The sequence below is a fragment of the Ectopseudomonas oleovorans genome (assembly GCF_029845265.1).
Lineage (GTDB): Bacteria > Pseudomonadota > Gammaproteobacteria > Pseudomonadales > Pseudomonadaceae > Aquipseudomonas > Aquipseudomonas oleovorans.
Genome location: NZ_JAOCLK010000014.1, coordinates 57,672 through 102,449, shown reverse-complemented (window position 1 = coordinate 102,449; position 44,778 = coordinate 57,672). Strand labels below are relative to the sequence as shown.

The window sequence follows — 44,778 nt, the reverse complement described above, 5'->3', positions numbered from 1 at the left end:
TTTTTTGGAGCACTGAAAATGCAGTGGCAACCCCATATCACCGTGGCCACGGTGATCGAAGATGATGGCCGTTTCCTCTTCGTCGAAGAGGTCAAGGCCGGCCGCCTGGTACTCAACCAGCCGGCCGGGCACCTGGAAGCCAATGAATCGCTACGCGAAGCCGCACTGCGCGAGACGCTCGAGGAAACCGGCTGGGACGTCGAGCTCACCGCCCTGCTCGGCATCTACCTCTATACCGCACCAAGTAATGGCGTGACCTATCAGCGCGTGTGCTTCAGCGCACGCCCCGTGCGCCATGACGCCGAGCGCGAGCTGGATAACGACATCAGCGGCATCACCTGGTTGACCCGCGATGAGCTGGCCACCCAGCCCGAGCGCTGGCGCAGCGAGCTGGTACTGCGCTGCGTGGACGATTACCTGGCCGGTGTAAACGGGCCGCTTGAGCTGCTGCGCGACTAAGCGTAGCCCAATGAGATCCGGGGATGTCGTGCTCACCGGTTCCAGATGAGGACGCAGGGCGGACCGGAACGCCGGCCGCTCGTAGCGAAGCGAGCAGTCCGCCGCTCTTGAGCGCCACACAAACCCAGCGGCGTACTGCTTCGCGACGACTGCATGGATGCAGGAGGTAGAGCGACGCAGGAAGCCAAAGCCGAGTACGCCCTACGGGCGGCAGGCTTTCTGGTAGACTCGGCAACTTTTAAGGCTTCACTCGCAGATTCCTATGCAAGCACCTAGCACCCAACGCGTGATCGTCGGCATGTCCGGCGGCGTCGACTCGTCCGTTTCCGCCCTGCTGCTGATGGAGCAGGGTTACCAGGTCGAAGGCCTGTTCATGAAGAACTGGGACGAAGACGACGGCACCGAATACTGCACCGCCATGGATGACCTGGCCGACGCCCAGGCCGTATGCGACCGCATCGGCATCAAGCTGCACACCGCCAACTTCGCCGCCGAATACTGGGACAACGTGTTCGAGCACTTCCTGGCCGAATACAAGGCCGGGCGTACGCCGAACCCGGACATCCTGTGCAACCGTGAAATCAAGTTTAAAGCCTTCCTCGACTATGCCCTGTCGCTCGGTGCCGACCTGATCGCCACCGGTCACTATGTGCGTCGCCGCGATATCGATGGTCGCACCGAACTGCTCAAGGGGCTCGACCCTAACAAGGACCAGAGCTACTTCCTGCACGCCGTCGGCGGCGAGCAGATCGCCAAGACCCTGTTCCCGGTTGGCGAGCTGGAAAAGCCGCAGGTACGCGCCATCGCCGAGAAGTACGAGCTGGCCACGGCGAAGAAGAAGGACTCCACCGGCATCTGCTTCATCGGTGAGCGTCGCTTCAGTGACTTTCTCAAACAGTACCTGCCGGCCCAGCCAGGCGACATCGAGACCACCGAGGGCCAGGTCATCGGCCGCCATCACGGCCTGATGTACCACACCATCGGCCAGCGCCAGGGGCTTGGCATCGGCGGTCTCAAGGACGCCAGCGACGATCCCTGGTACGTGCTGCGCAAGGACCTAACGCGTAACGTACTGATCGTCGGCCAGGGCAACGAACACCCCTGGCTGTTCTCACGCGCCCTGCTCGCCTCGGAAATCTACTGGGTCAACCCAGTGGATCTGAGCAGCCCGCGCCGCCTGACCGCCAAGGTGCGCTACCGCCAGAACGATCAGCACTGCACCCTGGAGAGGACCGAGACCGGCTATCGCGCCGTGTTCGACGAGCCGCAGCGCGCCGTCACTCCGGGTCAGTCCGTGGTGTTCTACGACGGCGAGGTGTGCCTCGGCGGCGGCGTGATCGAAACCGCAGAAGCCTGGTACGAGGACGCCCGATGAGCCCGCTGCAGGAGCAACTGGTTGCCCTCGGCGCCGTATTCGAAGCAGCAGTGCTGGCCGACAAGATCGCCCGCACCGGCCAGGTCAGCGAAGCCTCGATGGGCTGCATGCTCGGCAGCCTGCTGGTGCGCGACCCGAAAAGCACGCTGGACGTATACGGCGGCGACGATCTCAACCTGCGTGACGGTTATCGCGCGCTGATCAGCTCGCTGGAGCGCAATCCGTCTGCCTTGCAGCGCGAGCCCCTACGCTATGCGCTGGCGATGATCGGCCTGGAGCGGCAACTGGACAAGCGCGGCGACATGCTGCAGGTGATGGGCAGCCGGCTGGATCAGATCCAGCAACAGGTCGAGCATTTTGGCCTGGTCCATGACAACGTCATCGCCGCCTGCGGCGGCCTGTATCAGGACACCATCAGCACCTTCCGCCAGCGCATTCAGGTGCACGGCGACATGCGCTTCCTGCAGCAGCCGAACAACGCCGCGAAAATCCGCGCCCTGCTGCTCGCCGGCATCCGCTCGGCGCGCCTCTGGCGTCAGCTCGGCGGCCACCGCTGGCAGTTGGTATTCAGTCGCGGCAAGCTGCTCAAAGCGCTCTACGACATGACGCGAAACTGACCATGGAGCCCGCCAGCCGCAGCGTCAAACCCCTTCAGGGTGCCCTGCTGCTGGCGCTCTCGGCGCTGCTGTTTGCCTTCACCGGAGTCGGCATCCGCGAGATTTCCGTCAGCGTCAACAACGAGTCGGTGGTGTTCTTCCGCAACCTGGTCGGCGTGTTGTTCTTCCTGCCGCTGCTGCTGGTGCGCGGCATTCGCCCGTTGCGCACGACCCGCCTGAAGTCCCATCTGTGGCGCACCACCTATGGCCTGGCGGCGATGTACTGCTTCTTTTATGCCATCGCCCATCTGCCATTGGCCGACGCCATGCTGTTCACCTATTCGGCCCCCGTCTTCACTCCGCTGATCGCGCATATCTGGCTCAAGGAACCACTGACCCGACGCATGCTGATCAGCAGCCTGATTGGCTTGTGTGGCGTACTGCTGGTAGCCAAACCCAGCGCAGCATTATTCGAAGGGCCAGCCCTGGCCGGCCTGGCTGCCAGCCTGCTGGCGGCCTTTGCCTTCGTCTCCATCCGAGAGATGAGCGACAGCGAGCCGGCCACACGCATCGTCTTCTATTTCTCGCTGTTTTCCGCGTTGTTTTCCGCCATCCCGCTGACCTGGAGCTGGCAGCCGCTGGACGCCAACCAGCTTGGCTGGCTGCTGGGCATCGGCCTGCTGGCCACCGCCAGCCAGGTGATCATGTCACGCGCCTACGGCCTGGCGCCGCCGGGACTGATCGGTCCGGTGGCTTACCTGGCCATCGTCTTCGCCGGCATCATTGCCTGGCTGCTCTGGGGCGAGACGCCAGACACCCTGTCGCTGTTCGGCGCGGCGCTGATTTTTGCCGCCAGTCTGTTATCGGTCGCAAGACGCAGGGCATAGGCGGCCAAGCGCCGGTTTTCATGTATGATATGCGCCCTTTTCGTCAGAGGTCGTCCAGGCACCTGAGCTAGCGCCCGCTTCATCGAAGCCGGCGCGATGCACAGCGATCCAGGATGACTTTTCAGCCCGACAGCCCGAGAACGCCTACATGCAGCTTTCCTCGCTCACCGCGGTTTCCCCCGTCGACGGCCGCTACGCCGGCAAAACCAGCGCCCTGCGCCCTATCTTCAGCGAATACGGTCTGATCCGTAGCCGCGTACTGGTCGAAGTGCGCTGGCTGCAGCGCCTGGCCGCTCACGAGGGCATCCCGGAAGTCGCGCCCTTCTCCGCCGAAGCCAACGCCCTGCTCAACGAGCTGGCCGAGAACTTCGCCGTCGAGCACGCCGAGCGCGTCAAGGAAATCGAGCGCACCACCAACCACGACGTCAAGGCCGTGGAATACCTGCTTAAGGAACAGGCTGCCAAGCTGCCGGAGCTGGACAAGGTCAGCGAGTTCATCCACTTCGCCTGCACCAGCGAGGACATCAACAACCTGTCCCACGCCCTGATGCTGCGTGAAGGCCGTGACAGCGTGCTGCTGCCGCTGATGAAGCAACTGGCAGGCGCCATTCGTGAACTGGCAGTGAAGTTCGCTGACGTGCCGATGCTCTCGCGCACCCACGGCCAGCCGGCCTCGCCGACCACCCTTGGCAAGGAACTGGCCAACGTCGTCTACCGCCTGGAGCGCCAGATCGCTCAGGTCGCGGCCGTGCCGCTGCTGGGCAAAATCAACGGCGCCGTGGGCAACTACAACGCCCACCTGTCGGCCTACCCGAGCATCGACTGGGAAGCCAACGCGCGTCAGTTCATCGAAGGTGACCTGGGCCTGACCTGGAACCCCTACACCACCCAGATCGAGCCGCACGACTACATCGCCGAGCTGTTCGACGCCATCGCTCGCTTCAACACCATCCTGATCGACTTCGACCGCGACGTCTGGGGCTACATCTCCCTCGGTTACTTCAAGCAGAAGACCGTGGCCGGCGAGATCGGCTCCTCGACCATGCCGCACAAGGTCAACCCGATCGACTTCGAGAACTCCGAAGGCAACTTAGGGATAGCCAACGCGATCTTCCAGCACCTGGCCAGCAAGCTGCCGATTTCCCGCTGGCAGCGTGACCTGACCGACTCCACCGTGCTGCGTAACCTGGGTGTCGGCTTCGCTCACAGCGTCATCGCTTACGAAGCCAGCCTCAAGGGAATCAGCAAGTTGGAGCTCAATGCTCAGAAAATTGCTGAAGACCTGGATGCCTGCTGGGAAGTGCTCGCCGAGCCGATCCAGACCGTCATGCGTCGCTACGCCATCGAGAACCCGTACGAGAAGCTGAAAGAGCTGACTCGCGGCAAGGGCATCAGCCCCGAGGCCCTGCTGGCCTTCATCGACGGCCTGGACATGCCTGCCGCCGCCAAGGAAGAGCTCAAGCAACTGACTCCGGCGCGCTACATCGGTAACGCCGTGGCCCAGGCCAAGCGGATCTAAGCGCGATCAGCCTGGCAGACAGCCGAAAAACTACCTACGTTGGCAATACTGCATTAAAACCGGCCTCAGAATGCTCATTTACAGCACGTAAACTCCGCTTCTTCGGCCGCTTTTGCCTTGTCTTGCCTGCCTCGCCTACGTTTTTTGACAGTCCGCCAAGGACGCCCGGCTGAGCCGGGCGTTTTTGTTTTAAGGTTTTTATCTATTTCAAGGGCTTACTGATGAATCCTGATACTCCGCTGCAATTGCTGGGCGGCCTCACAGCCCGTGAATTTTTGCGCGACTACTGGCAGAAAAAACCGCTGCTGGTGCGCCAGGCCATTCCCGACTTCGAAAGCCCGATCAGCCCGGACGAACTGGCCGGCCTGGCGCTGGAGGAAGAAGTCGAATCGCGCCTGGTGATCGAGCATGGCGAGCGTCCCTGGGAACTGCAGCGTGGCCCGTTCAACGAGGACAGCTTCCAGGATCTGCCCGAGCGCGACTGGACGCTGCTGGTGCAGGCCGTCGATCAGTTCGTTCCGGAAGTGGCCGAACTGCTGGAAGACTTCAAGTTCCTGCCTAAATGGCGCATCGACGACCTGATGATCAGCTTCGCCGCCCCCGGTGGCGGCGTTGGCCCGCATTTCGACAACTACGACGTATTCCTGCTGCAGGCTCACGGCCATCGCCGCTGGCAGATTGGCCAGATGTGCGATGCCGACAGCCCGCTGCTCCCCCACGCCGATCTGAAGATCCTGGCCCAATTCGAACCAACCGATGAATGGGTGTTGGCACCCGGCGACATGCTTTACCTGCCGCCCTGCCTCGCCCACTGTGGCACCGCTGAGGATGATTGCATGACCTATTCTGTGGGCTTCCGCGCGCCGAGCGCCGCCGAAGTACTGACCCATTTCACTGATTTCCTCGGCCAGTTCCTGCCCGACGAAGAGCGTTACAGCGATGCCGACATCCAGCCGAGCGAGGATCCCAACCAGATCCAGCGCGACGCCCTGGAGCGCCTCAAGGCGCTGCTCAACGAGCACATGAGTGACGAACGCCTGCTGATGACCTGGTTCGGCCAGTTCATGACCGAGCCCAAGTACCCGGAGCTAGTTGCCGGCATCGAGATCGAGGAAGAGGACTTCCTCGGCGCACTGGAAGATGGCGCGATCCTCATTCGCAACCCCAGCGCACGCATGGCCTGGTCGGAAGTCGGCGAAGACCTGGTGCTGTTCGCCAGCGGCCAGAGCCGCCTGGTTTCCGCCCGCCTGCGCGAGCTGTTGAAGCTGATCTGCAGCGCCGATGCGTTACATGTGGAAAACCTCGGCGCCTGGCTGGCCGACGACGAGGGGCGTACCCTGCTATGGGAACTGGTCAAGCAAGGCAGCCTGGGATTTGCCGATGAGTGAGATCACTGTCCGTGTCGCGGACTGGCATAGGGACAATGCCGAGCTTCGTCGTATCCGCGACAGCGTTTTCGTTGCCGAGCAATCGGTACCGCCGGAGCTGGAATGGGACGCCGAGGATGCCGACGCCGTGCACTTTCTCGCCGAGGAAGGTGATTACCCGGTGGGTACCGCGCGCCTGCTGCCCGATGGCCATATCGGTCGCGTTTCGGTGCTCAAGGACTGGCGCGGCCTGAAAGTGGGCGAAAAACTGATGCAGGCGGTGATTGCCGAAGCTGAAAAACGCGGCCTGCATCAGCAAATGCTCACCGCTCAGGTGCACGCCACGCCGTTCTATGAAAGGCTAGGCTTCAGGATTGTCAGCGACGAGTACCTCGACGCCGGCATACCGCACGTGGATATGGTGCGCAGCAGCCAGTAGAGACCGAAATGAACGACAAAGACGCCCCGGTCGAACCGATCGATACGCCAGATCCCATTGAACTGGCGGCCATCGAATTCGAGTCGCCGGGGCGTTTTGCCGTGCACAACCCCGAACCCATCACGCCGGATGCGGCGCAATGGGAGCCGGCCCCGTTCATACTCGGCCAGCACGAGCGCCTGGAGCGTTTCAGCCAGCCCCAGCAGGCTCGCGCCCACATCCTGGCGCTGATCCAGCAAGCCCAGCGCAGCCTGTGCCTGTACAGCGATGACCTGGAGCCCTGGCTCTATCACCACAGCAGCGTGCAACAGGCCTGCACCCGGTTCCTGCTGAGTAGTCCTCGGGCGCGCCTGCGCATTCTGCTGCGCGACCCGACCCGTGCCGTAAAGGAAGGTCATCGTCTGCTCGCCCTGTCACGCCGACTGTCCTCCAACCTGCATATCCGCAAACTCAATCCGGACTATGCCAGCGAGGAACTGGTCTTCCTGATCGCCGATGACAGGGGCCTGTTCGTGCGACCTGAACTCGATCAACAATCCGGCTACACCCTGTACAACGATCCGGCGCGCGTGCGCCAACGCCAAACCCAGTTCGACCAGGCCTGGGATACCAGCATCACCGACCCTGATCTGCGGAGCTTTCTGCTATGACCCTGCGCACGCTGTTCGCCGCCCTGCTTCTCGGCCTGTGCCTGCCGCTGCAAGCGGCCACCGAGGTAATCGCATTGAATTACCGCACTGCCGATGACGTACTCGGCGTGGTGCAGTCGATGCTCGGTAACGAGGGCAAGGTCAGTGCCTATGGCAACCAACTGATCGTCAATGCGTCACCGGCCAAGATCGGCGAGGTGCGCGTGCTGCTGCAGCAACTCGACACCCGCCCGCGGCGCCTGCTGATCACCGTCGAAAGCGCTGACAGCAATTACCAGAACGACCGCGGCTATCGCGTCGACGGCACCCTCAGCGCCGGCAATGCCGAGGTTCAGGTCGGACGTGGCGAAGTCAACGGTCGCGACCAGGTGCGCATCATCCGCCGCAGCACCGACAGCCGTGGTGGCGGCACCCAGCAGGTACAGGCCACCGAGGGCTATCCGGCGCTGATCCAGGTCGGTCAGAGCGTGCCGCTGACCACCACCAGTACCGGCCCGTACGGCCAGGTTTACCAGGACACCCAGTATCGCGACGTGACGCGGGGCTTTTACGTGACAGCCAGCCTCTCTGGCGAACTCGTCCACGTGGCCATCAGCAGCCAGCGCGATCGCGTCAGCAACAGCCGCCCCGGCGTGATCGACGTGCAAAGCACCGACACGCGCGTCAGCGGTCGTCTCGGCGAGTGGATTACCTTGGGCGGCGTCAGCGAGGAAACCAGCTCCAGCGGCCGTGACGTGTTGCGTCGACACTCCACCCAGGGCCGCGAGGACATGTCGCTGCGCCTTAAGGTCGAAGCGATCGACTGACACCCCCGACCAAAGTCGAATGCCTTTCCCTCGCAAGAACGATGGACAACTCTCGCAACCCGCGAAATGCCTGAAACGCCCAACCCATGGGCTGCCAAGCGTGACCAGCCAGTCGCCTACTGAATATGTAGTAGCTTTAAAAAACCACTACAAAACGTTTGACGAAGCATTTTCCCAGAGGCATGATGGCCTCGCTCCCGCTAGCCAGGGGTCCTGAAAAGGATCTCCAGACCGCCCGCGAAGTACTTCGCACCGGTCCGTGTCCCAACAGCCCACAAGGCCGTACGACGAGGTTGCGACTGGAACGAAGTTGTCCTGAGGGACGGGGAAGCGTTTAGCGTCAGACAGATCGAAAGCCCAGCAGGTGCCCAAGGTTTCCACGAGCCAAACGGCCCACGCGACGCTCTCGCACTGTTCGCCACATCCCCCTCCTCGCGGTCAATCCTCGCCCCAGCCGTATTCTCGCCGTCAAAGTGGAAGCCTCCCGCAGCCGCTGCATCCGTGCACGCATTGCGTGGGTAGTCGGTGCTCAACCAACACATTTTTTTGAAGGATTGACCATGTCCGCATATCAAAACGACATCAAGGCTGTAGCCGCTCTGAAAGAGAAGTTCGGCAGCAGTTGGAGCGCTATCAACCCCGAGTCCGTCGCCCGTATGCGCGCTCAGAACCGCTTCAAGACCGGTCTGGAAATCGCTCAGTACACTGCTGACATCATGCGCAAGGACATGGAAGAGTACGACGCCGACTCCTCCCTCTACACCCAGTCCCTGGGCTGCTGGCACGGCTTCATCGGTCAGCAGAAGCTGATTTCGATCAAGAAGCACCTGAAGAGCACCAACAAGCGCTACCTCTACCTGTCGGGCTGGATGGTCGCTGCCCTGCGTTCCGAGTTCGGCCCGCTGCCGGATCAGTCGATGCACGAGAAGACCGCCGTCTCCGACCTGATCGAAGAGCTGTACACCTTCCTGCGTCAGGCCGACAGCCGCGAACTGGACCTGCTGTTCACCGCTCTGGACGCTGCCCGCGACGCTGGCGACCACGCCAAGGCTGCCGAGATCCAGAACCAGATCGACAACTACGAAACGCACATTGTCCCGATCATCGCCGACATCGATGCCGGTTTCGGTAACCCGGAAGCCACCTACCTGCTGGCCAAGCGCATGATCGAAGCGGGTGCCTGCTGCATCCAAATCGAAAACCAGGTATCCGACGAGAAGCAGTGCGGCCACCAGGACGGCAAAGTTACCGTTCCACATGCCGACTTCCTCGCCAAGATCGCTGCCGTTCGCTACGCCTTCCTGGAACTGGGTATCGACAACGGTGTAATCGTTGCTCGTACCGACTCCCTGGGTGCCGGCCTGACCAAGCAGATCGCCGTGACCAACCAGCCGGGCGACCTGGGCGACCTGTACAACTCCTTCCTGGATTGCGAAGAAGTGTCCACTGCCGAACTGAAGAACGGCGACGTCGTTCTGAACCGCGAAGGCAAGCTGCTGCGTCCGAAGCGCCTGCCGTCCAACCTGTTCCAGTTCCGCGCTGGCACCGGCGAAGACCGCTGCGTACTGGACTGCATCACCAGCCTGCAGAACGGCGCCGACCTGCTGTGGATCGAAACCGAGAAGCCGCACGTTGGCCAGATCAAAGCCATGGTTGACCGCATCCGCGAAGTCATCCCGAACGCCAAGCTGGTTTACAACAACAGCCCGTCCTTCAACTGGACCCTGAACTTCCGCCAGCAAGTGTTCGACGCCATGGTTGCCGAAGGCAAGGACGTTTCCGCCTACGACCGCGCCAAACTGATGAGCGTCGAATACGACAATACCGAACTAGCCCAGATCGCTGACGAGAAGATCCGTACCTTCCAGCGCGACGGCTCCGCTCACGCCGGCATCTTCCACCACCTGATCACTCTGCCGACCTACCACACTGCCGCTCTGTCGACCGACAACCTGGCCAAGGGCTACTTCGCCGACCAGGGCATGCTGGCCTACGTGAAAGGCGTACAGCGTGAGGAAATCCGTCAGGGCATCGCCTGCGTCAAGCACCAGAACATGGCTGGCTCGGACATCGGCGACACCCACAAGGAGTACTTCGCTGGCGAAGCCGCTCTGAAAGCGAGCGGTAAAGACAACACCATGAACCAGTTCCACTAAGAACGGTTCCCCTGCTGCGGACCACGCATCCGCAGCAGCCTGCTTGCCTAATCCGCCCCGGCTTGCCGGGGCTTTTTTTACTTGCGCGATAAACCGCTTCAGCCAAACAGGGCGCAGCCTTGGCATATCCCCAAGACAGGATGGGCGAGTAAATGCCAAAGGCCCGATAAACCTTGAGGCAGAGCTGCAGGCGGAGAGATACATCAAGAGAATTTAAGTCAATGCCTGCTGCCGTCGCCCCAATACCAAAGTGGCAGACAATTACTCATCTTGCCGAGGCGCATCACCCAGCAAAATGAGGCAGATTAGCCGGATGAATGGGCGCCACGGATTGCCAGAACAAAGCCATCAGCCATAGTCCAGAAGCGCCGACCTGCATGGCCTGCAGCGCAATTACAGCGATGCGACAATTCAGGCAAAAACCTGGCAATAGTGATGAAAATGCAGGAATAATTTTCTTTGAAGAATTTACTTACAGTCGGCATACACATAGTATTGTATACACACTTTGCATCAGCACCCTTGACGGTGCTTGTCAGCTAACCAAATACAAGCCGTTCCTTGAGTTTCAGGAGTACCGGCATGCCTGATGCGGTAACCACCATGCCCCAGAACTGGGCCTTCGCTGTTTTCTTGCTGGGTGTCTGCGGGCTCATCGCCTTCATGCTCGGCGTTTCCAGTCTGCTCGGCAGCAAAGCCTGGGGACGTAGCAAGAACGAGCCTTTCGAGTCGGGCATGCTTCCTACCGGCAGCGCGCGTCTGCGCCTGTCAGCCAAGTTCTATCTGGTCGCGATGCTCTTCGTGATCTTCGACGTTGAAGCCCTCTATCTCTTCGCTTGGGCAGTCTCGGTACGCGAAAGCGGCTGGGCGGGCCTGATCGAAGCTACAGTTTTCATAGCAATTCTGTTGGCAGGTCTTGTCTATCTTTGGCGTATCGGGGCGCTCGATTGGGCTCCTCAGGGACGTCGTGAACGGCAGGCGAAGCTGAAACAATGAGGCTTTGGCGATGCAATACAAACTTACTCGGGTCGACCCGAATGCGCCCAACGAGGCGTATCCGATCGGCCAGCGGGAGGTCGTCTCCGACCCGCAGCTAGAGGATCAGGTTCACAAGAACATCTACATGGGCAAGCTCTCGGACGTGCTTAACGGCGCGGTCAACTGGGGGCGCAAGAATTCCTTGTGGCCGTACAACTTCGGCCTGTCCTGCTGCTATGTGGAAATGACCACCGCCTTCACCGCCCCGCATGACGTGGCGCGTTTCGGTGCGGAAGTCATTCGCGCATCACCCCGTCAGGCTGACTTCATGGTCATTGCCGGCACCTGCTTTATCAAGATGGCGCCGGTCATCCAGCGTCTCTACGAGCAGATGCTGGAGCCCAAGTGGGTCATTTCCATGGGTTCATGCGCCAACTCCGGCGGCATGTACGACATCTACTCGGTCGTTCAGGGCGTGGACAAGTTCCTCCCCGTGGACGTCTATATTCCCGGCTGCCCGCCCCGCCCCGAGGCGTTCCTGCAAGGCTTGATGCTGCTGCAGGAATCCATCGGCCAGGAGCGCCGCCCGCTATCCTGGGTCGTTGGCGATCAAGGCATCTACCGTGCCGAAATGCCTTCGCAGAAGGAACAGCGACGCGAGCAGCGAATCGCCGTTACCAACCTGCGTAGCCCCGACGAAGTCTGAGCTGATGCTTGCCTGCGCAAGCGTCACGCCCACTTTCTACGTTGATCGACAGCGACCGAGACCATGACTCAAGACACCGTTGTGTCCATACCGCCTTACAAGGCTGACGACCAGGACGTCGTCGCCGAACTGCGCGCCCGCTTTGGCGACGACAGTTTCACCCTGCAAGCGACCCGCACCGGCATGCCGGTGCTTTGGGTCGCCCGTGAGCGCCTCATCGAAGTGCTCACCTGCCTGCGCAACCTGCCGCGCCCCTACGTGATGCTCTATGACCTGCATGGCGTCGACGAGCGCCTGCGCACCCAACGTCGCGGCCTGCCGGACGCCGACTTCACGGTGTTCTATCACCTGATGTCGCTGGAGCGTAATAGCGACGTGATGATCAAGGTCGCCCTGTCCGAGCGCGACCTCAACCTGCCCACCGCCACCGGCATCTGGCCCAACGCCAACTGGTACGAGCGCGAAGTCTGGGATCTGTACGGCATCACCTTCACCGGCCACCCGCACCTGAGCCGGATCATGATGCCGCCGACCTGGGAAGGTCACCCGCTGCGCAAGGACTACCCGGCGCGCGCCACCGAATTCGATCCATTCAGCCTGACCCTGGCCAAGCAACAGCTCGAGGAAGAAGCCGCGCGCTTCAACCCCGAAGACTGGGGCATGAAGCGCGGCGGTGAGCACGAGGACTACATGTTCCTCAACCTCGGCCCTAACCACCCGTCCGCCCACGGCGCATTCCGTATCATCCTGCAGCTCGACGGTGAAGAGATCGTCGATTGCGTGCCGGAAATCGGCTACCACCACCGTGGCGCCGAGAAGATGGCCGAACGGCAGAGCTGGCACAGCTTCATCCCCTACACCGACCGCATCGACTACCTCGGCGGGGTGATGAACAACCTGCCCTATGTGCTCTCGGTGGAGAAACTCGCCGGTATCAAGGTGCCGGCCCGTGTCGACTTCATCCGCGTCATGCTCGCCGAGTTCTTCCGCATCACCAGTCACCTGCTGTTCCTCGGCACCTATATCCAGGACGTCGGCGCCATGACCCCGGTGTTCTTCACCTTCACCGACCGCCAGCGCGCCTACAAGGTGATCGAAGCCATCACCGGCTTCCGCCTGCACCCGGCCTGGTACCGCATCGGCGGCGTCGCCCATGACCTGCCGCGCGGTTGGGACAAGCTGGTCAAGGAATTCGTCGACTGGCTGCCCAAGCGCCTCGACGAATACGAGAAGGCCGCGCTGAAGAACAGCATCCTCAAGGCCCGTACCATCGGCGTGGCGCAGTACAACACCAAGGAAGCGCTCGAGTGGGGCACCACCGGTGCCGGCCTGCGCGCCACCGGTTGCGACTTCGACCTGCGCAAGGCGCGCCCCTACTCCGGCTACGAGCACTTCGATTTCGAGGTACCGCTGGCAGCCAATGGCGATGCCTACGACCGCTGCATGGTGCGTGTGGAAGAGATGCGCCAGAGCATCCGCATCATCGACCAGTGCCTGAAGAACATGCCGGAAGGCCCGTACAAGGCCGACCATCCGCTGACCACGCCGCCGCCGAAAGAGCGCACGCTGCAGCACATCGAAACCCTGATCACTCACTTCCTGCAGGTTTCCTGGGGCCCGGTCATGCCGGCCAACGAAGCCTTCCAGATGATCGAGGCGACCAAGGGCATCAACAGCTACTACCTGACGAGCGACGGCAGCACCATGAGCTACCGCACCCGGATTCGTACCCCCAGCTTCGCCCACCTGCAGCAGATCCCTTCGGTGATTCGCGGCAGCATGGTGGCGGATCTGATCGCCTATCTGGGCAGTATCGACTTCGTCATGGCCGACGTGGACCGCTGATCATGAGCACGCTAATTCAGACCGACCGTTTCACCCTCAGCGAAACCGAGCGCTCGGCCATCGAGCACGAGATGCATCACTACGAAGACCCGCGCGCCGCCAGCATCGAAGCGCTGAAGATCGTGCAGAAGCAACGCGGCTGGGTGCCGGACGGCGCCGCTGACGCCATTGGCGAAATTCTCGGCATTCCTGCCAGCGACGTCGAGGGCGTGGCCACCTTCTACAGCCAGATCTTCCGTCAGCCCGTCGGCCGCCACGTGATTCGCGTGTGCGACAGCATGACCTGCTACATCGGCGGCCATGAGTCGGTGGTCAGTGAAATGCAGAAGCAACTCGGCATCGGTCTTGGTCAGACCACCAGCGATGAGCGTTTCACCCTGCTGCCGGTGTGCTGCCTGGGCAACTGCGACAAGGCTCCTGCGGTGATGATCGACGACGACACCTTCGGCGATGTCCAACCTGACGGCGTCGCCAAGCTGCTGAAGGACTACAAATGAAGACCCTGACCTCCATCGGCCCAGCCAACCGCATTACCCGCAGTGAAGAAACTCATCCGCTGACCTGGCGCCTGCGTGACGACGCCCAGCCAGTATGGCTGCAGGAATACCAGCAGAAGAACGGCTACGCGGCCGCACGCAAGGCACTGACCGAAATGGCCCAGGCCGACATCGTGCAGACCGTCAAGGAATCCGGCCTCAAGGGCCGTGGCGGCGCAGGCTTCCCCACCGGGGTGAAGTGGGGCCTGATGCCGGCTGACGAATCCATGAACATCCGCTATCTGCTGTGCAACGCGGACGAAATGGAGCCCAACACCTGGAAAGACCGCATGCTGATGGAACAGCTGCCCCACCTGCTGGTGGAAGGCATGCTGATCTCCGCGCGCGCACTGAAGGCCTATCGCGGCTACATCTTCCTGCGTGGCGAGTACGTCGACGCCGCAGCCAACCTCAACCGCGCTATCGATGAAGCCAAGGCCGCCGGCCTGCTCGGCAAGAACATTTTTGGCAGCGGCTTCGATTTCGAGCTGTTCGTGCATACCGGCGCGGGCCGCTACATCTGCGGCGAAGAAACCGCGCTGATCAACTCGCTGGAGGGCCGCCGCGCCAATCCGCGCGCCAAACCGCCCTTCCCCGCGGCCGTTGGCGTCTGGGGCAAGCCGACCTGCGTCAATAACGTCGAAACCCTGTGCAACGTGCCGGCCATCGTCGGCCAGGGTGTGGACTGGTACAAGGGCCTGGCCCGCCCGGGCAGCGAAGACCACGGCACCAAGCTGATGGGCTTCTCCGGGAAGGTGAAGAACCCCGGCCTGTGGGAACTGCCGTTCGGCATTACGGCGCGCGAATTGTTCGAGGACTACGCCGGCGGCATGCGCGATGGTTACCAGCTCAAATGCTGGCAGCCGGGCGGCGCCGGCACCGGCTTCCTGCTGCCCGAGCACCTCGAGGCGCAGATGTACGCCGGCGGCATCGGCAAGGTCGGCACCCGTATGGGCACTGGTCTGGCGCTGGCGGTCGACGACTCGATCAACATGGTGTCGCTGCTGCGCAACATGGAAGAGTTCTTCGCCCGCGAGTCCTGCGGCTGGTGCACGCCGTGCCGCGACGGCCTGCCGTGGAGCGTGAAGATCCTTCGTGCACTGGAGCGGGGCGAAGGCACACGCGAGGACATCGCCACCCTGCTCGGCCTTGTCAACTTCCTCGGCCCGGGCAAAACCTTCTGTGCTCACGCGCCAGGCGCCGTGGAGCCGTTGGGCAGTGCCATCAAATATTTCCGTAAAGAGTTCGAGGCCGGTGTGGCCAAGGTGGCGACCACGCCCCGCATGCCGGCAAGAGCGAGCTGAACAGACGAATTCCCTTAGCCAGCCGCTTTTCTGAAGCGGGTAAACGAAGACTGAAGAAATGGCCACTATCCACGTAGACGGCAAAGATTTCGAAGTCGATGGTGCAGACAACCTCCTGCAGGCCTGCCTGTCCCTTGGACTCGATATCCCCTACTTCTGCTGGCACCCGGCGCTTGGCAGCGTCGGCGCCTGCCGCCAGTGCGCGGTCAAGCAGTACAACGACGAGAACGACACCCGTGGTCGTATCGTCATGTCCTGCATGACGCCTGCCACCGACAACACCTGGATCAGCATCGACGACGAGGAGTCCAAGGCGTTCCGCGCCAGCGTCGTCGAATGGCTGATGATCAACCACCCGCACGACTGCCCGGTTTGCGAGGAAGGTGGCCACTGCCACTTGCAGGACATGACGGTGATGACGGGGCACAACGCCCGGCGCTACCGCTTTACCAAGCGGACTCATCAAAACCAAGAGTTGGGCCCGTTTATCGCCCACGAGATGAACCGCTGCATCGCCTGCTACCGCTGCGTGCGCTACTACAAGGATTACGCCGGCGGCACCGACCTGGGCGTCTACGGCGCGCATGACAATGTGTACTTCGGCCGCGTCGAAGACGGCACGCTGGAAAGCGAGTTCTCCGGCAACCTGGTGGAGGTCTGCCCGACCGGCGTATTCACCGACAAGACCCACTCCGAACGCTACAACCGCAAGTGGGACATGCAATTCGCCCCGAGCATCTGCCACGGCTGCTCCAGCGGCTGCAACATCAGCCCCGGCGAGCGCTACGGCGAGCTGCGCCGTATCGAGAACCGCTTCAACGGCTCGGTGAACCAGTACTTCCTCTGTGACCGTGGCCGCTTCGGCTATGGCTACGTCAACAATGCGGATCGCCCGCGTCAGCCGCTGCTGGCCGGCCAGGCCGTCGGCATCGATGCCGCGCTGGACAAGGCCGCCGAGCTGCTCAAGGGCAAGCGCGTGATCGGCATTGGCTCGCCGCGCGCCAGCCTGGAATCCAACTTCGCTCTGCGCGAACTGGTGGGCGCCAGCAACTTCTATAGCGGCATCGCCGCTGGCGAACTGGCCAATATCCGCCTGATCCGCGACATCCTGCAGAACGGCCCACTGCCGACCCCGACCCTGCGCGATGTCGAGCTGCACGACGCCATCTTCGTCCTCGGCGAAGACCTGACCCAGACCGCCGCACGCCTGGCCCTGGCCCTGCGCCAGGCGGTCAAGGGCAAGGCCACCGAGATCGCTGCCGGCGCGCGCATTCAGGACTGGCACATGGCCGCCGTGCAGAACGTCGCCCAGCACGCTCGTCACCCGCTGTTTATCGCCAGCGTCACGGAAACCCGCCTGGACGACGTGGCCGCCGAAAGCGTGCACGCCGCGCCGGCTGACCTGGCTCGCATCGGTTTCGCCGTGGCTCATGCCATCGACCCGAGCGCCCCAGCCGTCGACGGTCTGGAAGCCGAGGCGCAAGCGCTGGTACAGCGCATCGCCGACGCCCTGCTGGCAGCCCAACGCCCGCTGATCGTCTCCGGCGCCTCGCTGGGCGACAAAGCCCTGATCGAAGCCGCCGCCAATATCGCCAGCGCGCTGAAGAACCGTGAGAAGAACGGCTCGCTGAGCCTGGTGGTACCGGAAGCCAACAGCCTGGGCCTGGCACTGCTTCTGGATAAAGAGCAGGGCGGCGAGTCCGTAGATGCTGCGCTGGAAGCCCTGAGTGGCGGCCAGGCCGATGCCGTGATCGTGCTGGAAAACGACCTGTACCGCCGCGCCGATGCCGCCAAGGTTGACGCCGCGCTCAGCGCCGCACAGGCGGTGATCGTCGCCGATCACCAGCGCACCGCCACCAGCGAACGCGCCCACCTGCTGCTGCCAGTGGCCTCCTTCGCCGAAGGCGACGGCACCCTGGTCAGCCTCGAGGGCCGCGCCCAGCGCTTCTTCCAGGTCTATGAGCCGAGCTACTACGACGCCGGCATTCTGATCCGCGAAGGCTGGCGCTGGCTGCACGCGCTGCACAGCACCCTGCAAGGCAAGGCCGTTGACTGGACGCAGCTGGATCAGGTCACCGCAGCCTGCGCTGCCAGCAACCCGCTGTTGGCAGGGATCAAGGACGCCGCGCCTAGCGCCTCGTTCCGCATCAAGGGCCTCAAGCTGGCCCGCGAGCCACACCGCTACAGCGGCCGCACCGCCATGCGCGCCAATATCAGCGTGCATGAACCGCGTCAGCCGCAGGATCAGGACAGCGCCTTCGCCTTCTCCATGGAAGGCTACGCCGGCAGCAAGGAAGACCGGCAGCAGATTCCGTTCGCCTGGTCGCCGGGCTGGAACTCACCGCAGGCCTGGAACAAGTTCCAGGACGAGGTCGGTGGTCATCTGCGTGCCGGCGACCCCGGCGTGCGCCTGCTGGAAGCTGCCGGCAACGCCCTGCCCTGGTTCGCCGTGAACGCCGCGTTCAACCCGGCAGCCGGCACCTGGCAGGTGGCGCCGCTGCACCACCTGTTCGGCAGCGAGGAAAACTCCGCGCGCGCCAAACCGATTCAGGAACGCATGCCTGAATCCTACGTGGCCCTGGCCCGCGATGAAGCGGCACGTCTGGGCGTGAACGACGGTGCCCTGCTGGCCCTGCGCGTCAACGGCCAGGCGCTGCACCTGCCGCTGCAGGTGCGTGATGATCTGGCCGTTGGCCTGGTCGGCCTGCCGGTTGGTTTGCCAGGCATTCCGGCGACACTCGCCGGCGCCAGCGTGACCCTGCTGCAGGAGGCCGCGCAATGAGCTGGTTGACGCCCGAACTGATCGAGATCGTCATCGCGGTGCTCAAGGCCATCGTCATCCTGCTGGTGGTGGTGGTCTGCGGCGCGCTGCTGAGCTTCATCGAGCGCCGTCTGCTCGGCTGGTGGCAGGATCGCTACGGCCCCAACCGTGTGGGGCCGTTCGGCATGTTCCAGATCGCCGCCGACATGATCAAGATGTTCTTCAAGGAGGACTGGACGCCGCCGTTCGCCGACAAGTTCATCTTCATCCTGGCACCGATGATCGCCTTCTCGGCGATGCTGATGGCCTTCGCCATCATCCCCATCACCCCGACCTGGGGCGTGGCGGACTTGAACATCGGCATCCTGTTCTTCTTCGCCATGGCGGGTCTTTCGGTCTATGCCGTGCTGTTTGCTGGCTGGGCAAGCAACAACAAGTTCGCCCTGCTCGGTGCCCTGCGTGCTTCGGCGCAAACGGTGTCCTACGAAGTGTTCCTGGCCCTGGCGCTGATGGGCGTGGTGGCGCAGGTCGGCTCGTTCAACATGCGCGACATCGTCGATTACCAGGCGCAGAACCTGTGGTTCATCATTCCGCAGTTCTTCGGCTTCTGTACCTTCTTCATCGCTGCCGTTGCGGTGACCCACCGTCACCCGTTCGACCAACCGGAAGCCGAGCAGGAGCTGGCCGATGGTTACCACATCGAATACGCCGGGATGAAATGGGGCATGTTCTTCGTTGGCGAGTACGTGGCCATCGTCACCGTATCGGCGCTGCTGGTAACCCTGTTCTTCGGTGGCTGGCACGGCCCGTTCGGCATCCTGCCGCAGATTCCGTTCTTCTGGTTCGCGCTGAAAACGGCCTTCTTCATCATGATCTTCATCCTGCTGCGCGCGTCGATCCCACGCCCGCGCTATGACCAGGTCATGGCCTTCAGCTGGAAGTTCTGCCTGCCGCTGACCCTGATCAACCTGCTGGTGACCGGCGCCGTAGTGCTGGCCACGGCCCAGTAAGGAGAACCACAGAATGTTCAAATACATATGGGACGTGCTGGTCGGTACCGGCACCCAACTGCGCAGCCTGGCCATGGTCTTCAGCCATGGCTTTCGCAAGCGCGACACCCTGCAATACCCGGAAGAGGCGGTCTACCTGCCGCCTCGCTACCGTGGCCGCATCGTCCTGACCCGCGACCCCGACGGCGAGGAACGCTGCGTGGCCTGCAACCTGTGCGCCGTGGCCTGCCCGGTGGGCTGCATCTCGCTGCAGAAGGCGGAAACCGACGACGGTCGCTGGTACCCGGAGTTCTTCCGCATTAACTTCTCGCGCTGCATCTTCTGCGGCCTGTGCGAGGAAGCCTGCCCAACCACCGCGATCCAGCTCACCCCCGATTTCGAGATGGGCGAGTTCAAGCGTCAGGATCTGGTGTACGAGAAGGAAGACCTGCTGATCAGCGGCCCCGGCAAGAACCCGGACTACAACTTCTACCGCGTTGCCGGTATGGCCATCGCCGGCAAGCCCAAGGGCGCCGCGCAGAACGAGGCCGAGCCGATCAACGTCAAGAGCTTGCTGCCATGAGCCAAGGTCATGGGTTTTCCCGCCCTGTAGGAGCGAGCTCTGCTCGCGAACGCAGACGACGCCAAACGCTTCGCGAGCAGAGCTCGCTCCTACGTCTTTGGTGTCATCTCCCGAAATATGCCGCTGCTTCTCACGAGGCGAGCGCAATGAGGAGCTTCTGATGGAATTCGCATTCTACTTTTCCGCCGGTGTGGCGGTGGCATCGACTGTTGGGGTGGTCACCAACACCAACCCGGTACATGCCCTGCTCTATCTCATCGTCTCGCTGCTGGCGGTGTCGATGGTGTTCTTCGCCCTCGGTGCGCCCTTTGCCGGCGCGCTGGAAATCATCGTCTACGCTGGCGCCATCATGGTGCTGTTCGTCTTCGTGGTGATGATGCTCAACCTTGGCCCGGCAGCTGCCGAGCAGGAGCGCAAGTGGCTGACGCCCGGCATCTGGGTCGGCCCGGCGATTCTTAGCGCCCTGCTGCTCGGCCAGTTGCTCTATGTGCTGCTAAACCACGTCAGCGACGCCCATATCGGCCACACCACGGTCGAGGCCAAGGCTGTCGGCATCAGCCTGTTCGGCCCCTATCTGCTGGCGGTGGAACTGGCTTCCATGCTGCTGCTTGCCGCATTGGTCGCTGCCTACCACCTGGGCCGCCACGACGCCAAGGAGCCCACCGCATGACCGGTATTCCACTCGAACACGGCCTGGCCCTGGCCGGCGTGCTGTTCTGCATCGGCCTGGTCGGTCTGATGGTGCGGCGCAACATCCTGTTCATCCTGATGAGCCTGGAAGTGATGATGAACGCCGCCGCACTGGCCTTCGTCGTCGCCGGCGCCCGTTGGGGCGCGGCTGATGGCCAAGTGATGTTCATTCTGGTGATCACCCTGGCAGCCGCCGAGGCCAGCATCGGCCTGGCGATCCTGCTGCAGCTGTATCGCCGCTTCAACACTCTGGATATCGACGCTGCCAGCGAGATGCGCGGATGAACCTTCTAGCCCTGACTCTATTCTTCCCGCTGCTCGGCTGGCTGCTGCTGGCCTTCTCGCGCGGGCGCCTCTCGGAAAACACCAGTGCGCTGATCGGCGTCGGCTCCATCGGCCTGGCCGCCGCCAGCGCTGCCTGGGTGACCGCCGCTTTCCTCGGCAACCCGCCGGCCGGCGGCGCCTACAGCCTGACCCTGTGGCAGTGGATGAGCGTCGAAGGCCTGGCGCCGAGCTTCACCCTGTATCTGGATGGCCTGTCGCTGACCATGCTTGGCGTGGTCACCGGCGTGGGTTTTTTGATCCACCTGTTCGCCAGCTGGTACATGCGCGGTGAAGAAGGCTATTCACGCTTCTTCGCCTACACCAACCTGTTCATCTTCAGCATGTTGCTGCTGGTGCTCGGCGACAACCTGCTGGTGCTGTTCTTCGGCTGGGAAGGCGTGGGCCTGTGCTCGTACCTGCTGATCGGCTTCTACTACAAGCACGTGCCCAACGGTAACGCGGCGCTCAAGGCCTTTATCGTCACCCGCGTCGGCGACGTGTTCCTGATGATTGGCCTGTTCCTGCTGTTCCTCAACCTCGGCACCCTGAACATCCAGGAGCTGATGGTGCTGGCGCCGCAGCAATACGTGGCCGGTGACGCCTGGCTGTGGCTGGCCACACTGATGCTGCTCGGCGGCGCGGTCGGTAAATCTGCCCAGCTGCCGCTGCAGACCTGGCTGGCCGACGCCATGGCCGGCCCGACTCCGGTGTCGGCGCTGATCCACGCGGCGACCATGGTTACCGCCGGCGTGTACCTGATCGCCCGCACCCACGGTCTGTTCCTGCTGACCCCGGAGATTCTCGAGCTGGTCGGCATCGTCGGCGGCGTGACCCTGGTGCTGGCCGGTTTTGCCGCGCTGGTGCAGACCGACATCAAGCGCATCCTCGCCTACTCGACCATGAGCCAGATCGGCTACATGTTCCTCGCCCTGGGCGTTGGTGCCTGGGATGCGGCGATCTTCCACCTGATGACCCACGCTTTCTTCAAGGCTCTGCTGTTCCTTGCTTCCGGTGCGGTGATCCATGCCTGCCACCACGAGCAGAACATCTTCAGGATGGGCGGGCTGTGGAAGAAGTTGCCGCTGGCCTATGCCAGCTTCGTTGTCGGCGGTGCCGCCCTGGCAGCCCTGCCGCTGCTGACCGCCGGTTTCTACTCCAAGGACGAAATCCTCTGGGAGGCCTTCGCCAGTGGCCACAGCGAGCTGCTCTATGCAGGCCTGGTCGGTGCCTTCCTGACCTCGATCTACACCTTCCGCCTGATCTTCATCGCCTTCCACGGCGAGCAGAAGACCGAGGCGCACGCCGGTCATGGCATCGCCCACAACCTGCCGCTGCTGGTGCTGATCGTGCTGTCCACCTTCATCGGCGCCTGGATCACCCCGCCGCTGGCCGGCGTGTTGCCGGAAAGTGCCGGCCATGCCGGTGGCGAGGTCAAGCACAGCCTGGAGCTGCTGTCGGGGCTGATCGCGGTGAGCGGCATCGTCATTGCCGCCCTGCTCTTCCTCGGTCAACGCCGCGTCGCCTCCGCCGTGGCGCAGAGCGCGCCGGGTCGCCTGCTGAGTGCCCTGTGGTTCGCCGCCTGGGGCTTCGATTGGCTGTACGACAAGTTGTTCGTACAGCCCTACCTGCTGCTCTGCCGTGTGCTGCAACGCGATCCGATCGACCGTGGCATCCGTGTCATCCCGCTGGCAGCACGGGGCGCCAACGCCCTGCTGGCCACCAGCCAGACCGGCCAGGTGCGCTGGTACGCGGCCTCCATCGCAGGTGGCGCGGTACTGGTACTCGCCGTCATTCTATTTCTGAGCTAAGGAACGCAGCCTGTCATGATTCTGCCCTGGCTAATCCTGATTCCCTTCATCGGCGGCCTGCTGTGCTGGCAAGGCGAGCGCTTCGGCCACGTCCTGCCGCGCTGGATCGCCCTGATCACCATGGGCCTGCTGTTCGGCCTGAGTCTGTGGCTATGGGTCAGCGGTGACTTCACCCTGGCACCGGCCCCGGACGGCGGCCCGCGCTGGGCCCACGAGTTCGTCATCGACTGGATCCCGCGCCTGGGTATCACCATCCACCTGGCGATGGACGGCCTGTCGGTGCTGATGGTGGTGCTCACCGGTCTGCTCGGTGTGCTCTCGGTGCTCTGCTCGTGGAACGAGATCCAGCACCGCGTCGGCTTCTTCCACCTCAACCTGATGTGGATTCTCGGCGGCGTGGTCGGCGTGTTCCTCGCCGTCGACCTGTTCCTGTTCTTCTTCTTCTGGGAAATGATGCTGGTGCCGATGTACTTCCTCATCGCGCTCTGGGGTCATAGCGGCAGCGACGGCCGTACCCGTATCACCGCCGCCACCAAGTTCTTCATCTTCACCCAGGCCAGCGGCCTGATCATGCTGGTGTCGATCCTGGCCCTGGTATTCGTGCATTTCAACCAGACCGGCGTGCTCAGCTTCAACTACGCCGACCTGCTGAAGACCGAACTGGCGCCGGGCACCGAATACCTGTTGATGCTGGGTTTCTTCGTCGCCTTCGCGGTGAAGTTTCCGGTGGTGCCGGTGCACTCCTGGCTGCCGGATGCCCACGCCCAGGCGCCGACTGCCGGCTCGGTGGACCTGGCCGGCATCCTGCTGAAAACCGCTGCCTACGGCCTGCTGCGTTTCGCCCTGCCGCTGTTCCCCAACGCCTCGGCGGAGTTCGCCCCCATCGCCCAGTGGCTCGGTGTGTTCGCCATCCTCTATGGCGCGTTGCTGTCGTTCGCGCAAACCGACATCAAGCGCCTGGTGGCCTACTCCAGCGTGTCGCACATGGGCTTCGTGCTGATTGCCATCTATTCCGGCAGCCAGATCGCCCTGCAAGGCGCGGTGGTGCAGATGGTTGCCCACGGCCTGTCGGCTGCTGCGCTGTTCATCCTCTGCGGCCAGCTCTACGAGCGCCTGCACACCCGTGACCTGCGCCAGATGGGCGGGATCTGGGCGCGCATGCCCTGGCTGCCGGCCATCAGCCTGTTCTTTGCCGCTGCCGCACTCGGCCTGCCCGGCACCGGCAACTTCGTCGGTGAGTTCCTGATCCTGATTGGCAGCTTCCCCAGCGCGCCCTGGGTCGTGGTGCTGGCGGCCACCGGCCTGGTGCTCGGCTCGGTGTACGCCCTGGCGATGATCCACCGCGCCTACTTCGGCCCGGTGCAACAGGACGCGCCGCTGCCTGGCCTGAAAGCCCGTGAGCTGGCCATGGTGCTCGGCCTTGGCGTGCTGCTGATTCTGCTTGGCGTTTACCCACAACCGGTGCTCGACACCTCCGCTGCCAGCATGCACGGCGTGCAGCAGTGGATGGCTGGCGCCCTCGATCAACTCGCCTCGGGCCGGTAAGGGTAAGGATTAGAGACTCATGGAACATCACGCTGTCGAATTCACCCTGCAACACCTGATCGCCCTACTGCCACTGCTGGTGACCAGCCTCACCGCCATCGTGGTGATGCTGGCCATCGCTGCCAGGCGCAATCATGCAATGACCTTCATCCTCTCGGTGGTCGGTCTGAACCTGGCGCTGCTGTCGCTGATCCCGGCACTGGAGGTGGGGCCGATCGAGGTCACGCCGCTGCTGCTGATCGATGCCTTCGCCTGCTACTACATGGGCCTGGTACTGGCCGCCAGCCTGGCCTGCATCACGCTGATCCACGCCTATCTGGGTGGCAATTCGGGCAAGGGCTACCCTGGCAACCGCGAGGAGTTGTACCTGCTGGTACTGCTGTCCGCCGCGGGTGGCCTGGTATTGGTCAGCGCCCAACATCTGGCGGGCCTGTTCATCGGCCTGGAACTGCTGTCGGTGCCCACCTACGGCATGATCGCCTACGCCTTCTTCAACAAGCGCTCGCTGGAGGCCGGCATCAAGTACATGGTGCTGTCGGCCGCTGGTTCGGCCTTCCTGCTGTTCGGCATGGCGCTGTTGTATGCCGAGTCGGGCAACCTGGGCTTTGCCGATATCGGCGCCAGCCTGGCGCAGGAAAGCAGCCAGCTGGTGCAGATCGGCATCGGCATGATGCTAATCGGTCTGGCCTTCAAGCTGTCGCTGGTGCCCTTCCACCTGTGGACGCCGGACGTCTACGAGGGTGCCCCGGCGCCAGTGGCGGCCTTTCTCGCCACCGCCAGCAAGGTAGCGGTGTTCGCCGTGCTGCTGCGCCTGTACCAGATATCCCCGGCCATGAGCGGCGGCTGGCTGAGCGACCTGCTGACCCTGATCGCCATCGCCTCGATCCTGTTCGGCAATCTGCTGGCGCTGCTGCAGAACAACCTCAAGCGCCTGCTGGGTTACTCGTCCATCGCCCACTTCGGTTACCTGCTGGTGGCATTGGTGGCGAGCAAGGGGCTCGCGGTGGAAGCCGTGGGCGTGTACCTGGCCACCTACGTGCTGACCAGCCTCGGTGCGTTCGGTGTGATCACCCTGATGTCCACGCCCTACAGCGGCCGCGATGCCGATGCGCTGTACGAATACCGTGGCCTGTTCTGGCGCCGCCCGTACCTGACCGCCGTGCTCACGGTGATGATGCTGTCGCTGGCCGGCATTCCGCTGACCGCAGGCTTTATCGGCAAGTTCTACGTGATCGCTGCCGGCGTCGAGGCGCAACTGTGGTGGCTGCTCGGCGCCATGGTGCTGGGCAGTGCCATCGGCGTGTTCTATTACCTGCGGGTGATGGTCACGCTGTTCATGCGCGAACCCAATATGCATCGCCACGATGCGCCCTTCGACTGGGGTCAGCGTGCCGGCGGCATCATGCTGCTGGTGGTGGCCCTGCTCGCCTTCTTCCTCGGCGTGTACCCGCAGCCGCTGCTGGAGCTGGTCCAGCACGCCGGACTGGTTGCCCTGGCGCAGTAAACGAACAGCCCCCGCAAATGCGGGGGCTTTCTTTCTTTTAAGGGTCGCGGCTAAAGCCCCTCCCACAGATCGCAGTGAAGACTGTGGGAGGGGCTTCAGCCGCGACAGACCTGCCCCGGATTGCATCCGGGCTACCGCCGAGCGACTAAAAACAGACGCGGAAACGGCAACAATACTCGACCATCAGCCTGTGCCGGATAGGCCTCGGCTATCGCCGCCTGGTAACGCGCCAGGAATGCCACCTGCTGTTCGGCATCCAACGGCTGCAGGAATGGCAGCAACGCAGTGGATTTGAACCACTCCACCACCGCAGCAGCATCGTCCAGCACATGGAAGTAGGTGGTACGCCAGATATCCAGCTCACTGGCCTGAGTACTGAGGATGTCGTAGTAAGTCTGTGCACTGTGCCGCTCGGCATGACGCACATCACCGATCTGCGCTGCCCATGGTCCATCTGCCGCCACCTCACGAGCCAGGCGATGCGCAGGTTCCTGCAGGTTGTCCGGGGTCTGGATCGCCAACCAGCCACCGGGCGCCAGTTGCGCGAGCAATCTCGGATACAGCCGAGCATGGTCCGGCAACCACTGCAGCGAGGCATTGGCCAGGATCAGTTGCGGCGCGTGCTCGGCTTGCCAGTGCTGGATATCCATCAGTTGATAGGTCACCTGGGGCAGCCGCTCACGCGCTGCGCGCAGCATGTCTTCGCTGCTGTCGATAGCGATCACCCGTGCCCCGGGCACATGCGCCTGCAACACGGCAGTGGAGTTGCCGGGGCCACAGCCGAGATCGACGGCCAACTCGATACCGTCGCGCGGTACCGCTGCCAGCACGTCATGGACCGGGCGAGTGCGCTGGCGTTCGAACAGGGAATATTGTCGGGCAGACCAACTCATCGGCACCTCCGCAGCACAATCGACTGGCGCAGAGTAACAGGTGACAAGAAACTCGGCACATCAGCAATTTTCCGCCGCATGGACACGCACACCTGGCGGTTTTTCGCCATGCATTGTGCGCCACTTCACAGTGCTTTTCTCAGCCCTGAAAGCCTGGCGGGAATTCGCCATACTGGCACAAGCCTTGCGGTAACAAGGCACGCTCTAAACTGTCGACGCGGCTGCCCATAGCCCTCCAGCAGAACAGTGGAGCAACCAACACGAGGCACCCACGGGTGTCGCAACCGACAAGAAGAAAAGGAAGCAGTATGTTCAATCCTGTCCGCGCCCTGGCCGCCTGCGCCTTGGCGTTAGCCTCTTTCGGTGCCGCCACGGCACTGGCCGATGAACCTATCCTGATCAAGTTTTCCCATGTTGTCGCCGACACCACCCCGAAGGGTCAGGGCGCGCTGCTGTTCCAGCAACTGGTCGAAGAGCGCCTGGGCGGCAAGGTCAAGGTCGAGGTCTACCCGAACTCCAGTCTCTACGGCGATGCCAATGAGCTCGAAGCGCTGCGCAACAACGAGGTGCAGTTGCTGGCGCCCTCGCTGGCCAAATTCGAGCAGTACACAAAGCAGTTACAGGTGTTCGACCTGCCCTTCCTGTTCGATGACATCGAGGCCGTCAACCGTTTCCAGAAGCGTTCCAAGGGCCGCCAATTGCTGCGCTCGATGGAGGATCACAACATCGTCGGCCTGGCTTATTGGCACAACGGCATGAAGCAGTTGTCGGCGACCCGTGCGCTGCATACACCCGGTGACGCCAATGGCTTGAGCTTCCGCATCCAGCCATCGGCGGTACTGGAAGCGCAATTCGCCCAGGTTGGCGCCAGCACCCAAAAACTGCCGTTCGCAGAAGTGTTCAAGGCACTGCAGAGCGGCCAGGTGCAAGGCGCGGAAAACCCCTGGTCGAACATCTACAGCCAGAAACTGCACGAGGTGCAGCCCTTCATCAGCGAAACCAACCATGGCGTGCTGGACTACATGCTGGTGAGCAATTCGCGCTTCTGGTACGGCATCCCGCATCAGACCCGGATGGAGCTGGAAGCCATCATCGACGAGGTCACCTACGTGGTGAACAAACAGGCCGAGGCCGCCAACCAGGCCGACCGCCAGCGCATCGTGGATTCTGGTCGCAGCCAGGTCATCAACCTGACCGCCGAGCAGCGCCAGGCCTGGCGCGATGCGATGCGTCCGGTATGGGAACAGTTCCAAGGGCAGATTGGCAGTGACGTGATCAAGGCGGCGCAGACGGTGAACCGCAAGCATCGCGAATGACCCACAGCCGGCATGGCGGTTTTCCGCCACGCCGACTGCTTACTTCCTTCACCTACTGGGGCGCCTGCTGCTGTAGTCGCTCCACCTGCCAGCCGCCACCGAGAGCAGCGATCAGCTGCACACTGGCAGTCAGCCGGCTACCCAGTAGCGTGAGATTGGTGCGTTCGTTGTTCAGCGCGGTGGCCTGTACGGTAACCACGCTGTTGTAGTCGACGGTACCGGCGCGGTACTGGTTCTCGATCAGCCGCAGCGACTCGCGCGCCGCATCCAGCGCCTCCTGCTGCACTCCGCTCTCCTGCTCCAGCACGCGCAACTGCACCAGGTAATCCTCCACTTCGCGGAAGCTGTCCAGCACGGCCTGGCGGTATTGCGCCACGGTCTGGTCATAGACGGCTTCGCTACGTTCCAGCTCCGCACGCCGCGCGCCGCCGTCGAACAGGCTCAAGGCCAGTTGCGGGCCCAGCGACCAGAAACGATTGGGCACTTCGATCCAGTCGGCGAAGCTGCTGCCGCGATACCCCCCGCTGGCCGAGATCGTCAGATCGGGGAACCACGCGGCCTCGGCTACGCCTATCTGCGCGTTGGCCGCCATCACCCGGCGCTCGGCGGCGGCAACGTCAGGGCGGCGCTCGAGCAGCTGCGAAGGCAGCGCCACGGGCACCTCGGGCAGCGTCGGCAGGCTTTCGCGCGGTGCGATGGACAGCTCGGCCGGACTGACACCGACCAGCACGGCAATGGCGTGTTCGAGCTGCGCCCGTTGCCACTCGAGATCGATTGCCTGCGCCTGGGTGCTCTTGAGCTGCGTGGTGGCCTGGGACACATCTGACCTGGGCACGATGCCGGCGCGGTACTGGTTCTCGGTCAGGCGCAGCGAGCGTGCGTAAGCGGCCACCGTGGCGTCGAGCAGGCGCTTCTGTTCGTCGAGGATGCGCAGTTGCAAATAGTTCTGCACCAACTCGCTCTGCAGGCTCAGGCGCGCAGCGGCAAGGTCGGCGGCGCTGGCCTCGAATTCGGCGCGGCTGGCCTCCAGGCCACGGCGCAGCTTGCCCCAGAGATCCAGCTCCCAGGCTGCATTGAGGCTGAGGTCATAACTCTTGGAAATGCTTGACGCTCCAGAACCGCTGACGGTGGTGCTGTCACCGCCACCCTGCCCGGCCCGAGTCACCCCGGCGCTGCCGGACAGCGTTGGATAGAAGCTGGCCCGTGCGCCGCGCACCAGCGCCCTTGCCTGGCGGTACTGGGCCTCGGCGGCGGCCAGGTTCTGATTGGACAGTTGCAGGCGCTCGGCCAGGGCATTGAGCTCGGTGTCGCCGTACAGCGCCCACCAGTTGCCACGCTCCAGAACATCTGCCGGCGCGGCGGCTTTCCAGCCCTCGACCTGTTTGAACTGCACGGGCGCCATCAGCTCGGGGCGTTGATAGTCAGGCCCCAGGGCGCAGCCGCCCAGCACACCGAGCAGCACGAACAGACTGTAGGAGCGAGCTCTGCTCGCGAATGGGTTGTATCGAGGCTCTTCGCGAGCAGAGCTCGCTCCTAGCGGAACGGTATGCATGGTCATAACGGATTTTCCAACGAAGCATCGGTGCGCACGCCACGCCAGCGGTTGACGCGATGGCGCAGGCGGTCGAAGTAGAGGTAGACCACCGGAGTGGTGTAGAGGGTCAGCATCTGGCTCAGCACCAGACCACCGACGATGGTGATGCCCAGCGGTTGGCGCATTTCCGAACCTTCGGCACTGCCCAGCACCAGCGGCAAGGCACCGAGAATCGCAGCCAGGGTGGTCATCAGGATCGGGCGGAAACGCAGCAGACAGGCCTGGCGGATGGATTCGTGCGGGCTCAGGCGCTCGCCGCGCTCCAGTTGCAGGGCCAGGTCGACCATCAGAATGGCGTTCTTCTTGACGATACCGATCAGCAGGAACAGGCCCAGCAGCGAGATCAGGCTGAACTCCATGCCCACCAGTTGCAGTGCGAGCAAGGCGCCAACTCCGGCCGACGGCAAGGTCGAGAGGATGGTCAACGGATGCACGTAGCTCTCGTAGAGCACGCCCAACACGATATACACCACCACCAGTGCCAGCAGGATCATCAGCGGTTGATTGCCCTGGGTCTGCTGGAAGGCCGCGCCAGTGCCGCCCAGCATGCCCTGCACTTCGGTGGGCAGGCCGACCCGCGCCACGGCGTTGTCGATGGCGCGGCTGGCCTGATCCAGGCTGACCCCTTCGGCCAGGGAGAAGCCGATGTTCTCGGCGGCGAACTGGCCCTGGTGGTTGACCCGGTCCTCTTCCAGGCTGCGTTCCCAGTGGGCGAAGGTGGACAGCGGCACCCGTGCGCCATCGGCGGTGATCAGCTGAATCTGGTCCAGCGCCTCGGGATGCTGGGCATAGAGCGGGTTGATTTCCATCACCACGCTGTACTGGTTCAGCGCTTCATAGATGGTGGAAACCTGGCGCTGACTGAAGGCGTTGTTGAGCACCGCGGTGATCATGCTCATTTCCACGCCCAGGCGCTGCGCGGCTTCGCGATCCACCACCAGGCGAATCTGCTGGGCACCACTGTTCTCGCGGGCGTCGATATCGGTCAGTTCGGGCAACGCGCGCAGCGCTTCACGCACCTTGGGCAGCCACTCACGCAGGGCATCGAGGTCGCCCGAGAGCAGCATGTACTCGTTTTCCGAACTGCGCCCCTCGCGCCCACCGATCTGCAGGTCCTGATCCGGCATGAGGAACATACGCCCACCGGGCACCTTCGGCACCGTGGCGCGCAAACGGTTGATCACCTGTTGCGATGACACGCTGCGCTCGCTGATGGGCTTCAGGCGCACGATCATGAAGGCGTTGTTGATCCCGCCGGCACCGCCGATGAAGCCAGCGACGCTGTCCACCGCCGGATCGGCCAGCACCGCCTTGCGGAAAATCTCCATCTTCGGCTGCATGACCTGGAACGACAGGCCATCGTCGCCGCGGATAAAACCGATCAGTTGGCCGGTGTCCTGCTGCGGCATGAAGGTCTTGGGAATGCTGACGAACAGGTAGACGTTCAGCGCGATGGTCGCCAGCAGGCTGATGACCATCAGCAACGAATGGCGCAGTGCCCAGTCCAGCGAACGCCCGTAGATAGCCAAAACCCGCGTCTGCAGGCGGTCGCCCCATTGCTGCAGGCGGCCGCGCGGTTGTTCGTCCTCGGCCTTGAGCCAGCGCGCGCAGAGCATCGGCGTCAGGGTCAACGACACCAGCAGGGAAATCACCACCGCCACGGCCAGGGTGATGGAGAACTCACGGAACAGCCGCTCGACGATGCCGCCCATGAACAGGATGGAGATGAACACCGCTACCAGCGACAGGTTCATCGACAGCAGGGTGAAGCCTACCTCGCGCGTGCCTTTGAACGCCGCCGCCATCGGCTTCTCGCCGTTATGGATGTGCCGGGCGATGTTCTCCAGCACCACGATGGCATCGTCCACCACCAGCCCGGTGGCGATGATCAGCGCCATCAGCGACAGGTTGTTCAGCGAGAAACCCAGCAGGTACATGGCGGCGAAACTACCGATCAGCGACACCGGCACCGCCAGCGCCGGAATCAGCGCTGCGCGCCAACGCCCGAGAAACGCCAGCACCACGAGGATCACCAGGCCCACGGCGATCAGCAGGGTCTGCTCGGCCTCGTGCAGGGTGGCGCGGATTACCGGCGAGCGATCCATCGCCACTTCCAGCTCGACACTGGCTGGAATCACCTCGCGCAGCGCCGGCAGCTCGGCGCGGATGTCGCTGATGGTCTGCAGGATGTTCGCCCCGCTCTGCCGATTGATCACCAGCAGCACCGCTTCCTTGTCGTTGTAGAAGCCGCTGTTGTAGCGGTCTTCGACGCCATCGGTGACCGTGGCTACGTCGCCCAGGCGCACGGCAGCACCGTCCTGGTAGCGGATGATCATCGGCAGGTAATCGGCGGCCTTGGCCAACTGGTCGCTGGCCTGCACCTGCCAGCGGCGCTGCTCGTCCTCGACCGCGCCCTTGGGACGCAGGGCATTGCTCGCGGCGATGGTCTGGCGCACTTCGTCCAGGGCGATGCCATAGTGATCGAGCAGGCGCGGCTCGAGGGAAACCCGTACCGCCGGCAGCGAACTACCACCGACCTGCACCTCACCCACGCCACCGACCTGGGACAGTTTCTGCGCCAGGATGGTCGAGGCCACGTCGTAGAGCTGGCCCTTGTTCAGCGTGGCACTGGTCAGCGACAGCACCATGATCGGTGCCTGCGACGGGTTGATCTTGCGGTAGCTGGGCATGCTGCGCATGCCGCTGGGCAGCAGTTCGCGCGCCGCATTGATCGCCGCCTGTACCTCGCGCGCCGCGGTGTTGATGTCCTTGTCCAGGTCGAACTGGATCATGATCCGCGTGCTGCCCTGGCTGCTGCGGCTATTCATCTGGCTGACCCCGGCGATCGAGCCGAGCGAGCGCTCCAGCGGCGTGGCCACGGTCGAGGCCATGATCTGCGGGCTGGCCCCAGGCAGGCTGGCCTGCACGGTGATGGTGGGGAAATCCATCTGTGGCAACGGCGCTACCGGCAGCAGGCCGAAGCTGACGCCGCCGAGCAGCATGATCGCCAGGCTCAGCAGCAGGGTCGCCACCGGACGGCGGATAAAGGGGGCGGAGAGGTTCATGAGCGATTGCCCTGCTCCCTCTCCCATTTATTGGGGGCACGCCTAGTGGAGAGGGTTGGGGAGAGGGCCGATGGCACAGCACGACACCCGCCCTCTCCCCCGGCCCCTCTCCCGCAAGCGGGAGAGGGGAGGAAAAGCCACACACCAGTCATACCGCCACCCCCGCAGCACTGCGCCCGCTGACGCGGCGCGACAGGCGATCGAAGTAGAGGTAGATCACCGGCGTGGTGAACAGCGTCAGCACCTGGCTGACCAGCAGGCCGCCGACCATCACCAGCCCCAGCGGCTGGCGCAGCTCGGCGCCGGAGCCCGAGGCGAGCATCAGCGGAATGGCACCGAACAGCGCCGCCAGGGTGGTCATCAGAATCGGCCGAAAGCGCAGTAACGCCGCCTGGTAGATCGCCGCCTCGGGCGCCATGCCCTGGTTGCGCTCAGCCTCGAGGGCGAAGTCGATCATCATGATCGCGTTCTTCTTGACGATACCGATCAACAGGATGATGCCGATGATGGCGATCAGCCCCAGGTCGTTACCCGTCAGCAGCAGCGCCAGCAGCGCACCAACGCCCGCCGACGGCAGCGTGGAAAGAATGGTGATCGGGTGGATATAGCTCTCGTAGAGCACGCCCAGCACGATGTACATGGTGACGATGGCCGCCAGGATCAGCAGCAAGGTCGACGACAGCGATGCGCGGAACGCCTCCGCAGCGCCCTGGAACTGGGTGTTGATGCCGCCCGGCAGGCCGATTTCCTGCTCGACCCGCTCGATCACCGCTACTGCCTCGCCCAGCGACACGCCAGGCGCCAGGTTGAATGACAGGGTCACCGCCGGGAACTGGCCGATATGGTTGACCAGCAGGCTGGCCGGACGCTCCTCGACATGCGCCAGGGACGACAACGGCACCTGCTGGCCGTCGCCGGTGGCCACGTGAATCTGACGCAGCGCGGCCAGGCCGATACGCCCGCCATCGCGGCTCTCCAGCACCACGCGGTACTGACTGGCCTGGGTGTAGATGGTGCTGATCTGGCGCTGGCCGAAAGCGTCGTACAAGGCATCGTCGATAGTGCCGACGTTAATGCCAAGGCGCGCCGCGGCGTCGCGGTCGATATCCAGAAACACCTGCAAGCCGCGGTTCTGCAGGTCGCTGGCCACGTCAGTCAGCTCCGGCTGCTCGCGCAGCGCCTCGACCAGACGCGGCGTCCAGGTTTCCAGCAGCGCGCTGTCGGGCGACTCCAGGGTGAACTGGAACTGGGTGCGGCTGATGCGATCTTCGATGGTCAGGTCCTGCACCGGCTGCATGAACAGCTCGATACCGGGAACCTTCGCCAGCTCAGGACGCAGACGCTCGATTACCTCACTGGCGGTGACGTCGCGTTCGGCGTGGGTTTTCAGGTTGATCAGCAGACGGCCGCTGTTGAGCGTCGGATTGTCGCCATCCACGCCAATCGACGAGGACAGACTCGCCACCGCCGGATCACGCAGGATGACATCCGCCAGGCGCTGCTGACGCTCGCTCATGGCGGCAAAGGAGATCGACTGCGGCGCCTCGGAAATGCCCTGGATCACACCGGTGTCCTGCACCGGGAAAAATCCCTTGGGCACCGCCATATACAGCAGCACGGTCAGGCCCAGCGTAGCCACCGCCACCAGCAGGGTCAGCGGTTGGTGACGCAGCACCCACTGCAGCCACACGCCATAGCGTTCGATCATGCGATCGATCACGCCACCGGCCGCGTGGTAGAAGCGCCCTTCCGACTCGGGCTTTTCGGCCTTGAGCAGGCGCGCGCACATCATCGGCGTCAGCGTCAGCGATACCACCAGGGAAATCAGGATAGCCACGGCCAGGGTGATGGCGAACTCACGGAACAGCCGGCCCACCACATCGGCCATGAACAGCAGCGGGATCAACACGGCGATCAGCGACAGGGTCAGCGAGACCAGGGTGAAGCCGATTTGCCGGGCGCCCTTGAGTGCGGCGTTGAGCGGCGTCTCGCCCTCCTCCAGATGGCGGGCGATGTTCTCCAGCATGACGATGGCGTCGTCGACCACGAAACCGGTGGCAATGGTCAGCGCCATCAATGTCAGGTTGTTGATGGTGAAACCGGCCAGGTACATCACGCCGAAGGTGCCGATCAGCGACAGCGGCACGACGATCGACGGAATCAGGGTCGCCGACAACTTGCGCAGGAACAGGAAGGTCACCATCACCACCAGGGCGATGGCCAGCAGCAGTTCGTGCTGCACATCGCGCACGGCAGCGCGGATGGTCTGGGTGCGGTCGGTGAGCACCTTGACCTCGACGCTGGCCGGCAGGCCTTCGGTCAGGTGCGGCAGCAGGGTCTGGATGCGGTCGACCACATCGATCACGTTGGCACCGGGCTGACGCTGCACATTGACCAGCACCGCCTGGTTGCGGTTGGCCCAGGCGGCCAGGCGCTCGTTCTCGGCGCCGTCGATGATCTCGGCGACATCCTTCAGGCGCAGCGCGGCACCATTCTGATAACTGAGGATCAGCTCGCGATATTCCTCGACCGACTTCAGCTGGTCGTTGGCATCGAGCTGGGAAACCCGCGTAGGCCCGTCGAAGTTGCCCTTGGGCTGGTTGACGTTGCTGGCCGTGATCAGGCTGCGCACGTCGGCCAGGCTCAGGCCATAGGAGGCGAGCGCCTCCGGGTTGACGCGAATGCGCACGGCTGGACGTTGCCCGCCGGCCAGGGTCACCAAGCCGACGCCACTGGTTTGCGCCAGCTTCTGCGCCAACCGGGTATCGACCAGGTCGTTGACCTGCGGCAGCGGCATCGTCTTTGAGCTCACCGCCAGGGTCAGCACCGGTGTATCAGCGGGGTTGACCTTGTTGTACACCGGCGGTGCCGGCAGATCGCTAGGCAGCAGATTGCTCGCCGCGTTGATCGCCGCCTGCACTTCCTGCTCGGCTACCGCCAGGGAGACATCCAGATTGAAGCGCAGGGTAATCACCGAGGCGCCGCCCGAGCTGGTCGAGGACATCTGCTTGAGCCCGGCCATCTGCCCGAACTGGCGCTCCAGCGGCGCGGTCACGGCGCTGGTCATCACATCCGGGCTGGCGCCTGGATAGAGGGTCAGCACGCGGATGGTCGGGTAATCCACCTCCGGCAGCGCCGACACAGGTAGCAGTCGGTAGGCGATCAGGCCGCTGAGGAAGATCGCCACCATCAACAGCGTGGTAGCGACCGGCCGCAGGATGAATGGGCGGGAGATGTTCATGCGTCATTCCGCGCCGCGGTCCGACCAGGCTCACGCCGCCCTTCGCTCTTGGATTCCTGCACCGCAGTGGGGTCGACTACCTCCACTTCGCTACCGTCCCGCAGACGATCGGTGCCTTCCATGACCAGCCGCTCGCCCGGCTGCACACCCTCGCTGACCATGCTGCGTTCAGCGTCGCTGGCGGCGATGGTGACCAGACGGATGCTCACCTTGTTATCGTCACCCACGACGTAGACGAAGGTACCCTGGGTGCCGAACTGCACCGCAGCGGACGGAATGATGGTGGCGGCCTCACGGGTTTCCACACGCAGACGCACGTTGACGAACTGATTGGGGAAGAGCATCTGCTCGGCGTTGTCGAAGCGCGCCTTGAGCTTGACCGTACCGGTGGTGGTGTCGATCTGGTTATCCAGGCTTTCCAGCACGCCCTCGGCCAGTTTCAGGCGTTCGCCACGGTCCCAGGCCTCGACGGCCAGGATCGTGCCGTCGCGGCGGCGCTGCAGCACGACTGGCAGATCGCCCTCGGGGATGGTGAAGATCACCGCGATCGGATCGGCCTGGGTGATCACCACCAGGGGTGTGGTATCACCGCTGCTGACCAGGTTGCCGATATCCAGCTGACGCAGACCGAGACGCCCATCGATGGGCGCGCGAATCTGGGTGAAGTCGAGGTTGAGCTTGGCCGTGGCGACGTCGGCCTGGTTGCTCTGCAGACTGCCACGGTACTGGTTGACTAGCGCCTGTTGGGTGTCCAGGGTCTGTTTGGCGATACTGTCTTCGTCGTACAGCCCCTTGTAGCGCTGCAGGTCCAGTTCGGCGTTCTTCAGTTGCGCCTGGTTTTCCTGCAGCGCCCCCTGCGCCTGCTGCAAGGCCACCTGATAAGGACGTGGATCGATCACCGCCAGCAGGTCGCCGGCCTTGACCTGCTGGCCCTCCTCGAACAGCACCTTGACCAGTTCACCGTCGACTCGCGAGCGTACGTTGACCGTGTTGTAGGAAGTTACCGTGCCAAGCGCCTTGAGCTCGATGGCGAACTCACCCTGCTTGACCTCGGCCACGCGCACCGGCACCGGCCCCATGTCACCGAAACGGCCACGGCCCATCTGCTGGCTTTCTGGCTTGCTTGGCCAGAACCACCACAGCAGCAGAAGCAGCACGGCGAGCAACGTCAGGCCAATCAGCCATTGACGGGAGGAATTCGATGGAGACGGGGAAGCATTCGACATGGCAGGCGCAATATCACTTTTAAGGGGAGTCGGCACGATAAGCACTGGCCCGCGTCAAGCAAAGCCCATTTACCCGCTTTTTACGCTGCCCTTACGTTACTAACTGTTTGACTCCGCGAAAAAATCTGCATTGGGCAAGGGACTGTCGACGTGCTCAGAACGTTCGCCTTGGTGCACAAATAAAAACGGCCTGCGAAGCAGGCCGTTACATCGAACCAGCTGCGAGTTACTTCAGCGCGGCCAGGGCAGCTGCGTAATTCGGCTCATCAGCGATTTCGCCAACCAGCTCGCTGTGCAGCACCTTGTCGTTTTCATCCAGTACTACCACGGCGCGCGCGGCCAGGCCGGTCAGCGGGCCGCTGGCAATGGCCACACCGTAGTTCTTGAGGAAGTCGGCGCCACGCAGGGTGGACAGATTGACCACGTTTTCCAGACCTTCAGCACCACAGAAGCGTGCCTGGGCGAACGGCAGGTCAGCGGAGATGCACAGCACCACGGTGTTGTTCAGTTGACCGGCTTCGGCGTTGAACTTGCGCACGGAGGTAGCGCAGGTCGGGGTGTCGACGCTGGGGAAGATGTTCAGCACCTTGCGCTTGCCAGCCAGGCTGGCCAGGGTGACGTCGCTCAGGTCGCCAGCGACCAGGCTGAACGCTGGTGCCTGTTGGCCGACCTGCGGCAGTTGGCCGTCGACCTGCACCGGGTTGCCTTTGAGAGTGACTTGCGCCATGGGAGTTTCCTTATCGTTCAGGGAGTTGAAGGGCAAATGTGTGACATGGGGGGGGGTCGCCGTGGCGAATGCTCCATCGAATGGCAGGTCACGGCCCGACCATGCGTCCAGACTAGCGCAGAAGCGCCGCCGATACACCCGCAGCCATGTAGGGATTTAGCATAAAGGTGGCGCTACTATCAGAAGTCCCGGCGATAGAACAGGTCGAGCGAGCTGGCCAGACCGCTGGCGGCCTCAAGGTACAGGCGCCGGCTCAGCTCGTAACGCAGAGCAATGGTGTTGGCCGGCTCGAACACACCCACGCCGTAACGCAGACTCAAGCGCTCGGTGATATTGCCGCTGGCCACCACACTGGTGGTCACGCCACTGCCCTCGGTGTCGAGCTGAAAATCCTGAATACCCAGACTGGTGGCCAGGCTGGTGGTGAGCGAACTGCTGCCGGCCAGACCGAGCGCCAGCGCTGCCTGGCCAAGCATGTTGTTGTCCCCCGTGCTTTGCCCCAAAGGCCGGCCCAGCACCAGATAGGACAGCGCCTGTTCCTGGCTCATGGCCGGCTCGGCGAAGACCGTGGTGCTCGGCTGCTCGGCGCTGCCGGACAGACGGATACCGGCGACGACCGTGTCGACCCGGCGAATCGCTTCCACATCGAGGAACGGCTGATCGATGGGCCCGGTGAACAGCAGGCGCGCGCGGCGAATGGTCAGGCGCTGGCCGTAGGCGCGATAGCGGCCATTGACCAGATCCAGTTCACCGCGGGTATCGAGGTTATCACCGATGTGCACGCGTCCACGCAGGTCGGCAGTCAGGCCAAAACCGCTGAAGGCCAGCTTGTCCTGCCCCACCTCGACATCGACATCCATGGCGACGCCCATGCCCTGCTCAGCTTCCGGGGTTTCACGACCGACCACCCGTGCATCACCGGAAACCTTGACCGTCGACGGCGGTAGTTCACGTACGCTGATCAAACCACGCGGCACACCAACCTTGCCGCTGACGGCCAGACGCTGGGCACGCAGCTGCAATTGCAGATCAGGCTCGACTTCCAGCTCGGCATAGGGCTCGACCTTCACCGGCAAGCGCTGTCCCTGCAATGCCAGATCGCCGCTCAGCCCCTCGGCCCAGGTCAGTTCGCCACGCAGATTGCCACGCCCCTGCTCACCACTGCGCCAGTCGCCAGAGAGCTGCACCTGCTCGCCCGCGATCAACGCCTGCAATTGCAGGTTCTCCAGGCTGATCGGCAGTTCGCTGCCGGACAGCTCGCCGCCGTCCAGGCGCAGCTGGCCGTTGATCTGCGGCGCCAGCAGCTGGCCGCTTATGTTGCCGCTGCCCTGCAGTTTGCCTTCGAGCGTTTCCGCCATGGGTACGAAGGGACGCAACACGGCCAGGTCGAAACCGCTCAATCGAAACTCGCCGCTGACCGGCTTGCTCGCCGGGCGTGGGTCGATCTGCGCCTGCAGCAGCAGCTCACCCAGGCGGCTACTGACGAAACGCAGTTCGCTGTCTACCCGCTGAGGGCGCAGCGTGCTGTCCAGGCGCAGGCTGTCGTAGGGAAAGTCCAGCCACTGCTCTTCATCCGGCTGACGAATACGCAGGTTGCCGCCGCCGGCATCGAGCCTGATCTGGCCGTTGGGACCGCTGTCGGGTAGCTCGACTTTCAGCTGACCATCCAGCCGCCCCTGCCAGGCAAAGTCCTCGGGCAGCCAGGGCTGCAGGCTGGCCAAGGGGAAATTCTCCAGGCGCCAGTCCAGGCTGGGCTGTGGCATCAGCCGCTGCTGCCCGCCGCACAGGCTGGCATCGCCGGACTGCCAGCAATGCGCGCCCAGGTTCATGCGGCCGCTGGCCAGGCGCTCCAGTGTCGCCACCTGTTGCAATTGCCAATCCTGCCCGCCGCTCTGCACACGGCCACTGGCAATACGACCGCGCCAGTCGCCCTGCTCGCTCAAGCTGCCGTCCAGGGCCAACGCCAGCTGCAACAGCGGACCTTGCAAATCGATGTCCAGCGCCTGGCGACGCTGATCGCCACGACCATCGGCCTGCAGGCGCCCAAGGTAGGTATCGCCGATGCGGATGCCACGCAGATTCAAACCGATGCGCGCCTGCTGGCGGGCATCCAGCGTCGCGTCCAGCTGCAGTCGCCGCAGGCTGGGGTCGCCAAAGGCCAGACGCTCCCCACTCAGCGCCAGCTGGCCTTGCGGCGTTTGCAACGTACCGGCCAGGGACAGCTGGCCCTGTATCTGCCCTTGCAGGCTGGGCCAGAGTTGCCCCAGGCGCGGCAAGGCCAACTCCAGCTGGCCACGCAAGCGCTGATCCATAGCGCCTTGGCCACTGATCCGATTGTCGCCCAGACGCACCAGCAACCGCTCGAGCTGCCACCGCTCGCCGCTACCGGCGCCCTGTACCTGTAATTGCGCGGGCTGGCCACGCAGACGGCCATTGAGGTCGATATCAGCGTTGGCCTGCAGCGCGCCGGCGTTGAAGCTGCCCGAGGTATTCAGCGGCCCTGCCAGATTACCCGGCATCTCCGCCAGCCAGTACCCCGGGTCGAGGGCGCTGAGCTGCAGCATGGCCTGCCAGTCGACGCCGTCGGCAAAACCGACCTTGACCACCCCTTCGGCGCGGCCCTGGCCAGCCACCAACTGCAATTGCGGCAGGCTGACCTGGCCGAGATCGCCACTGACCGGACTGCTCAGGCTGAAGTCCCCTGCCGGTCCCTTAAGCTGCGCAGCGAAGTTACCCAGGTAATTGCCTTCGCTATAGCTGGCTTCGGCGTGCAGCTCCTGCAGCGCCACGGGCGGCGGCTCATCCAGCGGGTACAGGCGCTGCCAGGGAAAATTCAGCCAGTCGAGCTTGGCATCGACCTGAAACGCTTCGCTCCAGGCGAGCGTACCGCTGAGCTGCAGATGCTGCTGATCCTCGGCCTCGATGCGCAGCAATTCGATATCCGCGCCCTTGGCATCGACCCTGCCACGCAATGTCAACGGCATCGGCGCCTCTTCGGCGGGCAGAGTGGCGCTGCCATCGATGCGATAGCCGCTGCTCAGGTCACCCTTTGCCGACAAGGTAAGCGCCTGCAGGTGCAGCGTCTGCGGCAAACCGCTGCTGGCCTGGAAATCCTGGCTGGTCAGGCGCAGTTCAGCGGGCAGATGCTCAGCCAGCGCCTGCACCTGTCCTTCCAGACGAGCATCGAGATAGCCACTGCTATCGGCCTCGATCGTCAGGTTGCGTTGCAATTCGCCGCCCACCTGCAGCGCCACCTGCCAGGCCTTGCCATCGACCTCCGGCAACTGCAGGCGACCACTCAGGGTCAAGGGCCAATTGCCCTGTGGTGTCAGCTGACCACTGAGGTCCAGGCTCAGGTCATCACGTTGCAAGGCCAGGCGCTGCAGCTCCACGCCCTGCTCGTTCCAACTGGCGATCAGTTCGAGATCGCTCAGTTGCGCCTGGCCGTCCAGACGCAACTCACCCAACTGGATATCGCCCAATTGCAAGCGCAGTGGCAGGTTGAGGTTCGGCAGGCTCAACGGCTCATCGCTGGCCTCCCCACTTTCGGGCAGAGTCACGGCCACCTGCTGCAGATGCAGGCGATCCAGGCATAGCGTCAGGCGCAGCAGGCAGGACGGTGACCAGGCCATGTCCAGCTGCTGCAGCTCCACGCGCATATCGTCTTGCTGCCAGATCAGCGCATCGACCTGCCAGTCACCGCCCAGACGCCCTGCGAAGTTGTCGACCTGCAGGCCTGGCACCTGGGCCAGCAGCCAGCGACTGCCACCCTGGGTACCCAGCAGCGCCCACAGGGCCGCGACGAGCAGCAACGCCAGGCCGAGCAGACCGCCGGCCAACCATTTCAGCAGGCGCCGGGTCATAGCTCAGGCCCCATGGAGAAATGCAGGCGTACGCCACCGTCGTCGTCCAGCGCATGAGCGAGGTCCAGGCGCAGCGGGCCCACCGGCGAAACCCAGCGCACGCCGAAGCCGACACCCGTCTTCAAGGTGGGAATGTCCAGCGAATTGAAGGAATTGCCCTGGTCGATGAAAGTCGCCAGGCGCCACTTGTCGGTGAGGCTGTACTGGTACTCGGCGCTGGCGGTGAACAGGTAGCGGCCGCCAATCTTGTCGCCGCGATTGTTCACCGGCGACAGACTCTGGTAGTCGTAACCACGCACGCTCTGATCGCCACCGGCGAAGAAGCGCAGCGACGGCGGCACGGCAGAAAAACCATTGGTTTCGGTACCGCCAAACTGCACCCGCCCGAGCAGACGGTGATTATCGAGTACGGTAGTCAGGCCCTTGAGCATGACGTTACCGTGCAGCACGTTTGCGTCGGACAGTACGCCATCGACGGCGCCGCGCAAATCGAACTGCACGCGGTAACCCTGATTCGGGTCGAGGCGATTGTCGCTGCGCAGCAGCGAGTAGCTGACACCCGGCATCAGCAAGTTGCTCAACCCGGAATCGTCGCCCAGGCGATATTCCTCACGCTGCCATTTCACCGACAGCACGCGCTGCCAGCCCCCAGGGCGCTGGCTGTGCCATTCCGGACCGAGGGTAAGCAGCCGGCTCAAGCTGTCCTTGCTGGCCAGCTCCTCATACTGATAACCGCCGGCCAGGCGCAGTTTGTCGGTCAGTGGCGGGTCACCGGGAATGTCGTACCACAGGCCAACGTTCTGTCTGGGAGCGGACAATTCGGTTTCCACCCCGTAGCTGTGCCCCTGCGGATTGCGCCAGTGGCGCGTCCAGTTGGCGCGCAGGCGCGGCCCGACGTCGGTGGAAAAGCCCAGTCCCAGGCCCATGGTGCGCGGCTCACGCACCTGCAGCGCCACCGCCACTGGAATACGCAACTGATCGGCCTGGGTCGGGATGGCATCGACCCTCACCGACTCGAAATAGCCGCTGGACTGCAGGGCCTGGTACAGCTCGGCGATCAGCTCGGAGTCGTAGGGGGTGTCTGGCGCAAAGGGCACCATGCGCCGCAGCAGATCCTCGTCGAAGGGGAAATCACCGCTGAAGGCGATATCGCCCAGGCTGTAACGCGGCCCGCTGACGAACACCAGCTCGATATCGGCCACCCCGACAGCCGGGTCGATTTGCAAACTCTGGCGAGAGAATCGGCCGTCGAAGAAGCCATAGCGCAAGGCCTGATTCTGAATCAGTCGCTTGGCGTCCTCATAGCGCCCATGGTTGAGCACCGAGCCTGGCTGCAAACGGCCGGCACTGGGTACGCGAAAGGCAGACAGCTCGCTGGCAGGCCCTTCGATACGAATGTCCACGTTGCGCAGGCGCACCCGTTCGCCGGGCTCGACTTCCAGCACCAGGCGTGGCGTTGCGCCCTCTTCGATATGGCTGCGGATGCGCGCCTGGTAATAGCCCAGCGCCTGCGCGGCCTTGTCCGCCTCGCTTTCGGCGATGCGGCGCAAACGGCGCAACGACTGCGTATCACGGCCATCGAGGCTACCGACGTAGCCCTCGATATTGGCCTTCAGCGCCGAATTGCTCGGAGTGATTCGCACGTCCAGCTCGCCAGCCGCGAGGGCGCCAGTACTGATCAGCAGCAGCGCGAGGCTGCGCCGGATATGTCCATATACACTCATGGCGGGGATGCTACCACGGCGCGAAGCGCGCGCCAGAGGCTTCGCGACATGGGCAGACAGCCGGAGCTTGGAACCTGCTCACGATCTTGCGAGCTAGAGCGATGCAAGGCAAAAACAGGCGAGGAAGCGCAGTTTACGAGTTGTAAATGAGCATTCCGAGCCTGTTTTTAACGCAGCAGCGCCGACGCGCAGCTGATCGTGAACAGGTTCTCAAGCGCTGGCCCGCACCACCGGCTGTGGATTGGGATGGAAGAACACGTGCCCCACCACCGGGCCGATGGCCAGCTCGCCGATTTCCTCGTAGCCCTGGCGCCTGTAGAAGTCCAGATAGCGCGCATTGCCGGTATCCAGCACCACACCTTGCGAGCCGCTGTCCTGTGCACACCAGTCGTGCAGCGCCTCGAGCAACTGCTCGCCGTGATGCTGCCCCTGAAACTCGGGGTGAATGCCCAGTAGCGGCAGCACGTGGTAAGGCCCGGGCGGCAGACTGGCAAGCACCGCATCGTGGTACTCGAGATAGCGCTTGGTGCAGCTGAAACCGGTGCTCAGCAGCATGCGCAGACGCCACCCCCAACTTTCGGTGATATCCAGGCGGCGCTGCGGTGGCGCGATCAGTGCTGCGCCGATCAGGCGGTCATCGATCAGCAGGCCAATGGCCGGCAGATCCTCGGCGAAGTGCTGCTGCACAAGTTCGCGAATCGTCGCGCGTACACGCTGATCAAAACCCGGTCGCTGCGCTTCGAACAGGTAGGCGAAGGTCGGCTCGTGGCGATAGGCGTGGTAGAGCAGCGAACGGACCTCGCGGGCGTAACCACCATCAAGCATGCGCACTTCTGCTGGAGCGTTGTTGGGCATGGCAGACCTCTGTTGTTATGCGTTGTGGGTCAGGCGCGTCCCATCCAACTTAGCACCACCTCATGATGCCCGCCAGGCGCTGGCCGCGAGCGCCGAGGATCGGCTAGCATCGCCGTTTAATCTGAAAGTCGCGCAGCGACACCTTCCTCATGCCCTTCCCCTTTCGGGAGAAGGTGGCGCGAACCACCGGATGAGGGAAGGCATGCCGCGAAGGCTTTCATCATCCGGGATACCTCTCATGGCATGCCCGTTAGCCCAGGACCCGCTGCCCATGAAAATCGTCTCTTTCAATATCAATGGCCTGCGTGCGCGCCCTCATCAATTGCAAGCCCTGATCGAAAAACACCAGCCGGACGTGATCGGCCTGCAGGAAACCAAGGTGGCCGATGAGCAGTTCCCCGAAGCCGAGATCCGTCAGCTCGGCTACCACGTGCATTACCACGGCCA

General features: G+C 63.5%; 34 protein-coding genes (1 of these 34 cut by a window edge). 25 read left to right on the top strand and 9 right to left on the bottom strand.

Translation table 11 applies throughout. From position 1 onward, the window contains the following. Positions 1–18 precede the first annotated feature (18 nt). The 23 genes from N5J71_RS09885 to nuoN all read left to right on the top strand — a co-directional run bounded on the left by N5J71_RS09885 (position 19) and on the right by nuoN (position 25,827). Positions 19–459, top strand: coding sequence for an NUDIX hydrolase (locus N5J71_RS09885; RefSeq protein ID WP_003460440.1), 441 nt, complete (start codon positions 19–21; stop codon positions 457–459). Positions 460–721: 262 nt separating this feature from the next. Continuing rightward, on the top strand, positions 722–1,834 hold the full coding sequence (mnmA, locus tag N5J71_RS09880) for a tRNA 2-thiouridine(34) synthase MnmA (protein WP_003460441.1): 1,113 nt from the start codon (positions 722–724) through the stop codon (positions 1,832–1,834). Beyond that, the gene (gene hflD / locus N5J71_RS09875; protein WP_055985572.1) at positions 1,831–2,451 is read left to right on the top strand and encodes a high frequency lysogenization protein HflD; all 621 of its coding nucleotides are present in this window, start codon (positions 1,831–1,833) and stop codon (positions 2,449–2,451) included. The genes mnmA and hflD overlap by 4 nt, the downstream gene beginning before the upstream one ends. Before the next feature lie 2 nt (positions 2,452–2,453). Next, complete coding sequence (locus N5J71_RS09870; protein ID WP_003460444.1) at positions 2,454–3,317, top strand: DMT family transporter; 864 nt, start codon at positions 2,454–2,456, stop codon at positions 3,315–3,317. 148 nt (positions 3,318–3,465) lie between these two features. Continuing rightward, the gene (purB, locus tag N5J71_RS09865) at positions 3,466–4,836 is read left to right on the top strand and encodes an adenylosuccinate lyase (protein WP_074858419.1); all 1,371 of its coding nucleotides are present in this window, start codon (positions 3,466–3,468) and stop codon (positions 4,834–4,836) included. 221 nt (positions 4,837–5,057) lie between these two features. Then, a complete protein-coding gene (locus N5J71_RS09860; RefSeq protein ID WP_003460451.1) occupies positions 5,058–6,224 on the top strand; it encodes a ribosomal protein uL16 3-hydroxylase in 1,167 nt (388 codons plus the stop codon). Then, complete coding sequence (locus N5J71_RS09855; RefSeq protein ID WP_003460453.1) at positions 6,217–6,642, top strand: GNAT family N-acetyltransferase; 426 nt, start codon at positions 6,217–6,219, stop codon at positions 6,640–6,642. Before N5J71_RS09860 ends, N5J71_RS09855 begins: the two co-directional genes overlap by 8 nt. 8 nt (positions 6,643–6,650) lie before the next feature. After that, positions 6,651–7,292 carry a DUF7931 domain-containing protein gene (locus N5J71_RS09850; RefSeq protein ID WP_003460460.1) on the top strand — a complete coding sequence of 214 codons (642 nt, stop codon included), beginning with the start codon at positions 6,651–6,653 and terminating at the stop codon, positions 7,290–7,292. Further along, a complete protein-coding gene (locus tag N5J71_RS09845; protein WP_003460463.1) occupies positions 7,289–8,098 on the top strand; it encodes a secretin N-terminal domain-containing protein in 810 nt (269 codons plus the stop codon). Before N5J71_RS09850 ends, N5J71_RS09845 begins: the two co-directional genes overlap by 4 nt. A gap of 560 nt (positions 8,099–8,658) precedes the next feature. Beyond that, a complete protein-coding gene (locus N5J71_RS09840) occupies positions 8,659–10,254 on the top strand; it encodes an isocitrate lyase (protein WP_003460464.1) in 1,596 nt (531 codons plus the stop codon). 582 nt (positions 10,255–10,836) lie between these two features. Next, complete coding sequence (locus tag N5J71_RS09835) at positions 10,837–11,250, top strand: NADH-quinone oxidoreductase subunit A (protein ID WP_116618747.1); 414 nt, start codon at positions 10,837–10,839, stop codon at positions 11,248–11,250. A gap of 10 nt (positions 11,251–11,260) precedes the next feature. Beyond that, entirely contained in the window at positions 11,261–11,938 is a 678-nt protein-coding gene (locus N5J71_RS09830; RefSeq protein WP_003460467.1) for a NuoB/complex I 20 kDa subunit family protein, read from the top strand. Between the two features lie 63 nt (positions 11,939–12,001). Then, positions 12,002–13,783: an NADH-quinone oxidoreductase subunit C/D gene (gene nuoC, locus N5J71_RS09825; RefSeq protein ID WP_003460468.1), complete on the top strand. Its 1,782-nt coding sequence runs from the start codon at positions 12,002–12,004 to the stop codon at positions 13,781–13,783. After that, the gene (gene nuoE / locus N5J71_RS09820; RefSeq protein WP_278621157.1) at positions 13,780–14,280 is read left to right on the top strand and encodes an NADH-quinone oxidoreductase subunit NuoE; all 501 of its coding nucleotides are present in this window, start codon (positions 13,780–13,782) and stop codon (positions 14,278–14,280) included. The genes nuoC and nuoE overlap by 4 nt, the downstream gene beginning before the upstream one ends. Then, positions 14,277–15,623: an NADH-quinone oxidoreductase subunit NuoF gene (nuoF, locus tag N5J71_RS09815; protein WP_084341886.1), complete on the top strand. Its 1,347-nt coding sequence runs from the start codon at positions 14,277–14,279 to the stop codon at positions 15,621–15,623. The genes nuoE and nuoF overlap by 4 nt, the downstream gene beginning before the upstream one ends. Positions 15,624–15,681: 58 nt before the next feature. Continuing rightward, positions 15,682–18,405, top strand: coding sequence for an NADH-quinone oxidoreductase subunit NuoG (gene nuoG, locus N5J71_RS09810; RefSeq protein WP_279916779.1), 2,724 nt, complete (start codon positions 15,682–15,684; stop codon positions 18,403–18,405). Further along, positions 18,402–19,394, top strand: a complete 993-nt coding sequence (gene nuoH, locus N5J71_RS09805) for an NADH-quinone oxidoreductase subunit NuoH (protein WP_112211260.1) — start codon at positions 18,402–18,404, stop codon at positions 19,392–19,394. Before nuoG ends, nuoH begins: the two co-directional genes overlap by 4 nt. A gap of 13 nt (positions 19,395–19,407) precedes the next feature. After that, positions 19,408–19,956: an NADH-quinone oxidoreductase subunit NuoI gene (gene nuoI / locus N5J71_RS09800; protein ID WP_036999418.1), complete on the top strand. Its 549-nt coding sequence runs from the start codon at positions 19,408–19,410 to the stop codon at positions 19,954–19,956. Between the two features lie 160 nt (positions 19,957–20,116). Next, entirely contained in the window at positions 20,117–20,626 is a 510-nt protein-coding gene (nuoJ, locus tag N5J71_RS09795; RefSeq protein ID WP_074858442.1) for an NADH-quinone oxidoreductase subunit J, read from the top strand. Further along, entirely contained in the window at positions 20,623–20,931 is a 309-nt protein-coding gene (nuoK, locus tag N5J71_RS09790) for an NADH-quinone oxidoreductase subunit NuoK (RefSeq protein ID WP_003460477.1), read from the top strand. The genes nuoJ and nuoK overlap by 4 nt, the downstream gene beginning before the upstream one ends. After that, positions 20,928–22,778, top strand: coding sequence for an NADH-quinone oxidoreductase subunit L (gene nuoL, locus N5J71_RS09785; RefSeq protein WP_279916778.1), 1,851 nt, complete (start codon positions 20,928–20,930; stop codon positions 22,776–22,778). Before nuoK ends, nuoL begins: the two co-directional genes overlap by 4 nt. 15 nt (positions 22,779–22,793) lie before the next feature. Continuing rightward, on the top strand, positions 22,794–24,323 hold the full coding sequence (nuoM, locus tag N5J71_RS09780) for an NADH-quinone oxidoreductase subunit M (RefSeq protein WP_116618753.1): 1,530 nt from the start codon (positions 22,794–22,796) through the stop codon (positions 24,321–24,323). A 19-nt stretch (positions 24,324–24,342) separates the two neighbouring features. Continuing rightward, the gene (nuoN, locus tag N5J71_RS09775) at positions 24,343–25,827 is read left to right on the top strand and encodes an NADH-quinone oxidoreductase subunit NuoN (protein ID WP_279916777.1); all 1,485 of its coding nucleotides are present in this window, start codon (positions 24,343–24,345) and stop codon (positions 25,825–25,827) included. Between the two features lie 131 nt (positions 25,828–25,958). Here nuoN and tam read toward each other — a convergent pair whose 3' ends face one another. Beyond that, entirely contained in the window at positions 25,959–26,720 is a 762-nt protein-coding gene (tam, locus tag N5J71_RS09770) for a trans-aconitate 2-methyltransferase (protein ID WP_279916776.1), read from the bottom strand. A 308-nt stretch (positions 26,721–27,028) separates the two neighbouring features. On the opposite strand from tam, the gene N5J71_RS09765 reads away from it, so the two are divergent. Continuing rightward, a complete protein-coding gene (locus N5J71_RS09765) occupies positions 27,029–28,036 on the top strand; it encodes a TRAP transporter substrate-binding protein (RefSeq protein WP_279916775.1) in 1,008 nt (335 codons plus the stop codon). Positions 28,037–28,088: 52 nt separating this feature from the next. Here N5J71_RS09765 and N5J71_RS09760 read toward each other — a convergent pair whose 3' ends face one another. The 8 genes from N5J71_RS09760 to N5J71_RS09725 all read right to left on the bottom strand — a co-directional run bounded on the left by N5J71_RS09760 (position 28,089) and on the right by N5J71_RS09725 (position 44,331). Further along, positions 28,089–29,594: an efflux transporter outer membrane subunit gene (locus N5J71_RS09760; RefSeq protein ID WP_084340361.1), complete on the bottom strand. Its 1,506-nt coding sequence runs from the start codon at positions 29,592–29,594 to the stop codon at positions 28,089–28,091. Continuing rightward, the gene (locus tag N5J71_RS09755; protein ID WP_279916774.1) at positions 29,591–32,695 is read right to left on the bottom strand and encodes a multidrug efflux RND transporter permease subunit; all 3,105 of its coding nucleotides are present in this window, start codon (positions 32,693–32,695) and stop codon (positions 29,591–29,593) included. The genes N5J71_RS09760 and N5J71_RS09755 overlap by 4 nt, the downstream gene beginning before the upstream one ends. Before the next feature lie 148 nt (positions 32,696–32,843). Then, the gene (locus N5J71_RS09750) at positions 32,844–35,936 is read right to left on the bottom strand and encodes an MdtB/MuxB family multidrug efflux RND transporter permease subunit (RefSeq protein ID WP_279916773.1); all 3,093 of its coding nucleotides are present in this window, start codon (positions 35,934–35,936) and stop codon (positions 32,844–32,846) included. Beyond that, complete coding sequence (locus tag N5J71_RS09745) at positions 35,933–37,162, bottom strand: MdtA/MuxA family multidrug efflux RND transporter periplasmic adaptor subunit (RefSeq protein ID WP_084340364.1); 1,230 nt, start codon at positions 37,160–37,162, stop codon at positions 35,933–35,935. Before N5J71_RS09745 ends, N5J71_RS09750 begins: the two co-directional genes overlap by 4 nt. 226 nt (positions 37,163–37,388) lie before the next feature. Beyond that, the gene (gene tpx, locus N5J71_RS09740; protein ID WP_084340365.1) at positions 37,389–37,889 is read right to left on the bottom strand and encodes a thiol peroxidase; all 501 of its coding nucleotides are present in this window, start codon (positions 37,887–37,889) and stop codon (positions 37,389–37,391) included. A gap of 179 nt (positions 37,890–38,068) precedes the next feature. After that, positions 38,069–41,752, bottom strand: a complete 3,684-nt coding sequence (locus tag N5J71_RS09735) for a translocation/assembly module TamB domain-containing protein (RefSeq protein ID WP_279916772.1) — start codon at positions 41,750–41,752, stop codon at positions 38,069–38,071. Next, complete coding sequence (locus N5J71_RS09730; protein ID WP_003460491.1) at positions 41,749–43,476, bottom strand: autotransporter assembly complex protein TamA; 1,728 nt, start codon at positions 43,474–43,476, stop codon at positions 41,749–41,751. The genes N5J71_RS09735 and N5J71_RS09730 overlap by 4 nt, the downstream gene beginning before the upstream one ends. Positions 43,477–43,686: 210 nt before the next feature. Next, positions 43,687–44,331, bottom strand: coding sequence for a GNAT family N-acetyltransferase (locus N5J71_RS09725; protein WP_003460493.1), 645 nt, complete (start codon positions 44,329–44,331; stop codon positions 43,687–43,689). Between the two features lie 271 nt (positions 44,332–44,602). Here N5J71_RS09725 and xthA point away from each other — a divergent pair, with 271 nt between their 5' ends. Next, positions 44,603–44,778: the beginning of an exodeoxyribonuclease III gene (gene xthA / locus N5J71_RS09720; RefSeq protein ID WP_039964634.1), read on the top strand. Its footprint extends 637 nt past the window's final position; the window shows 176 of its 813 coding nt (coding positions 1–176); it begins with the start codon at positions 44,603–44,605; the stop codon falls past the right edge of the window.

Coding starts and splice junctions, on each gene's coding strand:
- N5J71_RS09885 (WP_003460440.1), top strand. CDS start 19: ATGCAGTGGCAACCCCATATCACCGTGGCCACGGTGATCGAAGATGAT.
- mnmA (WP_003460441.1), top strand. CDS start 722: ATGCAAGCACCTAGCACCCAACGCGTGATCGTCGGCATGTCCGGCGGC.
- hflD (WP_055985572.1), top strand. CDS start 1,831: ATGAGCCCGCTGCAGGAGCAACTGGTTGCCCTCGGCGCCGTATTCGAA.
- N5J71_RS09870 (WP_003460444.1), top strand. CDS start 2,454: ATGGAGCCCGCCAGCCGCAGCGTCAAACCCCTTCAGGGTGCCCTGCTG.
- purB (WP_074858419.1), top strand. CDS start 3,466: ATGCAGCTTTCCTCGCTCACCGCGGTTTCCCCCGTCGACGGCCGCTAC.
- N5J71_RS09860 (WP_003460451.1), top strand. CDS start 5,058: ATGAATCCTGATACTCCGCTGCAATTGCTGGGCGGCCTCACAGCCCGT.
- N5J71_RS09855 (WP_003460453.1), top strand. CDS start 6,217: ATGAGTGAGATCACTGTCCGTGTCGCGGACTGGCATAGGGACAATGCC.
- N5J71_RS09850 (WP_003460460.1), top strand. CDS start 6,651: ATGAACGACAAAGACGCCCCGGTCGAACCGATCGATACGCCAGATCCC.
- N5J71_RS09845 (WP_003460463.1), top strand. CDS start 7,289: ATGACCCTGCGCACGCTGTTCGCCGCCCTGCTTCTCGGCCTGTGCCTG.
- N5J71_RS09840 (WP_003460464.1), top strand. CDS start 8,659: ATGTCCGCATATCAAAACGACATCAAGGCTGTAGCCGCTCTGAAAGAG.
- N5J71_RS09835 (WP_116618747.1), top strand. CDS start 10,837: ATGCCTGATGCGGTAACCACCATGCCCCAGAACTGGGCCTTCGCTGTT.
- N5J71_RS09830 (WP_003460467.1), top strand. CDS start 11,261: ATGCAATACAAACTTACTCGGGTCGACCCGAATGCGCCCAACGAGGCG.
- nuoC (WP_003460468.1), top strand. CDS start 12,002: ATGACTCAAGACACCGTTGTGTCCATACCGCCTTACAAGGCTGACGAC.
- nuoF (WP_084341886.1), top strand. CDS start 14,277: ATGAAGACCCTGACCTCCATCGGCCCAGCCAACCGCATTACCCGCAGT.
- nuoG (WP_279916779.1), top strand. CDS start 15,682: ATGGCCACTATCCACGTAGACGGCAAAGATTTCGAAGTCGATGGTGCA.
- nuoH (WP_112211260.1), top strand. CDS start 18,402: ATGAGCTGGTTGACGCCCGAACTGATCGAGATCGTCATCGCGGTGCTC.
- nuoI (WP_036999418.1), top strand. CDS start 19,408: ATGTTCAAATACATATGGGACGTGCTGGTCGGTACCGGCACCCAACTG.
- nuoJ (WP_074858442.1), top strand. CDS start 20,117: ATGGAATTCGCATTCTACTTTTCCGCCGGTGTGGCGGTGGCATCGACT.
- nuoK (WP_003460477.1), top strand. CDS start 20,623: ATGACCGGTATTCCACTCGAACACGGCCTGGCCCTGGCCGGCGTGCTG.
- nuoL (WP_279916778.1), top strand. CDS start 20,928: ATGAACCTTCTAGCCCTGACTCTATTCTTCCCGCTGCTCGGCTGGCTG.
- nuoM (WP_116618753.1), top strand. CDS start 22,794: ATGATTCTGCCCTGGCTAATCCTGATTCCCTTCATCGGCGGCCTGCTG.
- nuoN (WP_279916777.1), top strand. CDS start 24,343: ATGGAACATCACGCTGTCGAATTCACCCTGCAACACCTGATCGCCCTA.
- tam (WP_279916776.1), bottom strand. CDS start 26,720: ATGAGTTGGTCTGCCCGACAATATTCCCTGTTCGAACGCCAGCGCACT.
- N5J71_RS09765 (WP_279916775.1), top strand. CDS start 27,029: ATGTTCAATCCTGTCCGCGCCCTGGCCGCCTGCGCCTTGGCGTTAGCC.
- N5J71_RS09760 (WP_084340361.1), bottom strand. CDS start 29,594: ATGACCATGCATACCGTTCCGCTAGGAGCGAGCTCTGCTCGCGAAGAG.
- N5J71_RS09755 (WP_279916774.1), bottom strand. CDS start 32,695: ATGAACCTCTCCGCCCCCTTTATCCGCCGTCCGGTGGCGACCCTGCTG.
- N5J71_RS09750 (WP_279916773.1), bottom strand. CDS start 35,936: ATGAACATCTCCCGCCCATTCATCCTGCGGCCGGTCGCTACCACGCTG.
- N5J71_RS09745 (WP_084340364.1), bottom strand. CDS start 37,162: ATGTCGAATGCTTCCCCGTCTCCATCGAATTCCTCCCGTCAATGGCTG.
- tpx (WP_084340365.1), bottom strand. CDS start 37,889: ATGGCGCAAGTCACTCTCAAAGGCAACCCGGTGCAGGTCGACGGCCAA.
- N5J71_RS09735 (WP_279916772.1), bottom strand. CDS start 41,752: ATGACCCGGCGCCTGCTGAAATGGTTGGCCGGCGGTCTGCTCGGCCTG.
- N5J71_RS09730 (WP_003460491.1), bottom strand. CDS start 43,476: ATGAGTGTATATGGACATATCCGGCGCAGCCTCGCGCTGCTGCTGATC.
- N5J71_RS09725 (WP_003460493.1), bottom strand. CDS start 44,331: ATGCCCAACAACGCTCCAGCAGAAGTGCGCATGCTTGATGGTGGTTAC.